This window comes from Marinifilum fragile JCM 15579 (assembly GCF_001310955.1).
In the GTDB taxonomy this organism is placed as follows: Bacteria; Bacteroidota; Bacteroidia; order Bacteroidales; family Marinifilaceae; genus Marinifilum; species Marinifilum fragile.
Genome location: NZ_BAZX01000015.1, coordinates 57,672 through 99,553, shown reverse-complemented (window position 1 = coordinate 99,553; position 41,882 = coordinate 57,672). Strand labels below are relative to the sequence as shown.

Genomic DNA, 41,882 nt, shown 5'->3' with positions numbered 1-41,882 from the left:
ACTTTACATACCCCTTCAACTCAATTTCCACTACCCTCAAGTCGATTTCCATACCCCTTAACTCAATTTCCACTACCCCTCAAGTCGATTCACATACCCCCTTAACTCAATTTCCACTATATCTTAAGTCGATTTCCACACCTTCTTAAGCCAATTGTGATGGTGGTTAAACTTCTTTGTGGGTGGTAAGTCCACTCTTTTTTCAGCTCTGTTCAGCAATTTCTGTAATGCTTCTCCCGATTTGTTTTGTAGTATTGATTGATTTCGGGAGTTCCTTGAAGAGAATTGGGTGCTTCTGAATCGTATCCTCCTGCTGGTAGCCCAAATGCACATGGTACACGAAAATTGATATCCTGCGTTAAGGAGTGATTTTGGGTTCTGAAACGATTTTTGGGAAAATTGTGAGTCTAATTCCGCGGTATAGGAATTGGCTCACCTACGCACCAGAAGGGATGCGCAAATTGGGATGATTGAATTTTTTAAGCCACCGTGGTCAGCGGTTTTCTGTAGTTTTTGTTTGGTTTTCATCAGAAGGAATTTTAGTTCTGTGTTCAAGCCTTATGCTCTGCTCCTCTTTCGATCTTCACCTTCTCTATTGAACAAGTACTAATTTATGTACTTTATTCTAATGAACCAATAGTTTAATTAAAATTAAATAGAATATCGGTGTGAAATATATCACACTTGACCACTTCACCTTGGCCCTCTTTTGAGGAAAGGAAACAGATTCCGTCGCAAATCAACCAAGCATTCCTAATCAAGATTGCAGTTGCGACGAATTGTTGTACCCAACCATACCTGGGGCCTTGCCCCAGGCTATTATGATTTGAGCCCTACAGGCTCTTCCTTTTCATTAGTCCGCCATAGCTTTAGCGAAGGAGGAGCTTTGTAAAATCCCTTTATTTTCCTTTGTGGTTTTTCTTTTTCTAATCACCTCTCTTCTTGCAATTAATTCTTCAATGTCAGCCTTACTAAATGGGTATGCTTGGGCAATGAAATAAAAGTCCATAGCAATGATTTCTCTAGCAGTGGTCTCTATTTCGCTGTCATTTTCACAAAAAGGCGGAGGCCTCACCGATAAACTGAAGGGCTGAACGATGCGTTGCTCAAAATTCGATAAGGTTTTGACTTCAAGTTTTCCAGTCCTATCTTAAACTACAGCAAAGGTCTAAAGGTAAAAAGTGCTTTAGGCTGAGTGGCCAACCACCTTATATAAAATCCCCATGTAGGGTGTTATGAGAGCTCTCCCTACTGGTGTTTGCAAGCAGGGATGGTACTCGATTAGCAACTTTATTTTTCAGCTAATACCCAATCGTTATTCACTTTTTTCACCATTAAATTAGGTAAGCTTTTCTCTTTAAAAAAAATAATCAATTTTCCTTCATTTTCATTTCCTTGAAATGATACGTTAAAATCTTCAATTTTGTAATCCCCGAATTCAGAATCAAATATTTTAGAGTACCTATTCAATAATTGATTTTTTTTCTCTTTTGTCATTTTATCCCAGTCATCTTGAAGATACCCATCTTTAAATTTTTCAAAACTTTGATTTTTGATCCCAGACAACCAATTTTTGAACATCGTTACAGGAGTATTTAAATTCTCCTCTCTATTTTGAGAATAACAAGTAAATGTTATGAAACAAAGGAATAGTATTGTAGTAAATTTTATAAACTTCATTTTATTGTTGTTAACGGCCCGAATAAAAGGCGTTAGGAATTCAAATTAAAAGCTCCCTACCCGAACCAATTCTTTCTAAAGATAGAGAATCTATCGAATCAACTCACACTCATAATAACTTTTATTTATTGGGTACGTGCCAGTATTCTGATTCTGAAATAGAATCAAGTTTTAACATACTACTAATCGAGTCTTTGTCAAGCTGATTCGGATATTGTTCAATCATCCAACTATATACGAATGATTCAGTCCAATATTGGTCAAGTAGTTAAAATACCTGATCATAAATTTTTGGTGGAATTGTGCTGTATTGCTGCAATTCCACGTCAAGCTGTAAAAGCTTTTTAATTGTGTCATTTTCAAAGCCTAAAGGATATTCTCTTACACTTGCATAATCCAAATAGATTCTTTGAATATCCTCTAAAAGTGTCATAACTTGTGTTGCATTACCTTCTTTAACTCTTCTCTGCCAGAATTTATAATAATATCCCGTGTCAATTCGAATAGTCTATACCACACTTCTAGCCTGTATACCATACATTCTTAGAATTTGTGAAAATTCTTTCTTTTTAAGAGCTTGTCCTGGTTTAACGGGAAGACTGATTGAATGAGATATTTGAAATAACCACACCTTAATCCTCTCCTTGAGGAGAGGAAGTAGTCTGCATATGAAATAAAGTCTGTGTTTGTTATTTGTCAAGCCATCCTCAGAACATTAGATTCCGTCGCAAATCAACCAAGCATTCCTAATCAAGATTGCAGTTGCGACGAATTGTTGTTCCCAACCATACCTCAGGCTATAATGATTTGAGCCCTACAGGCTCTTCCTTTTCCTTAGTCTGCCATAGCTTTAGCGAAGGAGGAGCTTTGTAAAATCCCTTGGTTTGCCTTTGTGGTGAAACACAAAAAAAAGCCCTCGGGATTACCGAAGGCTTTCTATATGTAGGTGTTTTTTTACGATTATAAGTATTCTTTAGGCTCAATTTCGTTTCTAAGAACCATGTAACCATTCATTGCAAGAGCTTTCATTTCATCCTCGCCAGGATAAACCACCACTGGTGCAATAAATGAAACCATATCTTTGATGTAGTTCACCAAATCAGGGTTGTGAGCAATACCACCTGTTAATAGAATTCCTTCTACTTCACCTTTCAATACAGCAGCCATTTCACCAATTGCTTTAGCTACCTGGTACGACATTGCATCCTGAATCAATTTAGCTTTTGCATCACCATCTTTGGCTTTCAACTCTACCTCGTAAGCATCGTTTGTTCCCAAATGAGCTACCAATCCACCTTCTCCTTTGATCATCTTCTTGATCTCATCAAGGGTGTATTTGCCGCTAAAACACATCTTGGCCAAAGCTCCTGTTGGCAATGAACCCGAACGTTCTGGTGAGAAAGGTCCTTCTCCGTCCAATGCGTTGTTTACGTCAACTACTTTACCTTTAAGGTGAGCACCAACCGAAATACCACCACCCAAGTGTGCTACAATTACGTTGATGTCTTCGTATTTTTTATCGATAGATTGTGCAAATGCACGTCCAATTGCTTTTTGATTCAAAGCATGGAAAATAGATACTCTTTGGAATTCAGGATGACCTGACACTCTAGCTACATCAATCATTTCATCTACCACTACTGGATCGGCGATGTAAGCTTTTGCATTTGGCAATGATTTTGCAATATTGTCTGCAATCAATCCACCCAAATTACTAGCGTGTTCTCCAAGAATACCCACTCTTAGGTCTTCCTTCAAACGGTCGTTCACTTCATAAATTCCAGATTCGATTGGCTTAACCAATCCTCCACGACCAACTACAGCTTCAATTAGGTCAATTTGAATTTCTGCATCAACCATTTCTTTCATGATGATATTCTTGCGAAATTCGAATTGCTCTGTTATTTGATTGAATTCTGCCAATTCTTCCGCGGTATGCTTGATATTTTTCAAGAAAACTGATTTATCACCTTGAAATACAGCAATTTTAGTAGATGTTGATCCGGGATTAATTGCTAAGATTCTACGAGTTTCCATTAGTTATAAAAGTATGTTTGTGTTTAAGTTGTGATTATTGAGTGCAAAAATATTAAACCAAATTAGAATTTAATAGGTTTTACACAGTATTTACATGCAAATTTACAATTAAAATTGATTTTAAGTTACAATTTAAAATCATTTCCCTGTAAATACTGAACATTTGAAGAAAGACAGGACAAAAAAAGCTGATTTAAAAAATCAGCTCCACTCTTGATATCTTGGTATATCATCTAATGCCATGCGTTCTGGTCGTGCCTCAAAATGATTGAACAAATCTCTATCTGGCCACTCCTTTACCGATCTTAAAACCCTACTCATCAGAACACTCAAATCCCTGGTAAAGTCAGATCCACGCCAAGTAGATGAGTTGGTAACGATCACAAAGCTATATCCTCCAACCTGATGTTTCATTAATGCTGAAGAGCCTGCCAAAGTACCCGTTCTCCACCAAGTGTTGGTTCTTGTTCCCTTCCAACCAATCGGACTGAGTCCTTTCTTGCTTGGCTTGGTCATGTAAGCAATGCTTTTGGCCGATAAAATATCCGGATGAGTATCATCTCCATCGATAGCCAATAAAAACTTCATTAGTTCTGCCGCCGAAGCAACCCAACCGCCTGCTCCACCCAATTCTTCAATATTGTTTCCACCATTCGATCGAAAAACTGTTTTTCCAGATCCATCGAATGCTGAAATTTTAATGGCATTGGATTGTTCGTAATATTTCACCTCATTCGGATAATGATCCTTCTCAAGATTTTTTCCCAAATGCATATCAAACACACCAGCAGGATTCAATACATGAGCTTTTACATAGTCTTCGTAGTTTTCTCCAGAGGCTTTTTCGATTACCTTTTCAAGCATTACATATCCCAAGTTGGAATAACCGCCTCTACTTCCTGGAGTAAAATGCAATCGTCTTGATAAAGCAAATTGAATGGTTGTTTCTGCCGAGATAGGCGGTTTCACCTTCATTTTTTTAGCAATTGACAAAGGCAAGAACATCGGATCGCCATACTTGCTTGAATAACCTGCCGAATGTCTTAACAAATGCTCTACAGTAATTTTCTTGGTTCTCTTGTCTTTAATATTGGAATAGATGGAGTCATTTAAAATTCCATGTTCTCCAAAAACACAATCATCCAAATTAAGCTTTCCCTCTTCTTGCAGTTTCATAATTGCCGTGGCAGTAATCAATTTTGAAACACTGGCAATTCTAAAAATGTGAGAAGGTTCCACTTCTATTTCCTTTTCTACATCAGCATATCCATAGCCTTTGGCAAACAAAAGTTTTTGGTCTTTAACCACAGCTACCGTTGCTCCAGCCACCTCCCATTTGTTTAGGAATCGCTTAATTAAGCGATCAGCTCTAGCTGTTTCTACACTTTCTGATAGATTATTTGATATTCTGTGAGATACCGCCTCGATGCTACTATCAAAGGCCAGCACATTAGTTCCTTGTTTTGAGAAACTAAAATTCCGGTCGCAAAAGACCAGAAACAATACTATAAGGAAAGAAAATATTCTTCTTATTACCATTCAATAAATATTCGTTAAACATGCACTTCCAACATCACAACTCATTCCAACAACAAGTTAACATGTTCTTTTCTACTCAATTCGCTACAAAAATGTTTATATTTTTTTGAAATTCAATTCTAAATTAGAACCATTTTAAAAATAGCAATAATTTATTCATTTATCACAAAAAGAATTGATTTTATCACTAAAATGTAAAATCTCACCACTTCCACACAAGGTCAATAATCTAATTTAGATCCAATATCAACAGTTATTTGTTTTTAGTGCAAGTTCTCTATTCAAACAATAAAGACTTAATAACGCCTGTAATTCTAGAATATTTTGCAGATAATGCTCATTTTTTAGTTTTCAGAACAGGAACAGTTTTCGCCAACTTTATAAATTCGTACATTTTCATCAAATCCTTTAACCTGTACTTCTCCCAAATCATCAAAACAGCCTTTACAATTAAGCGTTTCAACAAATTGCTCACTCACCAAAAACTGGGTTTTAAATCTTTTGTTGAGCTGCTCAATTCGGGAAGCCAAGATTACATTTTTACCGGCGATGGAAAACTGCTTTCTGATTTCATTGCCAATATTTCCCGTAATCACTTCACCAGAATGCAAGCCAATTCCAACTCTGGTATTGTTGCCATTCTGGTCTATCCTAAGGTGATTAATGGCTTCCATGATTTCCAAACCTGCATTTAAAGAATCTTTGGCGTGATTTTCATTTTTAACTGCAATACCAAATGAAGCCATAAATCCATCACCCAGAATCTGGTGAATAATGCCATTGTGCTTTTCTATAATTCGGATTAAAGGATCGAATATGGCATTCTGAAATTCAATGGTTTCTTCCGGGCTTTGATGATCTGCCATAACGGTAAAATTTCGAATATCCAGAAACATGATTGATCCAACCACCTTGTGTCCGACAACTTCATTTCTCTTAACCATCAATTCATTGGCAACTCCTTTTGATAATTGCTGCCCTAGCAATGATTCAATTTCTTTCTGCTCTTCTATGCTGTTGAGGTAACTATTGACCCGTTTTTTAATTTCCAATGCTACGATTCCTGCCACCAAACCTCCCATTACCAATCCAATGCTGCGCATGGTGTAAATCTCCTTCAATTGAATCAAATCTTGTTCGGGTTGAAGATATTCAATCCCCCAAAATGCAACTAAAAAATATCCCAGACCCGCCAAAACACCAGCGCCTAAAGAAATTTTAAAATCCAGATGCATTGCCGAAAGCATGAGCAACAAGAAATAGAACAACAATCCATCATATTCCAATATTAATAGAGAGTAATCGAATTTTATTGTATGATATAGCACAATGGCAGGCAGCCCAAATTCCACCAATATATTGAGAAGCAGAATTTTTTTAGGTATCTGAATATTATTCTTAATCGCATGCCCCAATCGAAAATAAACGCTTAGTTCGAATACACAAAACAACACCCACCAAAAAAACAAGTTTCCAAAGAATTGATCCTGATTTAAGAAGTTTCGCAACAGATTCGGAACCAAAAAATGAAGAACCGGAAGAATCAGAGACCCAATAATAAAAAGCCCTAAAATGATTCCCACTCTTTTTCGCTCTATCCTTAAAAATTCGGGATGCAACAACTCATTAAAATGATCATGACGATGAAACATGGTTCTATAATTTATTTACTATTTACATATACCTCTCTTCTCTTGACTTTGATTTCAGTCTTATTTTTTCAGCGATTTCAGGGTATTTTTTTAATACCATATCGAACTCTTTCTTTTGAAGTTCATACAAATCAGAATATCCTACCGATTTCACGCTTGCAGTTCTGGTTGTCTTTTTGAACAAGGCTATTTCTCCCATAAAATCACCTTTCTTTAAAAGTGTTAACTGTCTTGATTCATCCGCCGATAATACTTTCAAGCTTCCTTTTTGTACAAAGAACATCGAATTTGCAGAATCTCCCGTTCTAAACAAATAATCACCGGGAGTAAGTATCATGGGAGTTAGATACTGTGCAATATCTCTTATAAAATGCTCATCTACACAGTCAAATAATGGAATATCACAAATTACATTCTTTTTAAACTCAAATTGCAGTTCACTCTTTAAGCCATAAGGCAAAGCATCCATTAAATCCGATTCATCATATCCTAACTTTTGCTTCCACTCATAAGTAAAGTAATCCCTAATTCTATTTTCTAACTCTTTTGATATCTTATGGTAGTGAATTAATGCACGCAGTTTTTCAATATTATCAAGAAAACGTTGCTCGGCAGGATTCCTTTTCGTGAAGATTCCTGCTACCGATCCAACAAAAACAGCCAGAACACCAACCCCAAAAATTTGCAACAAAATGGTAAACAACATCTCCACATTCCCATGCGGCACAATATCTCCATAACCAACTGAAGTAAGCGTTGTTACCACCCAATACAAAGACTTCACATAATTGTCAACAAAGGATATATGCGATTCAAATCCGTGAATGGATATCCAAATACAGGACAACCAATGCGTAAAAAGAAAGAATCCTAATATTAGAAAGCCAAAAGAAATGCGTGATGCAAAACGAAGGTTTCTGATTTGAAAATAGCGAGCCGTTCTAATCACCCTTACCCATTTGAATAATCTGAATAATTGAAATACAGGATTCGAAAACATCACTGCATAAGGCAATATGGCCAATAAATCAGCGATGAAGAATTTACTTGATGAATAGGTATCCCAATAAACATCTTTTAAAAAGGTATGATTTTTAATTCCACGATACCGCAGAATGCTTACAACCAAGTCAAGAAAATAGAGCAAGGATATAATTAGATCGAGCGTTTTATACCATTCGAGCCCCCTCAAATTAAAGAGGAAGTCCAAGGGCATTAAACTCACTTGCAGCAGAACGGCCACAATGATTAAGATTCTCCAAGCAGAATTATAAATTGACTTAAAGTAGTTCACAGACATTTGGATTAGAGTTCTTCAAAATAAATTGAATCTTATCGATTGCTCCAATAAAAATAGACAAAAGCTCTATATTTATCGGTAAACTGCTTTTAGTTTCAATAGAAACTAGGCAACCTTTCTGTACCTGTTAACAGCAATACTAACCGATACAATTGCAAATATTCCCAATATTAAAACTTCTTTTATAATATCCATAAAACCTGACCCTTTCAATAATATCATTCGAATAATTTTAATAAAATATGCAATCGGGTTAAAATAATTGAGTTTCTGGCCCCAATCAGGCATACTCTCAACTGGAGTAAACAAACCACTCATCAATAAAAATATAACCATAAAGAACCACGCAATAAACATAGCCTGCTGTTGTGTATTGGTTTGAGTTGAAATCAAAAGTCCAAACCCCAAGATGCCAATCAGGTAAACAAAAGCCACCAAATAAATGAGCCATACCGATCCTAAAAATGGAATCTTAAATAAAAATGCTGCAATTAGCAATCCAATACCAAGCTCAATAAAACCAATTAGCAAAAATGGTATCAATTTGGCGAGTAAAAACTGATATTTCTTAATTGGTGTTACATTGATCTGTTCTATGGTGCCAATTTCCTTTTCCCTTACCACATTCATTGCCGATAGAAACAAGCCAATAACCGTAACCAAAAGCACTAGCAAACCTGGTAACATATATGGTATGTATTTCATTTCAGGATTAAACTGGTGTAAATAGCTTGACTCCACAATATGAACAGGTGTTCCGGTGTTTACTTCTTTGATACTTGCACTTACATTACGATTATAGTCCTGAATTACTGAGGAGATATAAGCATTATACAAACCCGCCGAACTTGCATTAATTGCATTTATCAATACCTGAATCGAAGCTCCATTTTTCAAATCAACGGATTTTCCAAAATCATCATTAAATACAAGAATAGCGTCAATTTTATCTTTGTAGATCTCCTTTTCGGCTTCTTCCACCGAAAATCCTATTTCCTTTACCGTAAAAAAAGGTGATCCGTTAAACTTGGATATCAACTCTCGGGAATGACTTGAAAGATCTTTGTCCACAATATAAAGATTCGTGTTCTTCATATCGTATGTTGCAGCAAAAGACAAAACACAAAGTTGTAAAATTGGCATTGCAAAGATGATTGGCAACATGCTCTTGTTGCGAAAAATCTGCAAAAACTCTTTCTGTAATAGATATTTTAATATTCGCATAACTTCTTATTTCGTCATTATTGTAATCTGATTTTAAATTTCTTAAGACTTAATCCAATAAATCCCATTGTCATTGCTAATAAAATCAGTGTTTCCTTCCATACATATTCAAACCCAACACCTTTAAGCATAATATTTTTAAGAATCACAATAAACCATTTGGGTGGTATAATATTGCTGATAACCTGTAATGGTAACGGCATATTTCTAATAGGGAATATAAAACCAGAAAGAATTATGGTTGGCAACATAAGGACAAACATAGAAAGCATCATTGCAACCTGCTGACTTTTGGCTACCGTAGAAATAAAAATCCCTATGGAAAGTGCCAAGAAAATAAACAAAATGCTTTCTGCCATCAAAAGAACAAAGCTTCCTAAAACCGGTACCCCAAATACAAAGTAACCCATACCAACAATTACCAATGCGTTAATAAATGACAAGGCCAGATAAGGGGTTACTTTTCCGAGTATAATTTGCAACGGATTTAAGGGCGAGACCAGCAATATTTCCATGGTACCCAATTCTTTCTCTCGAGCAATGGAAATAGAAGTCATCATGGCTGAAACCAACATTAATATGGTAGCCATAATTCCTGGTACAAACATAAAAACACTTTCCAAGTTCGAATTAAAATACATTCTTGATTTTGCCTGAATGGCAGTGCCCATCTGCTTTTCTTTATTAATTTCAATATTGTAGTTCTGCAGAATCCCTTGCAAATAACTAACCTCCAAATTAGCCATATTGGGATCGGAAGCATCAGTTAAAATTTGAATGCTCCCTTTCGAGTCTTTAATTAATTTCTTCCCAAAATCTGGTTCAAATACTAAAATTAATTTCACATCTCCCTTTCTGAAAACAGCGTCTGCCTCATCAATAGATTCCAAATTATCTATTAATTGAAAATAGCCCGAAGATGTAATTTTGTTGATCATTTCAGCTGTATATTCATCCTTGGAATGATCGAGAACGGCCATTTTCACATCCTTTAAGTCTGTATTAATTACATATCCGAAAAGCATGATTTGCACGATAGGCATTCCAAACAGAATAAGCATAGACCGCTTATCGCGGAAAATATGATAGAACTCTTTTTTTAAAAATCCGAAAAATCGATTCATCTGTTACTAATTTTCTTGCGGTTTTATCACCTCTAGTTTTTAATCTACTCTATGTTTATAGCCTTTCGAGCCAAAGCCAAAAACACTTGATCCATATCCTCAGCATTAAAATCTTCCTTCAATTTGGCTGGCGTGTCCAATGCTTCTATTTTTCCATCCACCATTATCGATACCCTATCGCAATATTCAGCTTCATCCATATAATGGGTAGTTACAAAAATTGTAATTCCCTGTCGCGAAGCCTCATAAATTAGATCCCAAAACTGCCTTCTTGTAACAGGATCAACTCCTCCTGTTGGTTCATCCAGAAATACAATTTCGGGATCGTGAAAAATAGCAACTGAAAATGCCAACTTTTGCTTCCATCCAAGAGGCAATGAACTGATGCGCTTATTTCGTGCATGCTGCAAATCCAATTTCTTCAACAAATCATCAGCTTTGCTATGAATTACTTCCTTTGATAAACCATAAATCCCTCCATAAAATCTGATATTTTCGAAAACGGTTAAGTCTTCGTAAAGCGAAAATTTTTGGCTCATGTAACCAATGTTTCTCTTCAATTGCTCGCGTTGTTTGTACACATCAAAACCAGCAACGCTAATTTCTCCTGAGCTAGGATAAGACAATCCGCATAATATTTTAATGGCTGTAGTTTTACCCGCACCATTTGCTCCTAAAAAACCAAAAATCTCACCTTTAGAAACCTCGAAAGACAAATTGTCATTTGCAGTAAAATCGCCAAATTTCTTACAAAGATTTTTAACCTTTATCACCTTAACATCGCTATTCATGTCCATCGTTTTTTGTGCTTAATGCCATAAAACAATCTTCAATTCCCGGCTTTATTTGCTCTATTTCCAAATGTAATCGGCCTTTATGTTTGAGATAGGAATTGACTTCTTCCAATGAAAATTCTTTTCGTACATCGGTGTAGTGCAAGCTTTGACCGAATAGAAATACCGAGTTTGTAAATTCAAACTCCCTTAAATCGAGTAAACTTTGGTAATTGTCCTCACTTTTTATGGTATATAAATTTCTCTCGAACTGTCCAACAATTTCCTGTGGTGTATTCACTTGCAAAATTTCACCATCTTTAATCAAGGCGACTCTTTCACACAAGTTTGCTTCATCCATATAAGGCGTTGCAACTACAATGGTAATTCCTTTTGATTTTAAACTCTTTAGCATCTGCCAGAATTCACTTCTCGAGACTGCATCAACTCCAGTGGTTGGCTCATCCAGCAAAAGCACCTTGGGTTGATGAATTAGTGCACAACACAGTGCCAGTTTCTGTTTCATTCCTCCCGAAAGGTTGCCTGCCAAGCGATCTTTGAATGGTTCTATTTGTACCCAAATATCATGAATCATATCCATATTATCTTCGATTCGCGTGTCAAATACCGTGGCAAAAAACTCAAGATTTTCGATTACACTTAAATCCTGATACAAAGAGAATTTCCCAGGCATATACCCCAGTAAGTTTCTTATTTGTTTGTATCCTCCCACAATGTCAATATCGCACATTTGTGCACTCCCTACATCTGGTAACAATAGAGTTGCAAGCAATCTAAAAAGAGTTGTTTTCCCCGCGCCATCCGGTCCAATCAGTCCAAATAGTTCTCCCGAATTTATATCCAAATTAATGCTCTTAAGCGCCTGAACATTTCCGTATTTTTTGGATAGGTTTTCTATTCTAATACCTGCATTCATAATCAATTAGAATCTAATTTCTCCGGGCATACCAATCTTCAGTCGGCCATCGTTTACAACTCTTACTTTTAAAGCATAAACCAATTTCACCCTCTCTTTTTTAGTTTGAATAATTTTTGGCGTGAATTCTGATTGAGATGATATCCAGGTTATTGCCCCTTCCAAGCTTTCATTTTCTTCGGCATTTTTATCAATTATCACCTTCACTTTTTGACCAATTCTTACGCTGGGAAGCTGATCTCCTGAAATGTAAACTCTCAAATCCAAGGACCTTAAATCTGCCAACTTGAACAGTGGAGTTCCAGTATTTACCATTTCGAATGGTTCCTTATATTTCTCAAGTACTGTAGCAGCCTTCGGCACCATTATTTTACTCTTCTCAATCAAATCATTAATCGACTCTACTTGTTTATCCAAACTTTCAATACTTCCCAACACCTTAGCATTCTCGGTTTGCACCGATTTTATTTGCTTTTCAACAACCTGAATGTTACCGTTGATATCATCTACTTCTTTAATCGAAACGGCCTTGTCGGCAAACATTTTATCAATTCGCTGCTTGTCTTTTTGCAATAAAACCAACTGTTCCTTATAAACATCAATTCTAGATATGATATTTTGAATTCCAGCTGCTATTGACTTACGCTGTGCTTTAAGTTGCTCTTTTTTCAGATACAGTTGTGTAGTATCAATGTATCCAACCAAACTCGTTTTCTGAAACACATCTCCTTCTTTAAGATCCAAAGCCATTATTTTCCCTGAATTCTCTGAAGAAATAGTATAATCTACAGCTTCAAAATTACCATATGCATCCGATAGCTGATCTCCATTGTTACAAGCACTCGCCAACACGGCAAGCATCAATCCGATATATAATTTCATTTGTCTCATTTCTATCTTATTTCTGTTTTTCCTAATATTCTTTTGTATTCAGCAATGGACTGGCTTAGTTGAATTTGATGATACTCCCTATTCAATTTCGCCTGCACTTCTTTATTTAATTCTTCCAAATAATCGCTTGATGTGATGATGCCATTTTCCAATTGTGACTCTGAACTTCTTACCACCTCTTCTTTTAATTCCACAATGGCATCATCCTTACTAATCAGAATCTCAAATTTTGAAATATTATTGAGTTCCTTTTTCAAATCAACAAGTTGATTTTTCTTAAAGCTAGATTCTTGGGTATCAATTATTTCTTTTTGAATATTGAATTTGCGTTGATTCCGTCTACTTGCTTTCCAATCAAAAATATTCCAGCTAAGTCTTGCGCCTAACATATAATAAGAATCAAACTCGTCGCTAAGCTGGTTGTAGCCAGGCTGACCGTACCCAAATTGTCCAAAGGCAGTAATTATTGGCATTCTGTTCTTCTTTTCAAGCTCTATTTTTTCATCCAGCAAAAGTCTTTGGTCCGAATACAATTTGTATTCTGGCCTTTCGTTCAGATCATCATACTTAATTAGTTGTTTCACATTATCCACCTCAGAACTATTATTTTGGATATCAAATTCTGAAGCACGATTCATTAATTCAGCCAAGCTTTCAAAGGCCGATTTTTCTGCGGCATCTAGCTCTTCCATTTGCTGATTTATTAGCAAAACCTCAGATTCCAGAACTTTTTGATTGGCTACAGCCATCATTCCACTTTTCACCGCTGAAGAAACCTGATGCAAACTAGCCAAAACTGTTTTCTTCTTCTCCTTTAAAATTGACTTGCTCTGTCGCAACAATAGAATACTAAAAAAGGCATCATTCACTCGTTCTCTTAATGCAAACATCTTAACCTCAACATTCTGAATATCAATTTCTGTAGAAATTTCATTGAGCTTCATTTGACTTTTTGTTCTTCCTCCATTATAAATTAATTGCTCAACATCCAGATTTAGGGAATATTGATCTTTCGGTGCTCCGAATGAATTTGTTCCCGATAATGGACTGCTTGTTACATCAGATTGGTAACTCATTTTACCGTTTGCATACAGTTGTGGCAGATAATTCGTTCTTATATTCTCAAGATTTAAATCGTTTTGCCTCTGCAAAAGTTCTTTCCCCTTTACCAAAGGATAGTTTTTTTGCACTTCCATCTGAATTTGCTCTAAACTCAGCACCGCTTCCTGTCCGAAGCTTGTATGCACCACACTAACAAAAATCAGCAATAGCATACAGGTATTTCTAATCAGCGTTCCACTCATAATCTTATTTTTTAATAGACTGTATCACAAAATCGGCAACCTTATCGGCCCTTTGTTCTAATATTTCCTGCACATTCTCATTAGCATACAAAAGTTTACCAGCAACCGGACGGCTTATGATTGGAAAGATGCATAAGCTCAAAATATTCCAAATTAATTCGCGGGGATCAATCGGCCGGATAATACCATCTTTTATACATTGCTCTACTTGCTGTTTTGTTTTTTCTTTTGCCTCTATTACTCCTTCAAAACGAATTAAACGAAAGAAGCGCTCAGGATTAACACTGGCCTCATTTAAAACAAAATTGGGAATAAATGGATATTCAATTAATACTGAATAATAATGGTGACACAGGTTCCTGATTTTTGTAAAAAGTTCCGAGTCATCTGCTAAAAATGAAGCTACCGGACCTAATAGTTTTATAGTTGCTTCTTCAAAAACCTGTTCAAACAATTTTTCCTTGTTTCGATAATAATAATGCAAGAGTGCTTTATTGATTCCTGCTTCGTCAGCAATTTCCTGCATTCTGGCCCCTGTCAGGCCTTTTGCTGCAAATATTTTCTTTGCTGCATCTAAAATCTGCTTTTGTGTTTCTTCCGACTTTTCTTTCATCTATATATCTTTTTAACCATTTGGTTAATATCATATTTAAAAATTAACTATTCGGTTTAACCAAACAGTTAATGCAAATATAGAGTATTTAAATTCAGTTCAAAACATTTTTCTCTTTTTTTAACCAAATGGTTAAAAAAGGGACTCTATCTATCAGAGTCCCTTCTCAATTATGGTTCCATATTATTCGTATCGAAGCGATTTAATAGGATTTGCATTGGCAACTTTTACCGAATGTCCACTTACAGTTACTATTGCCAATAGCAAGGAAACAACCAGTGCAATTAGGAAATAGTACCAAGGAAAATCTATTCTATACACAAAGTTTGACAACCACTTTTGCATTGCATAAAAACTCAATGGCCAAGCAATCACATTCGCAATAATTACACTTACACATAAGTTCTTACTCAACAATACAATTAAATTCATTTCTGTACTACCAAGTACTTTACGAATTCCTATCTCTTTTACCCGTTGTTGCATTTCGAAAGAAACCAAGCCCAACAAACCTAGTAAGGCAATGATGAACGCTAAAATGGTAAAGGATGTTAAAATATTAGCGACTCTTACTTCTCCTTTAAACAGCGTATTGAAATCTGCATCTAAAAAGAAATACTCAAATGGTTCACCTTTTGTCATTTTCATCCAAATTTTCTTTACCATTTTCATGCCTCCCATAACATTATCGGGCTTCAGTTTCACCAACATATATCTTTGATGATATTGAGGCGTATAAGTCAAAAACATTGGCAGAATCTTATCTCTCATCGATTCAAAATGAAAGTTTTTCACTACTCCAATTATTTCGATTGGTGTACGGCCAGTATCTGAGAAGTTAGGACGATATACATTTCTTCCTACAGGGCAATCGGTATAGCCCAAAGCATGTATTGCTGCCTCATTGGCAATAAAAACAGAAGTATCGGCCAACCTATCTTTATCGAACTTTCTTCCGTCCTTCATTTTTAAATCCAGCAAATCAACAAAGTTTTCATCTACATGCATCAAACGGAAATTGATCATATCCTCATTGCTAGCTCCTTCTCTATACATCCCCCAACCATTTGTCCCACGACCAGGAACCATTCCTGAAAAGGAAACATTTTCAACTCCAGAATATTTAAAAAGCATTTCTTTTATGGATTGCTTCTCTTCCGGATCAAAATTATATGCCCGATCTACCACCATGATTCTTTCCTTTTCAAATCCCAACTTTTTATTTTGCATGAAATCAACCTGTTCTTTCATCACAAATGCAGAAATTAATATTCCAATGGCAACTGTAAATTGGAACACCACCAACGAAGCTCTAATTCTTTTCCCAGTCTTTCCTTTTCTTACTTCTCCTCTCAACACACTCATCACTCTAAATCCCGATAAGGAAAGTGCGGTATATGTCCCAGCAAAAAGGACAACAAATATTATTACGCCTAACACAAACACCAAGTAATCTGATTGCCACAATAATGAAGAGGAAATATTTTTTTTGGCAATCATATTAAACGATGGCAACATCAATTCAATTAGAAAATAAGACAATATTCCTGCAAAGACAGTCATGATCAATGTTTCAGCATAAAACTGCAGCATCAACATCTCTCTACTACTTCCAAATACCTTTCGAACACCAACTTCATTGGCCCGTGTAAATGATCGAGCTGTAGTTAAGTTTAAAAAGTTTACACATGCCAATAGCAATATAAAAAATGCAATTGCCGAGAAGATATAAATGTATTTGATATCACTAATTGGCTCTATTTGACCATCTGTAGTAGAATGAAGGTAAATCTTTTCAAGAGGTTCCAGGTAATATTTAAATTCATTTCCTGATTTTTCCCATTCATAAACATCAATACCAAGTACACTCTTAAGTCTTGGTCCCATATATTTCAAAGTAAAATCTCTGAATTTTGCTTCAAGTTCTTTGTAATCTGTTCCTGGTTCCAGTAAAAAATAGGCTTGCATATGATCACTAAACCAATTATCTGCTTCTTCAGCGCTTAATTTCAGATTACAAACCAAATTGTAATGAAAGTGAGAATTTTCAGGCACATCCTCTACTACACCTGTTACCGTGTAAAGGGTCTTTTCACCCATTCTAATAAGCTTACCTAATGGATTGGAATTGCCAAAATATTTTTTCGATGTAGTTTCTGTAATAACAATATTCCCAGAACCATGCAATGCAGTCTTTGGGTCACCATAAATAAATGGTCGATCAAACACCTCAAAAAAGGTAGAATCTGTCCTCAATAATTTATTCTCTACAAACTGCTTGTCTTCATATGTGAAAAGAACATTATTCCTAAAGTCCGTTCTAACCGCATACTTTACTTCTGGAAAATCAGCCTTGGCTGCAGGTGAAAAAGGAGCACATATGGAGTTATAATCTGATTCTCTTTCGCCCATTTTAGCTCTGGTTGCAACTCGGTAAATATCTTCTGATTTAGAGTAGAACTTGTCGTAACTTAGTTCATCCTGAACAAACAAGTAAATCAAAAATACACAAGCTAGTCCAATAGCTAAACCAACAACATTAATAAAGGAATACCCCTTATACTTCTTCATGTTGCGAAATGCAACCTTAAAAAAATTCAAAATCATCACACGTAGATTAAGGTTATGCCTTAGTTTATCAATCAATATGCCACTCCAATCAAAATGTTCATTTACTGGCTAATATCTACCAACACTCAATCTGCCAAGTGTTCGCCTACGCACACTTAATTTTCGATTATGGACAAAAAAAGAAGGAATGCAAATGCATTCCTTCTTCTAATATGTTGTGATTCAAATTAGTCCAATTTGTGAATCAATAAACCAGAACGAAGCTTAGGCTCGAACCAAGTTGTTTTAGGAGGCATGATGTTACCAGTATCAGCAATATCAATCAATTGCTGCATAGATACTGCGTATAATGCGAAAGCAGCTTTCATGTCACCGCTATCAACACGCTTCTTCAACTCGCCTAACCCACGGATACCACCAACGAATTCAGCACGTGTAGTAGTACGAAGATCTTTGATATCAAGAAGATTATCAAGAACGTGGTTAGATAAGATCGTTACATCAAGAACACCAATAGGATCCTTATCATCGTAAGTACCTTCCTTAGCATTCAATTTGTACCACTTGCCTTCTAAGTACATAGAGAATTCGTGTAATTTAGCTGGCTTGTAGATCTCTTCACCCATGCACTCAACTTCGAAAGTAGCTTCTAGTTTAGACAAGAATTCTTCTGCAGTCATACCATTCAAATCCTTAACTACACGGTTGTAGTCAATAATTTTCAATTGGTTATCTGGGAAGTGAACTGCCATGAAGTAGTTGTACTCCTCATCACCTGTGTGATTTGGATTCTTAGCAGCAAACTCATCACCAATACGAGCAGCAGCAGCTGTTCTGTGGTGACCATCCGCTACGTAAGTTGCTGGAACTTTAGTTGCGAACAACTCTTCCAACTCTTTGTTAGTAGCAGGATCGTTTACAGGCCAGAAATGGTGACCGAAGCCATCTTCTGCAACGAAATCGTACGTAGCCTCTTCGTTTTTAACGATATTTTCTACAATAGCATCGATTTCTGGTACAGCTTTGTATGAGAAAAATACAGGCTCTAAGTTCGCCTTAGTGTAACGAGTAAGAATCATACGATCTTCCTCTTTATCCGGACGAGTTAACTCGTGTTTTTTAATTACACCAGTTTTATAATCTTCACATGCAGCATTCGCAACGATACCGTACTGAGTACGACCGTCCATTGTTTGAGCATAAATGTAGAATTTAGCTTCTTCATCTTGCTTCAACCAACCTTTTTCTTGCCACAAGTTAAAGTTAGAAACTGATTTTTCATATACTTCTTCAGAGTGAACATCAGTTCCTGCAGGACAATCGATCTCTGCTCTTGTAATGTGTAGTAAAGAACATTCTTTACCTTCAGCCATTTGAGCAGCCTCTTCTGAATTCATTACGTCATATGGAAGACATGCTAAATCTTTAGCAATATCTTGTGTAGGGCGCAAGCCTCTGAATGGTTTTACTATAGCCATCGTTAATATGTTTTTGTTGCGTTGTTAATTATCTTGATGAAATCGTTTGCTTACAATTTCATAAAAAAGGAAACAAGGTAAACTTTTCTAGTTCCTTGCTTCCTTCAATATATTATCTAGTTTACTTTATAAGTAGTATCTCCTTTTTCGATACAGTTCACAATCTGATTTGCACCAGCAATACCTGCATTGATATTTGCTTCAGCAGTTTGTGCACCCATCTTCTTAGGAGTAAAGAAGAAGCGGCCTTCAAATTTAGCAGCAATTTCATCTTTACAGTCAGGAGCGATATCAGAAATGTATGCAAAATCTTTACGATCTTCCATCAATTTCATTAATCCTTCTTCATCAATTACTTCTTTACGAGCAGTATTTACCAAGATTCCCCCTTCTGGCATCTTGTTCAACAAGTCGTAATTAATTGATTTTTTAGTCTTGTCGTTAGCAGGAATATGCAAAGAAATATAGTTACAAGTGCTATACAATTCTTCTACAGATTCAACCACCTTAACACCATCAGCTTCAATTGCTTCTTTAGCTACAAAAGGATCGAAAGCATATACTTCCATTCCAAAACCTTTAGCAATTTCGCCAACGTAACGACCAACGTTACCATAAGCATGGATACCAATTTTCTTACCTCTAAGCTCAACACCAGCTTTTCCGTTGTAACCATTTCTTGCTAAGAATACCATCATTCCCAACACCAACTCAGCAACAGCATTTGAATTCTGTCCCGGAGTATTCATAGCTACAACTCCATTTTCAGTACAAGCTTCCAGGTCAATATTATCGTATCCTGCACCAGCACGAACGATAACTTTAAGATTTTTAGCAGCTTCAATAACTTCACGTGTAGCTTTATCACTTCGGATAATCATTGCATCAACGTCAGCTACTGCAGCCAATAGATCAGCCTTATCAGTATAAGATTCCAACAAAGCCAACTCGTAACCTGCGCCTTCCACAACTTCTCTGATACCATTAACGGCGGCAGGAGCAAAAGGCTTTTCGGTTGCAATTAATACTTTAGTCATTTTATTTGAAATTTTAAATTAGAAAATAAAATGTCATTGCCAGCCAAATCGAAGTAACTCTTTAGAGCTACTTTAGTCGTTCCTCATGCATCTGAATGACGAAAAGCAGGATGAGTTTCCTCCCCTGCTCATCAATTTTTTCAAATTATTTTACGTGAATTGCTTCGAATTCTTTCATGCAATCAACCAAAGCTTGTACACTTGCTTTTGGCAATGCATTGTAAGTAGAAGCACGGAATCCACCTACCGAACGGTGTCCTTTAATACCAGACATACCTCTTTCAGTAGCGAATGTGAAGAATTCTTTCTCCAATTCTTTGTACTCATCAGCCATTACAAAACAAATGTTCATTAATGAACGATCTTCTTCGTTAACAACAGTACCTTTAAACATTGGGTTACGATCGATCTCGTTGTAAAGAACAGCAGCTTTTTCTTCGTTCATTTTTTGCATAGCAGTTACACCACCCATTTCCTTAATCCACTTCAAAGTTTGAAGAGCAGCAAATATAGGTACTACTGGAGGAGTGTTGAACATTGACTCTCCTTTGATGTGAGTTCTATAATCCAACATCGTAGGGATCTCACGATCTACTTTTCCTAAAATCTCATCTTTAACAATTACAAAAGTAACACCTGCTGGAGCAAGATTCTTTTGAGCACCACCATAAATCAATGCATATTTAGATACATCAACCGGACGAGAGAAGATATCTGAAGACATATCAGCTACCAAAGGAACATTTATATCCATATCCTCTTTAATCTCAGTACCGTAAATGGTATTGTTAGTAGTAATGTGGAAATAATCTGCATCAGCAGGAATTTCGTAATCTTTTGGAATGAAGTTGTAAACTGCATCTTTAGAAGAAGCAACTTCAACTACTTCACCAAACAACTTAGCTTCTTTTTGAGCTTTGTTAGCCCATGCACCTGTGTTAAGGTAAGCAGCTTTTTTGCCTAACAAGTTGTAAGGAACCATGCAAAATTGAGTAGATGCACCACCTCCTACAAATAAAACTGAATATCCCTCTGGGATGTTCAACAATTCTTTAAACAAAGCAATAGCCTCATCCATTACTGCTACGAATTCTTTGCCTCGGTGAGAAACTTCCATAACAGAAAGTCCTGTGCCAGCAAAATTTTTGATAGCTTCAGCAGTTTTTTCTACTGTAAAATCTGGAAGGATTGAAGGGCCTGCAGAAAAGTTGTGTACTTTCATTTTTTCAAACGTTTTAAATTTTTGTATTATTCCATATCCTGAGGCAAATTTGCAAATAAAAATTTATTTAGAAATGATTTTAGTTCTTAATTTCTATGTTTTTCAACAAAAAAATAATCATTTCCACCCCCTTCATATAGATTAATATTTACAGTCTGAAAAACAGCAATTTAACCCACAAGAAATATTTTGATTTCATTCTCTTTTTGTCAAGTTGATGGTAATATTTCGAATTCTGGATGCTTTCTGAAAGGACAACATGAGATTTATCATCCATAGAAAGTTCATAAACTGTCATTTTTACCTCTGCACATGCTCAAAAGAGACACACAAATGTAAGAATTTATGTTATAACTCCCTTTCTATTTTCACAAAAAAGGCAGATACTTTTAAAAGTATCTGCCTCATAGTATCTCGAAATTGAAAATTATCCTTTATAGAAAGGGATTTTAACAATTTTTGCTTTTAGTGCTTTTTTACGAACACGGATGAAGATTTCAGTATCTGCTTTGTAAAATCCTTCTTTTACATATCCCATACCAATTGCTTTGTTAACCATTGGAGCCATTGTACCAGAGGTAACTTCTCCAATTTCGTTTCCTTCAGCATCTTCAATCGTATATCCATGACGAGGAATACCTCTGTCAATCATTTCAAAACCTTTTAATCTACGCTTAGGTTTTTCTTCTTTTTGTTTTTCGAAGAATTCACGATCAATAAAATCGTTTCCATCAACAAATTTGGTAATCCAACCTAAACCTGCTTCAATTGGAGTGTGATTGTCATCAATATCATTTCCATATAAACAGAAACCAACTTCAAGTCTTAAAGTATCGCGAGCAGCTAAACCAATTGGCTGAATACCGAATTCTTTTCCAGCTTCCATTACAGCGTTCCAAAGTTTCTCGCCATCTTCGTTTGCTACGTAGATTTCACATCCTCCAGAACCTGTATAACCAGTTGTAGAGAAAATAGCATTTTCAATTCCTGCTACAGTAGCTTTCTTGAAAGTGTAATATTCCATGTCTTCAACAGGAACATCTACAATTTTCTGCATCGCTTTAAGAGCCAATGGTCCTTGAATCGCTAGCTGACAAATTTCATCTGAAGCATTGTACAATTCCTTGCCAACTTCTAAGCCCATTTCTTCTGCATTCTTACAACACCAGTTCCAATCTTTCTCGATATTTGCAGCATTAACTACCAATAGATAAGTTTCTTCATCAATTCTGTATACCAACAAATCATCTACGATACCACCTTCTCCATTTGGAAAACAGCTATACTGTACTTTTCCATCAGATAAAGCAGCAACATCATTTGTTGTAAGCTTTTGAACAAAACTGAAAGCTTTTGGTCCTTTTACCCAAAACTCTCCCATGTGAGATACATCAAAAACACCTAGTTTTTCGCGAACACAAATGTGCTCATCTTTAACTCCTGTGTATTCTATTGGCATGTTATAGCCTGCAAATGGTGCCATTCTTGCACCTAGTTCTTCATGAAAACTAGTGAAAGCTGTTCTTTTCATTGTATTTTGTATTTAAGACAATATCAAGCAATTGACAAAAATCAATTCCTTAAATATTTGCCTAAGAAAAAACTTAGTGAATTATGTTTGCGTTATTGTTAGTGCAAATGTAGAAAATTTTCTCAGATAAAGACCCAATCCTTAAATTACTTTACTCCTCCGGTTTTCTTTGCAATTCCCAATCGATAACCTCCTTTAAAAATCACAACAAAAGCATCCTGAACTCCACAAGCATCGCGATATTTAGCGGCTTCTTCGAAAGTTGTAAAACCACCAATTGTATATTTGTGCCAACCTTCAACATATAGGTGTTCTATAACACCTCCACCTTTATATCTCTCAAATAAATCTGTTGGGCCCATTTCTCTTTTACAGGCAGCAATTTGAACTCTATAAACAAAATCTTCTTGCACCAGTTCCTCTTTCATTTTTATCTCCTCAATAACCTCAGGCTGCTGCTTTGTAGGAATATCTGGAACAACTACTGTTTTAGCCGCTACAGGAACAAGCATTTTTTCGTTCTCCAACTCATTGGGAACTTTTTGAATTCTTGCTTGCTTTACAAGAATGACTGGCTCTTCAATTTTTTCTATGATTTCCTTTTCCCTATAGATATCAAAACCTCCTACTCCACCTGATCTTTCCGAAGCAAAATAGAATCGTCCAGTTTCATCTTCAAAATAAGTAATATCATTATCGGTACTGTTTATTGGAAATCCCATATTTTGAGGTCGCCCCCATTCTCCAGATTCTTTTCTCTCGCACTTAAAAATGTCATAACCTCCAATAGAACTATGACCTTTTGAACTGAAATACAAGCCTCTGCCATCCTTAGTGACAAAAACATCACCTTCATCGAATTCTGTATTAATATCCCCTCCAATATTCACTGGCTTTGACCATTTCCCATTCTCATCTTTTAAACAATAATAAATATCACAGTTACCAAATCCACCTTTCCTGTCACTTACAAAATAAATTTCATTGCCATTACGGCATAAACAAACCGAACTTTCTCTGGAGTTACTCTCGTTAATAAACTTTAAAGCTTTGCCTTTTCCCCATTTATCTTCTAATGATTTGGCAAAATACACATCACCATTTCCTTCTCCACCAAGGTAAATAATCGGAATATCATCATCAAAAGACATTAATGCAAAATTGGATTTATTCGGCACATTCACCGAAATACCATTTATATCCCCAGAAGCATCTTTACCAAAAATTTTCTCGTAAAACTTGTGGTCTTTCAATGATCTAGCGTCCTTCTCATTTCCTCTTCTTGAACTAAAATAGAATACCTTCTCAGCCCATACTGGGTTGAACTCATCATAAACGGAATTCACATCTTTCATCAACTCTATTTCCCCATCAGGCTTACTATTCAAAAGTCGTTTCCCATTTTTACACTCGCCAATTCGCTTTTCGCTTAATTCTATTAACTCTTGTTTGTCTTTATAATTATTCTGTCGAATCAATTCTATATTGATTTTAAACTGTACAATCGCCTTATCAAAATCATTCCGATATTGATGTGCCATTCCCAGTAAAAAGTGAATATCTTCGCTTATATCGGCATTTAATTTTTGTGCAGATTCTAAATATGGTAAAGCCTCATTTCTTGGACCTGAAATCAAATAACAAACACCTAAATTATAATTCAATTCAGCGTTTTTTGAATTCAATCGATATGCCTCTTTCAATAATGGAATAGCTTGACTAATTAAACCTTCACCTTTTTGACCAAATTCAACTGCATGCAGAATTTTCTTGTAAGTAGATTTTCTTTCCTCATCCCCTTCAAGATATTCCGATTTTTTAACATTTAAGAAATATTGAGCTTGAACAGAAGTATAAAAAGTAAGTGAAAAAACAGATAGGATAATAAATTTCCAATTCATATAGATTAGTAGTTTGTTAATGATTCGTGCTAGATAGATAACAGGTCTAAATTTAAATTTCCTTTACACTAATACTGATAATAAAATAAAATGTTTCCTTAAAAGAGAAATGTCTAGTAAAACATACATTAAACAACAGAATTTTATGCCTCTACTGAAACCTAAAACAGATAGGTAATTTGAAAATAAATTAGTATCATTGCAATATTATATGAAGTGAAAACCATACAGATTTACAGGGCTTTTAAAACACTCCTGCTAATTTGTGATTATTATTTTTATTCTGCAGAATGACTCAAGGAGAACAACTCACCGATTTATCCTATTTAAAGGAAATGTCTGGAAACGACATTAGCATTATCGAAGAAATGATCGAAATATTTATCGAGCAGATTCCAGAATTCACAGAAGAAGTTTCTAATTATTTTGAAATACAAAACTGGGAAGGACTAGGAGCTGTCGCTCACAAAGCAAAATCATCGGTTCGAACAATGGGAATGGATAGTATTGGAGATTGTTTGGAACAATTAGAGCATTTTTCAAAAGGAAATCTTAAATTTGAGTTACAGATAAAAAAAGAAAATGGTATTGAGTTAAGTCCAGAAGATGAAAAGAATTGGAATAACGTGATGCACGAAACGACTAATGATGTTGAAATGAGGCACATTCCCGATTTGGTTGAATGTTTTCTTTCAAAATGTCCACTAGCCGTTGACGAACTTAAATCAAACCTTAAAAAACTTTAAACCATTCTTTTAGCCATGAATATTGAAACCAAAAACATTGATTCCGTTACAATAATGAAACTTTGTGAAACCAATCGTTTGTATGCTTTAAATGCAAGCATTGCTAAAGATAAGATGAACGAGGTTTTAACTCAACCACAGTCCAGGCTTGTTGTTGATTTTGAAGACATTAATTTTATCGATAGTTCTGGTTTTGGAGCTCTTATTTCAGCACTAAAAACATCTAAGGAACATCAAAGCAAAATCAAGCTTTGCAATATCAATAAAGATGTAATGGAATTGATTGAATTAATGCAATTGGATTCTATTTTTGAAATTTTGCAGGATCCTACCGCTTGTGTAAATAGCTTCTCGGCAGAATAATAAGCCAATATGGCGAAGGCCTCACCGCATATACTCGTTGTAGATGACGATGTTGTTGTGCTTAAGTTTATAGAGTATACATTAAAAGGCTTAAGCTACAAAACAACATTGGCAAAGAATGGTATTGAGGCCATTGATAAAGCTAAAACAGAACATTTTGATCTAATAATTTCGGACCTTTACATGCCTCTTATGGATGGCAATGATTGGTACGTCATTTTAGGAACACTCCCGAATATAAACACACTCCTTTTATCTTTCTATCTGGCAACAACGAAGAAGAAACCTGGATAAAAAATTTAAATGATGGTGCTGATGATTTTATAACAAAACCTATCAAGCAAAAGATATTTATTTCAAAAATCAATTCACACCTAAAAAAGGCATTCCTCAGAAAGGAAATTATTGCAGGAAAAGAAAAGTCGGACATTAGCTACGAAAAAGGCACAATAATATATTGCGCCAACAGAACCAGACCATTTCCAATTCCTCACAAACTTGTAAAAACCAACATTAAGGTTGTATATACCGATTCCGATTTTTTCATGGCTCTACAAGGAGCCAATAATTGGGGTATTATTATTGACGATGCAGCCACATGGGCAATGTCTATTCTTGAAAAAATTATTGAAATCACATCGGCTCACGTACCTTTAAGTTTGCTTATTACTGATCCAGAAAATTCTGAAAAGATGGACCAGTTTTTAAAGTTAAATATCAGCACCTTTTTGTATAAAAATCTGGACCCTAAGTTAATAGTCCATCAAATCAACTCGAATATTCAAAGAGAACATGAGCTTAAGAACAAATACCTTAATGCGTTAAACACTGCAGCAAAAAGATCACCAATCAGGTTTGAAAATGAATTTTCAGATCAATTAAATGATTTTCAAATCCGCATATTACATGAACCATACGACAAATTGCCTGGAGGTGATTATTATGAAATCATTAATGTGGATGAATACCGTAAGATTTTTGTATTAGGCGATGTAATGGGGAAAAAATGGGATGCTTGGTTCTTCGTGCCCGCATATATAGCTTATATCAGAAGTACAATTAACTTTTTCCTGAATCGCCAGGAATTTGATTTTGTAGAATCACCAGGAAAATTTTTGGATATCATTAATCAGTACATATTTAAAGACATGCAGCTTACAGAGGTATTTACCACCTTAAGTGTAATTTCAATCTGTACCAAGCAAAACAAAATCAGTGTTGCATCAGCTGGTGCCTTAAGGCCATATTACTACAATAAATCAGAAGATACCATATCGCAATTAAACATTGTTGGAACTTTGTTAGGCGTTATTAAAACAACTAAATACCAGAGTCTGGTCCATGATTTTAACAAAGGAGATAAGGTTTTATTCTATACAGATGGCTATACCGAAGCAATTAACGACAAAAACAATGAAATGATTGGAGATGATGCTTTGTTCCATTCATTAAATAAGTTTAAACTGGATAGCGACCTACAACCTCAAAGCATAGAAGAGGAACTTACCAAAGCTTACAACGTTTCTAAATTTGACGATGACCGCACTCTTCTATTAGTCCAAAGAAATTAGTTTTCCTGTATTAAATTCAAGTTTTTTTTAGCACATTTGCCCTAATATAAAAGGGATAATACCGATAAGAACATTAAAATCTAAAATGGTATAAAAATGAACGAAGCAATTGGTTGGATTGGAAGCTTATTATTTGCCATATGTGCATTGCCACAAGTAATACACACTTTTAAAACCAGGAAAACGGATGATCTAAGTGAGATATTTTTATGGCTCTGGTTTTGGGGTGAGGTGTTTACTCTTACCTATATTTTAGTTGATGATATTGCTAGTAAAAACTACCATATTCCTCTTTATTTTAACTACTTATTCAACTTGGTGCTGTTATTTTACCTGATATATGCCAAATATACATATAACAGTAAACCTACAGGCTTGGCATCACTCTTCCAAAAAATTAGAAAATAATTACCCGAACTAGTGTAAAAATCTATTTTGGTGGCTATTACAGTACGTTTATACTTTTCCAGCTTTTCTTAAAAAAAGAGCTGTAATTAATTGAATTCTAAAACTCAATCATTACAACTCTTCCATATTTTTCACCTCTCAAAGATAGCGTTCTTAATGCCTTGAGACTGTATTTTTAATTTTTGTTCTTATTTCTAATGACTCATCAGAAAGCAGGAAGTTCTTTGTTGAATCAGGAAGGAATTCCAAAGCATCCTCCAATCTATCTTCTCTTATAGCCTGTCTCACCTTCGATGCTGAGATATAATTATCTTCTCCGCCACAAGTAATTCTTGGTATTTCCAATAGATCAACCCCATTGGACGGAAGATACTTAATCATTGCTTCGTTATAAGCTGCAGTTACAGGAGAATACATCTCGGTTCCTACATAACGCTTGTTGATATTCAAAATCGGAACAATATAGCGCAAGAAAGTGATTACATCCAACTCAGCTTGCTTTGCTGCAATATCACATTCCTTTTCTTGCTTTAGGAAGTAACAAGGGAAAATTGTACCTGAAACCACATAATTTCCACCTTTTACCATTACAAGATTATCGATATGTCCCAATTCTTCTTTTATTAACCTCCATCTAATATCGAAAGTAAACGAAGACCTATCTTCCTCAACAACGAAAAGATAAACCAACCTATTCTCTTTGCATGCTTTCTCGATTAAATACTTGTGTCCATTGGTAAATGGATTACAGTTCACAACAACTGCTGCAATATTACCAACACTCACATCCTTTTTTACGGAACGCAAATAATCCTGATAAGTTTTGATGTTTTCGTAACCAAATTCCAAAACAGAAAACAATGGTTCTGCAGTTGCAATCTCAGTAAAACCAAGCCCTTTAAAAACCTCAAGGTTTCTAGGTTTTGTGTATACAAAAATATGCTTGTGTTCTTGAATTACAATATCGATAAGATGAGTTACAATTTGTGCAAAAGCAGCTCCTTCTCTAAATTTTGGTGCTACAGCAACATACTTTAAAACTCTCCCCTTATACGATCCTGTTCCAATAACCTCGTCGTTTAAATTATACAAAATCATAGTATAATCAACGTCATTCTGATTGAAATCAAATCCCAAAGGTTCTAAAAACTCAGAAACCAGTTTTATATCGAAGGGGTTCCTCAGATCCAAAGACTCTTCTCTGTAATCAGTATTTTCAACTCCCATTTTTTCGTTAGTTTAGTTTTGTTAGGTGTGTGATAGTTTTTAAATCAACAGTCAATATTATTGGATTTTGTCAAATATCAATGCTTTTTCGATATGTTTCAGAGATATAGGATGAATCCAAAATCATGATATATGTTATTTGTTTTATCTTGATGTTTTGTTATAAATCAAAATTATGCATGTTGTTTATTTGCAGTAAAAATAAAATAAGAAACCGCTAATAAATCAGCCGAACCTCCCGGAGATATTTGATTCTTTTCACAGTAATGAATCAAATCATTGTATAGAAATTTAAATTTTTCATTCTCGAAATTCAAAAAGGCTTCGTTGGCTTTCTGCTTTAATCCATCCAAAACCTCAACTCCTTTTCGATACAGAATATTACTGTCTTCGTTGTTGGCAATCAGAGCCAACAAGGCATGAGTTAAAGATTTGTGTAGAATTTTATCATCGGTGCGCTGCTTATTTTGCAAATGGTATTCCAAAACCGGAATTGCATACTGAAATACACTTGGTAAACCAGCCTGTATTTCGCCACGAATGCCTTGTCCCTTATTTCCATATTTCTCGAAACAAACTTCACCATGCGTGAGGTTTCCATTGTACAATTTTCTGCCCAATTCTCGCTCTACCAAATTGCCGTTTAAATCTTTGATCAAATCAACAAAAGCTTGATAGGAAAAACTTCTTTTTGCTATTAGATATGCACTCACAAACAAAGAAAACCCCAACAAAAAGATTGCTCCTTTGTGCGTATTTATCCCATTGGTTTCGCGAAACATATCTTCCTCCATCAACAAACCAATTCGTCGCAATTCCGGAAGAGCTTCTTTCAAATCGTCATTTGTATAGGAAAACCCATACTCAGCAATCTCCTTAAAATATACCGATAAAACCGAAGCCGAATCTATAAAAGTAGAAAAGTCCATATCATCATGCGAACCATTCGAATTCCGATCGACCAAACCTGGTTTGGGTGACAATGCCACCTCTTGCAATAAAGATTTCAAAGCGCTAGATGCTAGACCCTTGCAAACCCTATCCTTTCTTATTTGGTTTAGATACTGATCGATATCTTCATCAAGCTTTTGACGAATGTCAGGGTAAGAATGATTCTGTTCCCGCATACACACCAAAGCGGGCTTTTCGTTACAGAAGTAACACAATTTTGCCTTTCCTGAAGAGACAGGACCTCCCTCAGGATTGGTTATGTCCACATCCAGTAGACGACCCAAAGAATGTGTTTCCTCAAACTTTTCAGTGATTTGCTTTATTTCATTGATTGAATAGGTATTCACAAGAAGAGGAACCAAGTAGAAATCACCAGCCGCATCAACAGCACAATGTTCTTTTTGTGAATCAATAAAGATTCTATGCGATAACAAATGGCGCTTTAATTCAAACAACACCTGCTGAAAACAAGAATGAATTTTATCATCAGACTTTGGAAACCCTGGAATATTCAGGTTCAAGCTTAAAGATGCTTGTCTAAACTCAGAAATTTCTTTTCGCAAAACAGATCTTTGATCTCTTGCCTTTAATATTTTCCCTAACACATCACTCATTCCTGCAAATCTCTTTAAAGACTTATAAAATTACACCCTAAAAGTAAAATTACAATTAGGGTGTATTTTTCTTTATATCAACTATCTGTTAAGATAGATTTTCAACATTGCGAATAACATCAATAATGGTTCCATCACGATATTCAACCAAGGCAACAATTTTATCACCCAATTGTTTTTCCGCTGGAATACCAGTCATAGCATCCACTTCTTTCTTCAAATCCTTAATATCAACAACCTTTACACCTGCTTTCTTTAATGCAGCTGCAAGATTTGGTCTAGAAGGATTTACACATACTCCGCGTTCTGTAACAATTACATCAACACTTTCACCTGGAGTAACAATTGTATGAACACGATCTTTCACAATTGGCAAACGACCACGGAAAGAAGGACAAACAATCACACTTAAGTTTGCACCTGAAGCAGTATCAGAGTGACCTCCAGAAGCACCACGAATCTCACCAGATGAACCAGTAATTACATTTACATTAAAATCAACATCCACTTCCAAAGCGCCTAGAACAACTACATCCAATTTGTTAGTCATTGCACCACAGTTGTTAGGGTTCGCATATTGATCACATGTAATTTCGATATGCTGTGGATTATTCAATACAGAAGTACTTACTGCTGCATCAAAAGACTGTACATCAAAAATTGCCTGAAACAATCCTTCGTTTAGCATGTCAACACCGTAAGACGTAACACCACCAATCATGAAGCTACCTTTGATGTCTTTGCGTTTCATATCCTCGCGAAGGAATTTAGCTACAGCTAAAGAAGCACCTCCCGCTCCAACCTGGAACGACATACCATCTTTGAACAAACCCGAATGCTCAATCACTGTTGCTGCAATACGAGCAATACGTAAATCCATAGGAGATTTAGTAATACGAGTAGTACCTGATGCAATCTTGGTAGCATCTCCAATGCTGTCAACCTTTACAACGTAGTCAACAAAATGTTGACGAATTGAACCAGGAACACATGGATAATCTACAAGATTATCTGTTACAATAATCACATTTTTAGAGTAACGAGCATCAATATCAGCATATCCCATAGAACCAAAAGCAGATGGTCCATGAGCTCCGGTAGCATTACCTTCCTCATCAGCGGCAGAAGCAGCCAAAACAGATAAATCTGGCTTAATACGTCCAGTCAAAATATCTCTAACACGACCACCATGAGAGTGAATAATCGCAGGATGTTTTAATTTACCCATCGAGATAATTTCACCCAAACGACCACGAATACCTGAAGAGAAAATCCTGGTAATCATACCATTCTCAACATATGGAACCAATCCATCGTGCGCAGATGTTAATGAAGAAGAAGCCAAAGTAATATCCTTGATTCCCATTTCATCTAAAATTTCGATGGTTTGCATCAAAACTCCATCTCCTCCTCGAAGGTGGTGATGAAATGTAACAGTCATTCCATCGAAAGGCTTACATTTTTTAATTGCTTCTTTTAAATTGCTACACAATTTTGAAGTGTGAGCTTTCTTTGCCTTTAATGTTCGAACAATATTAGTTGATGGAATCTCATCACCAATAATGCTTTCCCATACGCCCTGGAAAGGTTTCAACTCACCAAGACCTTCTATATATTCAGGAATTTCAATTCCTAATGCGTTCTTCATTTTGTTTCTTTATTAGTATCAATTTTGTAAACAGGAATAACTGTTAACTTGCAACCGACTCTTCGATTTCTTTTAAATCGATATTGGCATATTCCAGAACGGTAATTGCTCTCTGAACTACAGGAGCATCAACCATTTTGCCGTCAATTGCAAACACACCAATACCAGCATTTTTATTTCGAATAAATTCTGAATAAACACGGTAAGCCTTTCTTACCTCATTTTCGGTTGGGTTGAACACTTCGTGAACACCATCTACCTGACGAGGATTGATTAATGCTTTTCCAGCAAAACCAATCTTTTTAATGTACTCGGTTTCTTCACGAAGACCTTCCTCATCGTTAATGTCAGCAAATACGGTATCAAGAACATCTAAACCGTGTGCTTTACCTGCCATTACAATGCGCTTACGAGCATAATCAATACCTACTCCATCAGGAGTTTTTACGATACCCATATCTGCAGTTAAATCCTGACCACCAATTGTAATTGCATCAATTCGTGGATCTGCACCTGCAATTTCGTATACATTTGCAACACCTTTAGCTGTTTCGATCATTACATGAATCGTCATGGTTGGCTTCTTAATTCCATGTTCCTTCTCGATTCTACGAACCTCTTTCATGAAATCTTTCACATCCTGAACAGACTCCGTTTTTGGAAATCTGATATTATCAGGCTGCAAAGGCACAATTTCTTCCAAGTCTGCCAATCCAAATGGAGTATGCATATTATTTACACGTACACAAACTTCTGTATCGTAAAATTCAACGCTTTGTAACATGTTACGAACCAAGATTCTTGCTGCATCTTTTTGGTTCAATGCCACAGCATCTTCCAAATCTAACAATACAGCATCACAACCGTAAACTCCGGCTTGTTGAATCATTGCAGGATTATTTCCCGGAATGTACAACATTGATCTTCTTTTCTTTCTAGCCATTACATTGTACCCTCCTGAATACCTAAAGAACGTTTAACAGCAGCTTCAACTCTAGCCTTAATTGTTGGCGTAAGAGCTCCCTTATCTTTTGCAATCAAGTGTACATTCTGGATGTCCAAATCATCCAAAACCTGATTAATTGTATTTTTGATATCTTCTTCGAACTGCAACATCACAGTAGATGAGATATCAATTTGGCGACCGGTTTCCTCTGATACAGGTTCGATCAAGACCATGATATCGCTTGATTCGAAAGTTCCGGCTTGCGCTTTAAACTTAGGTGTCATTGTTAATGATATTAGTTTAATTATTCCGTAAGAATTTTAATAATTGATTTTGCAAATTTTAATGTCTTTCTATAGAAATCAAAGCACTTTTAAAGATTTTTGTAGTTAATTACGTACTGTTATAAAACACCCCTAGGAAACGATTGCATATCAGCCTGTTATTAACAGACTATTTTTGTAAGTATTTACATTTCTTACTATTCTCATAATTAAGCTGGTAAGTATTTTTGCAATTAAATATAAAAAATCAGTATTTATCCTTTACATATACATATTAGATATCATTTTAAACAGAAATATTACACCACATATGAAACAATAAAGGCCTCGCAAATGCGAAGCTTCAATTGTTAGCGATTAGTTAGTGGTTAGATTTTACTTGTTTAACAACAAGAAAATCAATTGTGTGATTAGTAAAGTTACAAATGGTAATTGTGCTTACTTTTTAAATACGCCACAATATAAGTGTATTTTTTCTATTTACGCAAACGTTTTCTGAAAAATTATTCATTGTCTTTTTTATTTTTATTTATTCTTTAACTCTAAAAATTCACTATCAGTTTTTAAGTGTCTATTAAAGAAATATTTCTGTTAACATTACAGCTCTAACATTTTCATAAAAAAAATTGCACTGCTTATTTCTCATCCAATTCTTAAAATTTAATAGATGATTAATTCTTTTACCTCATCATTAATCGACAATTAAGCTAAAAATTAAGGGACTCAACCTAATTTCGCATTGTTAAAGAATAAATTGACTTATTATAGATTAGTTTAGTAAAGTTAGAGTTAGCATGAACTGTTCCACACAAACAGTTTCGAATGAAGCGAAAATAGCCCTGTACCACAACATGGGCTATTTTTATTTCCAAAAAAAAGGAGCAATTAGGTATAATCCCAAAAACTCCTCTTCATTGACAATTATGTTTTTATTTAAACAGCGCCAACCAATGATACCGATGAAATGGTATCACCCATTCCTACCAGGGTAACAGGTTTTTCAATTAAAATTGTTGGAACAGCAATTACTTCAATTTCTTCATTGGAATAAATACCTGAAACCAACATTTCATTTTCACCAAAAATACCATTAACCGTATTGCTTAGCCCTTCAAGTTCGTTCAAACCAACATCCGATACTTTATGATCTTTGGCCCACATTAAAACATCTTTACTATTAATTGCACCAGTTCCAGCTTTAGCTGCCGCAACCGTTGCTGCTAACTGCATTCCATTTCTGTTTTGTAATGGAGTTACCTTAAATCCTTTTCGCTGAAGAGTTACATACAAACCAAACATATGCAACTGCATTCTCGGACACTTGGTATAATCATATACTTTTAACATCCCTTTAAATAGATTTGATGCATCGGTATTCTGATCACACTCTTGTGCCAATTCTTCTTCTCCAATAACTTCAAGAATATCAATTAATTCTCGCTCATTAAATCCGAGACTATCAACATCCTGAACAAGACTATCAATTAAATGTTTTCTTACCACTTTATCCTGAGTTGATGCAACCTCGAGATGAAGAAGATTATCCGGACATGATTTTCTCCATTCAGCAATCATCTTTTTCGATAGCTCAATTCGGTCAGCACCTTTAGTTCCATCAGCTAAAGTTTCATGCAACATTTGATAACCAGATAAAATGATATACTCTGGATTTACATCATCCTTCGCCATTCTTATATTAAAGTTATCATCAATATGCAGCTTAAAATTCAAAGGGTCGTAAGTAGCAATAAAGCGATTTGCTTTAGGGCAAGTGTAAGTTTCTCCTCCAATGGTTAAAGTATCTCCCTTGTCAAATTCGATAATCCAGTGAATTAATGCATTATCATCTTTGCGATCTACATTAGATGCTTGTTGCAGCTCTCCATTCTCATCAGTTGTTAATAAGTTTGGCAAATCCAAAAACAATTGAGATTGCTCTTTAGGAGAAGATGCACAATGTACATAAACATTTTGCACACCGCATACGGCCATTGCATTTGCAACGATTCCTCCTTGGCCTCCCATTTGCATTTTATCGTACCCAACATTCTTATTCAACCAATAAAACACTTCAACATCTTCAATTAACCATTCCTCAGCAATACCACCTTTAAAACAGTGAAGAATACCTCGTATTGCATCTTCATTTTTTCTAATTGCCCTCTCTTCTTCAGATATAATTAAATTTGTGTCAAGCTTATTGTTTTCAACCAACTTCTCTACATCTTTTCCACTTACCTTAATTACAGCATCAACATTTGCATTAAAGGCACTTATTAAACCTTTAATCTCTCCCATTTTCTCTAATTGCTCAGGTGCTGTACTATAATTCTTAAGCCAGACAGCTTTTAATTCACTTTTTGACATTTGAGATGTTTTATTTTAATTATTCAGTTTTAATCACAAGTTTAACAAGCAAATTAATGTAATTATTGATCAAAAATTTAATCTCGAAGTGATTTTCGTTCAATTTTTTACCGCAACGGTTTGCATTAATCACATAAAAAAAAGCCCTCGCAATTTACTTGCGAAGGCCATAACTGAATTTCGAAAATTAAAAGGACTATTTTTTCAATTTCGTATCCATTAACTGATTTGCCATAGCTGCACCAATTAATGATTCAAGTGGTGTTTTACCGTTTTTGCCATCATTGCCAGTAATCATTACATCTGGGAATTTAATTTTGGCAATCTCTTTAGCAACACCAATTGCAATTTCTTTTTCGATTTGAGCTCTCTCCTGAGGTGTTAAACCAGCCGAAACTAACTTTGCATTTTGATAAGATTCTGCATCTGCAGCTACTTTTTTAGCAGCTGATTTAAGCTTCTCTGTCTCAAGTGCAATCGCAGCAAGTCGTTTGTTTGTTTCCTCTTGCTTCAACTTGGTTTCAATGGAAATTAAGGCTTTTACCTGCTCTTTTTCCTGGGCAACACGTTCTGCGGCTTTATCTCTTTCCCCTTCAGCAACAATACGCGCCTGGGCATCTTTCGCAGTCTTAATTTTTTGTTGCTCTAATTGTCTTTTAGCCGATTCATCACGCTGCGCTTCCAATCGTTTTTTAAATACTGCTTCAAGTATAACATCATCAACAATAACCTGAGCTACAATAATGTTATTCTCATTAATATCATGAGGAATACGAATGAATTTTCCATTTTCGTCTTTTCTTTTTTTCACCTCATAACGTGTTTGAATTTCTTTAATTTCACGATCACTATCCTCAATCGAAGAAACTATAGTGTCGCGATACTCAAGTTTTTCAACACTATAAGCTCCATCCTTCAACTGATCCTCAATAGCTACCCTAAAGTCCGATGCAGATCCTGAAATATAATCTTGTGCTGCAAACATATAACCTGTATTTGATACAACCTCACGTACTGTTGGAATCAAAGTATTTTGCGCTAAGTTTTGAAGTGACCTAAACTCAATTGCCATTTCTATAAATGATTCTTTATCTGTAGGCAATTGGAAACGAGTAGACAACTTTGCCGAAGCTGTTACCTGATCGATGAAACGAATTGGAATTGGATTCATCACTCCTTCGATATCATCACTCTTCTCTCCCTTGCTCACAACCTTAACATCAATATATTTCTGCCAAGGAATAATTTTTGCAAAACCTCTCCATTTAATTCCTTCTGTCATTACAGCATCCTTTCCTCCATTAGGATAAACAACAAAATACTGATACCCTCTCCGCCCAGAAAAACATAAATGGTAAAATAATCATAACAACTCCCGACCCAATTACGCCAAGGGAAAACCTGGAAGTAAGTCTCGAAAATGCTTGTGACTTACTAACCAACAATGGTTTTAATAATAGCATTGCCAATCCTGCTAATACAATAATAACTCCTAATACAATCATAAAGTAATTTGGTTTAATTGATTTTCTAATTCAAGGACCAAAGTATAATTTAAAATTGAAAGCGTTATTATTTTTATGTTCGTTTTCGATTAAGGCGATTTCTACACCGTGAAACCTGTTTTTTTACATGATATTTCTTAAACAAAAAAGCTCACCTTGTAGATGAGCTTTCCATTAATTAAAGTTTTTTTATTCAATGAAATTGCTAAACATTCCTAAATACAAGGCTTCCATCTTGTACATCCACCAATATTTTTTGGTTGGCTGTAATGTTTTCGGACAGTATCTGTTTTGACAGTTCATTTAATACTTGCTTTTGCAACACTCGCTTAATTGGTCTAGCTCCAAATTGCGGATCAAATCCCAGGTTTCCAAGATATTCCACAGCCGATTCACTTAAATCAATGCTAATATCATTCTTGGAAAGCATCTGCTGAACTGACTTAAACTGCAAGCCAACAATTCGCTTTACTTCCTCTCTATCTAAAGGAGTAAATACTATCGTTTCATCAATTCTATTTAAAAACTCAGGTCGAATACTCTTTTTCAAAAGCTCTAAGACTTCATTCCTAGCTTGCCATAGCATTTCTCCTTTATTGCTCTCATTCATCTTTTCGATTTTTTCCTGAATCAGATGAGAACCAACATTTGAGGTCATGATCACAATGGTATTCTTAAAGTCAACTACCCTTCCTTTATTGTCTGTTAACCTACCATCATCTAATACCTGAAGCAGGATATTGAAAACATCAGGATGAGCTTTTTCAATTTCATCTAAAAGAACAACTGAGTATGGTTTTCTGCGAACAGCTTCTGTTAACTGGCCACCCTCATCATAGCCAACATACCCAGGAGGTGCTCCAATCAAACGTGAAACCGAATGTCTTTCCTGGTACTCCGACATGTCAATTCGAGTCATCTGGTTCTCATCATCGAATAGAAATTCAGCCAAAGCCTTAGCCAACTCTGTTTTACCAACACCAGTTGTACCCAAGAAAATAAATGAACCAATCGGTCTTTTTGCGTCCTGCAAACCTGCACGACTTCTCCTTACGGCATCGGCTACAGCCGAAATTCCTTCATCTTGTCCAACAACTCGTTTGTGTAATTCCTCTTCTAACGACATTAACTTCTGGCGTTCACTTTTCAGCATTCTATTCACAGGAATACCTGTCCATCGTGATACAACCTCAGCAATATCATCATTCATCACTTCTTCTTTGATTAAGGCATCAGATTTCTGGTTTTGTTTTAACTTTTCGTTCAGAGCTTCAATTTCTTCTTCAACCTCTTTAAGCTTTCCGTAGCGGATTTCTGCGACTCTTCCATAATCACCTTCACGCTCTGCTTTTTCAGCATCATACTTCAAAGATTCCAACAACTCCTTATTCTTCTGAATACCATCAATCACCTCACGCTCTGCTTCCCACTTGGCACGATACTTCAATCTTTCATCATTTAGCTCAGCAATTTCACGCGCCAATTCATCCTGCTTTTTCGAATCACCTTCTCGTTGAATAGCCAACTTTTCAATTTCCAACTGCTTGATCTTTCTTTCAATCTCATCGAGTTCCTCTGGTAATGAATTCATTTCCAAACGAAGTTTGGCAGCTGCTTCATCTATCAAGTCAATTGCTTTATCCGGAAGGAAACGATCCGAAATGTATCGTTGCGATAGCTCAACAGCCGCAATAATAGCCTCATCGCGAATTTGAACCTTATGGTGATTTTCGTAACGTTCCTTCAATCCGCGAAGGATTGAAATCGCGCTAAGTGTATCAGGCTCATCAACCATCACTTTCTGAAACCTACGCTCTAAAGCCTTGTCTTTCTCGAAATATTTTTGGTATTCGTTTAAAGTAGTTGCGCCAATGGCACGCAAATCGCCACGAGCCAATGCTGGTTTTAAGATGTTGGCAGCATCCATTGCTCCTTCGCTTTTTCCTGCTCCCACCAAAGTATGAATTTCATCTATAAAGAGTACAATTTCACCATCCGATTCTACCACCTCTTTCACTACTGATTTTAGTCGCTCCTCGAATTCACCTTTGTATTTGGCACCAGCTATCAAAGCCCCCATATCAAGCGAAAAGATCTTTTTACTTTTCAAATTATCCGGCACATCACCCTTTATAATTCTATGTGCCAAACCTTCAGCAATGGCAGTCTTACCAACTCCTGGTTCCCCAATCAGAATTGGATTATTCTTGGTTCTTCGCGAAAGAATTTGAAGAATTCTTCTAATCTCCTCATCTCTCCCAATTACCGGATCGAGTTTTCCATTTCTTGCCCTATCATTCAAATCAACGGCAAATCGACTCAAGGAATTAAAAGTATCTTCAGCCGTTTGTGAATCAACCTTAGCTCCTTTTCTCAAATCTTTAATGGCTGCAGTAAGTTCCTTCTCCGACACTCCATTATCCTTAAATAACTGTGCAATTTGATCTCTACCTTTTACAAGTGCCAATAAAATATGCTCGATGCTAACAAACTGGTCGCCCATTTTGCTTGATACACCAACAGATTCCTGTAAAACAGCACTTGCTTCTCTCGATAAATATGGCTCTCCACCACTAACCTTAGGCAATGATTCCAGAATCTTATCCAATACCATATTAAAGTTTTGGACATTCACTCCAAGTTTATTCATCAAGAAACCAGCAACATTCTCTCCCTCCGAAAAAATCCCTTTCAACAAGTGAGCTGTTTCGATAGCCTGCTGCTGATTTCCTTGAGCAATCTGAAATGCTTTCTCGATTGCCTGCTGCGATTTAATTGTGAAATTATTAAAGTTCATATTCTATGATATTTATTCTTTTTCTCTGTTTAAAATCCGTCAATTGGATTTCAAATAACTTGCCATTGCCAAAAAACTGAAATAATGTCCGCATATCATACAGTCGCTCAGTCAATTTGACATATTATTAAAACCTTCTCTGAAACATTTTCCGATTAACTCAATTTAACACTAGTTAAACCTGATATATCTGGATATTTATATATATTTGCCAACTGAAATTCAAAAAACATTAGAAAATATTATCATATGAAAGCAACAACTACTTGGACAAAAGGAATGTCATCGGTAATTACAGACAACAGAGGTCATGAAATCACAATTGATTTACCAGAAGCAAAAGGTGGAGAAGATCTTGGTGCAACAGCATTCGAAGTATGTTTAATGAGCTATTCTGGTTGTGTGAACACAATCTTTAACCTTGTAGCGAAGAAAATGCGCATTGAATTCGAAGCATTGGTTGTAGACACGATCGGATCTCAAAAAGATGGAGCTCCAACTTTTACAGATGTTGAAGTTGAGTTAAAAATTGATTCTGAAGCTAGTGACGAGAAAATTGAAAAATGCCTTCAGCAGACCTTAAAGATATGTCCTGTAGGAGTACTATTCCACCAAGCAGGTGTAAACACCACTTATAAGATTGAAAAAATGCAGAACGCATAAGCACAGTCTGTATCACAATATTAATATCCCTTGCCTTTGGTGAGGGATTTTTTTATTGCATAAATTAATACCGATTATTAATTATTGGTGCAAAACAACCTTATTCCCATTTCTAAAATCAAGCCATTAACAAATCTTTAACTCTTTCATGATCAAAGACATTAAAAAAGAGTGAAAATAAAAGACTATTTTGTGTTTTATTTTTAAAGTATTATATCATGAAAAGAATAATAGGATTATTAATATTACTGGTTAGTCTTAACGCTATGCCCAAAGAGAAACAAGTACCATTAAAGTTGGCGATAAAGCACCTATGTTTGAAGCCAAAGATCAAAATGGAAATCTCGTTAAAAGTTCTGATATCCTAAAAAAAGAACAATTAATCGTAGTATTTTATCGTGGAGAATGGTGTCCATACTGTAACAAACACCTTTCACACTTACAGGAAAATGTTGATAAATTCAAAAAAGCTGGTGCTCAGTTGGTAGCAGTTTCGCCTGAAATTCCTATTAATGTGGATAAAACCATTGAAAAAACAAATGCAGAATATCCAGTATTGTATGATGAAAACAGCAAAATCATGAAGAAATTTGGTGTTGAATTTATGTTACCCGAGGACTTGCAAAAAAAATACAAAAACTATGGTGTAGATCTTAGCGTTTCGAATGGCAATAATGACCAATTATTGCCTGTACCGGCAACCTATATCATAGGAAAAGATGGTAAAGTGAAGTATGTTCAATATGATCCTGATTACAAAAAAAGATCAAATGCTAAAGATATCTTGCAGCATTTGTAAAAAGAATGGGGCTGCATATCTATACAGCCCCAAATAAAAATCTAATTTCAAAGTTTTATTCCAATCCCAGGTTCTTCTTTACCTTCTCTGGTTCAAACGATTTTTTAGGAAATGGATGCGCTTCAGTATTAAAAACATAGTTATCCAAATTAAATTCTCCTGTTTCTTCGGTAAATGTT

Annotated in this window: 36 protein-coding genes (1 of these 36 only partly in view); 7 read left to right on the top strand and 29 right to left on the bottom strand. The window is 35.6% G+C overall.

Translation table 11 applies throughout. From position 1 onward, the window contains the following. Positions 1-853: 853 nt before the first annotated feature. The 20 genes from JCM15579_RS20260 to JCM15579_RS12330 all read right to left on the bottom strand — a co-directional run bounded on the left by JCM15579_RS20260 (position 854) and on the right by JCM15579_RS12330 (position 24,814). Positions 854-1,075, bottom strand: a complete 222-nt coding sequence (locus JCM15579_RS20260) for a DUF5713 family protein (RefSeq protein WP_157471457.1) — start codon at positions 1,073-1,075, stop codon at positions 854-856. A 215-nt stretch (positions 1,076-1,290) separates the two neighbouring features. Next, positions 1,291-1,680 carry a hypothetical protein gene (locus tag JCM15579_RS12415; protein WP_157471456.1) on the bottom strand — a complete coding sequence of 130 codons (390 nt, stop codon included), beginning with the start codon at positions 1,678-1,680 and terminating at the stop codon, positions 1,291-1,293. Positions 1,681-1,948: 268 nt separating this feature from the next. Then, positions 1,949-2,113: a hypothetical protein gene (locus tag JCM15579_RS20255; RefSeq protein ID WP_157471455.1), complete on the bottom strand. Its 165-nt coding sequence runs from the start codon at positions 2,111-2,113 to the stop codon at positions 1,949-1,951. 527 nt (positions 2,114-2,640) lie between these two features. Continuing rightward, the gene (gene buk, locus JCM15579_RS12410; RefSeq protein ID WP_054720585.1) at positions 2,641-3,717 is read right to left on the bottom strand and encodes a butyrate kinase; all 1,077 of its coding nucleotides are present in this window, start codon (positions 3,715-3,717) and stop codon (positions 2,641-2,643) included. 201 nt (positions 3,718-3,918) lie between these two features. Then, entirely contained in the window at positions 3,919-5,166 is a 1,248-nt protein-coding gene (locus tag JCM15579_RS12405; RefSeq protein WP_054720583.1) for a serine hydrolase domain-containing protein, read from the bottom strand. Positions 5,167-5,600: 434 nt separating this feature from the next. Beyond that, positions 5,601-6,908 (bottom strand): adenylate/guanylate cyclase domain-containing protein, encoded by a 1,308-nt coding sequence (locus JCM15579_RS12400; protein ID WP_054720581.1) that lies wholly within the window; start codon positions 6,906-6,908, stop codon positions 5,601-5,603. A 22-nt stretch (positions 6,909-6,930) separates the two neighbouring features. Further along, complete coding sequence (locus tag JCM15579_RS12395; RefSeq protein WP_172677429.1) at positions 6,931-8,202, bottom strand: cyclic nucleotide-gated ion channel; 1,272 nt, start codon at positions 8,200-8,202, stop codon at positions 6,931-6,933. 111 nt (positions 8,203-8,313) lie between these two features. Continuing rightward, positions 8,314-9,432, bottom strand: coding sequence for an ABC transporter permease (locus JCM15579_RS12390; RefSeq protein ID WP_054720576.1), 1,119 nt, complete (start codon positions 9,430-9,432; stop codon positions 8,314-8,316). 17 nt (positions 9,433-9,449) lie between these two features. Further along, positions 9,450-10,556, bottom strand: coding sequence for an ABC transporter permease (locus JCM15579_RS12385; protein WP_054720574.1), 1,107 nt, complete (start codon positions 10,554-10,556; stop codon positions 9,450-9,452). A 44-nt stretch (positions 10,557-10,600) separates the two neighbouring features. After that, entirely contained in the window at positions 10,601-11,347 is a 747-nt protein-coding gene (locus JCM15579_RS12380) for an ABC transporter ATP-binding protein (RefSeq protein ID WP_083464661.1), read from the bottom strand. Beyond that, positions 11,340-12,266: an ABC transporter ATP-binding protein gene (locus JCM15579_RS12375; RefSeq protein ID WP_054720573.1), complete on the bottom strand. Its 927-nt coding sequence runs from the start codon at positions 12,264-12,266 to the stop codon at positions 11,340-11,342. The genes JCM15579_RS12380 and JCM15579_RS12375 overlap by 8 nt, the downstream gene beginning before the upstream one ends. A 6-nt stretch (positions 12,267-12,272) precedes the next feature. Then, positions 12,273-13,148, bottom strand: a complete 876-nt coding sequence (locus JCM15579_RS12370; RefSeq protein WP_172677428.1) for an HlyD family secretion protein — start codon at positions 13,146-13,148, stop codon at positions 12,273-12,275. Positions 13,149-13,159: 11 nt separating this feature from the next. Then, on the bottom strand, positions 13,160-14,461 hold the full coding sequence (locus JCM15579_RS12365; protein WP_054720569.1) for a TolC family protein: 1,302 nt from the start codon (positions 14,459-14,461) through the stop codon (positions 13,160-13,162). Between the two features lie 4 nt (positions 14,462-14,465). Next, positions 14,466-15,074 (bottom strand): TetR/AcrR family transcriptional regulator, encoded by a 609-nt coding sequence (locus JCM15579_RS12360; RefSeq protein WP_054720567.1) that lies wholly within the window; start codon positions 15,072-15,074, stop codon positions 14,466-14,468. 183 nt (positions 15,075-15,257) lie between these two features. After that, positions 15,258-17,645, bottom strand: coding sequence for an ABC transporter permease (locus JCM15579_RS12355; protein ID WP_172677427.1), 2,388 nt, complete (start codon positions 17,643-17,645; stop codon positions 15,258-15,260). 227 nt (positions 17,646-17,872) lie between these two features. Then, positions 17,873-19,123 carry a DUF1015 domain-containing protein gene (locus JCM15579_RS12350; protein WP_054720563.1) on the bottom strand — a complete coding sequence of 417 codons (1,251 nt, stop codon included), beginning with the start codon at positions 19,121-19,123 and terminating at the stop codon, positions 17,873-17,875. A 116-nt stretch (positions 19,124-19,239) separates the two neighbouring features. After that, positions 19,240-20,160: a 3-phosphoglycerate dehydrogenase gene (locus JCM15579_RS12345; RefSeq protein WP_054720561.1), complete on the bottom strand. Its 921-nt coding sequence runs from the start codon at positions 20,158-20,160 to the stop codon at positions 19,240-19,242. Positions 20,161-20,305: 145 nt separating this feature from the next. Beyond that, on the bottom strand, positions 20,306-21,382 hold the full coding sequence (gene serC, locus JCM15579_RS12340) for a 3-phosphoserine/phosphohydroxythreonine transaminase (protein ID WP_054720559.1): 1,077 nt from the start codon (positions 21,380-21,382) through the stop codon (positions 20,306-20,308). 427 nt (positions 21,383-21,809) lie between these two features. After that, positions 21,810-22,913 carry a glycine cleavage system aminomethyltransferase GcvT gene (gene gcvT / locus JCM15579_RS12335; RefSeq protein ID WP_054720557.1) on the bottom strand — a complete coding sequence of 368 codons (1,104 nt, stop codon included), beginning with the start codon at positions 22,911-22,913 and terminating at the stop codon, positions 21,810-21,812. A gap of 146 nt (positions 22,914-23,059) precedes the next feature. After that, a complete protein-coding gene (locus JCM15579_RS12330; protein ID WP_054720555.1) occupies positions 23,060-24,814 on the bottom strand; it encodes a tetratricopeptide repeat protein in 1,755 nt (584 codons plus the stop codon). A 290-nt stretch (positions 24,815-25,104) separates the two neighbouring features. On the opposite strand from JCM15579_RS12330, the gene JCM15579_RS12325 reads away from it, so the two are divergent. From JCM15579_RS12325 to JCM15579_RS12310, 5 genes are all read left to right on the top strand, one after another. Beyond that, complete coding sequence (locus JCM15579_RS12325) at positions 25,105-25,560, top strand: Hpt domain-containing protein (protein WP_054720553.1); 456 nt, start codon at positions 25,105-25,107, stop codon at positions 25,558-25,560. A 15-nt stretch (positions 25,561-25,575) separates the two neighbouring features. Further along, positions 25,576-25,923, top strand: a complete 348-nt coding sequence (locus JCM15579_RS12320) for an STAS domain-containing protein (protein WP_054720551.1) — start codon at positions 25,576-25,578, stop codon at positions 25,921-25,923. A gap of 9 nt (positions 25,924-25,932) precedes the next feature. Next, a complete protein-coding gene (locus tag JCM15579_RS22325) occupies positions 25,933-26,217 on the top strand; it encodes a response regulator (RefSeq protein WP_083464660.1) in 285 nt (94 codons plus the stop codon). Next, on the top strand, positions 26,130-27,494 hold the full coding sequence (locus JCM15579_RS12315) for a fused response regulator/phosphatase (protein ID WP_054720549.1): 1,365 nt from the start codon (positions 26,130-26,132) through the stop codon (positions 27,492-27,494). The genes JCM15579_RS22325 and JCM15579_RS12315 overlap by 88 nt, the downstream gene beginning before the upstream one ends. 96 nt (positions 27,495-27,590) lie before the next feature. Next, positions 27,591-27,902 carry a PQ-loop repeat-containing protein gene (locus tag JCM15579_RS12310; RefSeq protein WP_054720547.1) on the top strand — a complete coding sequence of 104 codons (312 nt, stop codon included), beginning with the start codon at positions 27,591-27,593 and terminating at the stop codon, positions 27,900-27,902. A gap of 153 nt (positions 27,903-28,055) precedes the next feature. On the opposite strand, the gene JCM15579_RS12305 is transcribed toward JCM15579_RS12310, so the two are convergent. The 8 genes from JCM15579_RS12305 to clpB form a co-directional block, all read right to left on the bottom strand. After that, on the bottom strand, positions 28,056-29,129 hold the full coding sequence (locus JCM15579_RS12305) for a [citrate (pro-3S)-lyase] ligase (protein WP_054720544.1): 1,074 nt from the start codon (positions 29,127-29,129) through the stop codon (positions 28,056-28,058). A gap of 173 nt (positions 29,130-29,302) precedes the next feature. Beyond that, the gene (locus JCM15579_RS12300; protein ID WP_054720542.1) at positions 29,303-30,694 is read right to left on the bottom strand and encodes a triphosphoribosyl-dephospho-CoA synthase; all 1,392 of its coding nucleotides are present in this window, start codon (positions 30,692-30,694) and stop codon (positions 29,303-29,305) included. An 88-nt stretch (positions 30,695-30,782) separates the two neighbouring features. Then, entirely contained in the window at positions 30,783-32,342 is a 1,560-nt protein-coding gene (gene citF, locus JCM15579_RS12295; RefSeq protein ID WP_054720540.1) for a citrate lyase subunit alpha, read from the bottom strand. A gap of 43 nt (positions 32,343-32,385) precedes the next feature. Continuing rightward, positions 32,386-33,285 carry an HpcH/HpaI aldolase/citrate lyase family protein gene (locus JCM15579_RS12290; protein ID WP_054720538.1) on the bottom strand — a complete coding sequence of 300 codons (900 nt, stop codon included), beginning with the start codon at positions 33,283-33,285 and terminating at the stop codon, positions 32,386-32,388. Then, positions 33,285-33,572 carry a citrate lyase acyl carrier protein gene (gene citD / locus JCM15579_RS12285; protein ID WP_054720536.1) on the bottom strand — a complete coding sequence of 96 codons (288 nt, stop codon included), beginning with the start codon at positions 33,570-33,572 and terminating at the stop codon, positions 33,285-33,287. Before citD ends, JCM15579_RS12290 begins: the two co-directional genes overlap by 1 nt. Positions 33,573-34,505: 933 nt before the next feature. After that, the gene (locus JCM15579_RS12280) at positions 34,506-35,939 is read right to left on the bottom strand and encodes an ADP-dependent glucokinase/phosphofructokinase (protein WP_054720535.1); all 1,434 of its coding nucleotides are present in this window, start codon (positions 35,937-35,939) and stop codon (positions 34,506-34,508) included. Between the two features lie 196 nt (positions 35,940-36,135). Beyond that, on the bottom strand, positions 36,136-37,221 hold the full coding sequence (locus JCM15579_RS12275) for a hypothetical protein (RefSeq protein WP_054720533.1): 1,086 nt from the start codon (positions 37,219-37,221) through the stop codon (positions 36,136-36,138). Positions 37,222-37,649: 428 nt separating this feature from the next. Further along, positions 37,650-40,241 carry an ATP-dependent chaperone ClpB gene (gene clpB / locus JCM15579_RS12270; RefSeq protein WP_054720531.1) on the bottom strand — a complete coding sequence of 864 codons (2,592 nt, stop codon included), beginning with the start codon at positions 40,239-40,241 and terminating at the stop codon, positions 37,650-37,652. A 249-nt stretch (positions 40,242-40,490) separates the two neighbouring features. Here clpB and JCM15579_RS12265 point away from each other — a divergent pair, with 249 nt between their 5' ends. Then, positions 40,491-40,904: an OsmC family protein gene (locus JCM15579_RS12265; protein WP_054720530.1), complete on the top strand. Its 414-nt coding sequence runs from the start codon at positions 40,491-40,493 to the stop codon at positions 40,902-40,904. A 289-nt stretch (positions 40,905-41,193) separates the two neighbouring features. Further along, positions 41,194-41,703, top strand: coding sequence for a peroxiredoxin-like family protein (locus JCM15579_RS12260; protein ID WP_262493519.1), 510 nt, complete (start codon positions 41,194-41,196; stop codon positions 41,701-41,703). 55 nt (positions 41,704-41,758) lie between these two features. Here JCM15579_RS12260 and JCM15579_RS12255 read toward each other — a convergent pair whose 3' ends face one another. Further along, positions 41,759-41,882, bottom strand: partial view of a glycoside hydrolase family 47 protein gene (locus JCM15579_RS12255; RefSeq protein WP_054720526.1) — the 3' end only. The gene runs 1,307 nt beyond the window's last position; 124 of the gene's 1,431 nt are visible here — the last part of the coding sequence; its start codon lies off the right edge, out of view; it ends in the stop codon at positions 41,759-41,761.

Bases quoted from the DNA above. Each gene is read 5' to 3' on its own strand.
- serC (WP_054720559.1), bottom strand. From the start codon at position 21,382: ATGAAAGTACACAACTTTTCTGCAGGCCCTTCAATCCTTCCAGATTTT.
- JCM15579_RS12265 (WP_054720530.1), top strand. From the start codon at position 40,491: ATGAAAGCAACAACTACTTGGACAAAAGGAATGTCATCGGTAATTACA.
- JCM15579_RS12290 (WP_054720538.1), bottom strand. From the start codon at position 33,285: ATGGCTAGAAAGAAAAGAAGATCAATGTTGTACATTCCGGGAAATAAT.
- JCM15579_RS12310 (WP_054720547.1), top strand. From the start codon at position 27,591: ATGAACGAAGCAATTGGTTGGATTGGAAGCTTATTATTTGCCATATGT.
- JCM15579_RS12375 (WP_054720573.1), bottom strand. From the start codon at position 12,266: ATGAATGCAGGTATTAGAATAGAAAACCTATCCAAAAAATACGGAAAT.
- JCM15579_RS12305 (WP_054720544.1), bottom strand. From the start codon at position 29,129: ATGGGAGTTGAAAATACTGATTACAGAGAAGAGTCTTTGGATCTGAGG.
- JCM15579_RS12345 (WP_054720561.1), bottom strand. From the start codon at position 20,160: ATGACTAAAGTATTAATTGCAACCGAAAAGCCTTTTGCTCCTGCCGCC.
- JCM15579_RS12390 (WP_054720576.1), bottom strand. From the start codon at position 9,432: ATGCGAATATTAAAATATCTATTACAGAAAGAGTTTTTGCAGATTTTT.
- JCM15579_RS12280 (WP_054720535.1), bottom strand. From the start codon at position 35,939: ATGTCAAAAAGTGAATTAAAAGCTGTCTGGCTTAAGAATTATAGTACA.
- JCM15579_RS12360 (WP_054720567.1), bottom strand. From the start codon at position 15,074: ATGAAAGAAAAGTCGGAAGAAACACAAAAGCAGATTTTAGATGCAGCA.
- JCM15579_RS12330 (WP_054720555.1), bottom strand. From the start codon at position 24,814: ATGAATTGGAAATTTATTATCCTATCTGTTTTTTCACTTACTTTTTAT.
- JCM15579_RS12350 (WP_054720563.1), bottom strand. From the start codon at position 19,123: ATGGCTATAGTAAAACCATTCAGAGGCTTGCGCCCTACACAAGATATT.
- JCM15579_RS12385 (WP_054720574.1), bottom strand. From the start codon at position 10,556: ATGAATCGATTTTTCGGATTTTTAAAAAAAGAGTTCTATCATATTTTC.
- JCM15579_RS12400 (WP_054720581.1), bottom strand. From the start codon at position 6,908: ATGTTTCATCGTCATGATCATTTTAATGAGTTGTTGCATCCCGAATTT.
- JCM15579_RS12415 (WP_157471456.1), bottom strand. From the start codon at position 1,680: ATGAAGTTTATAAAATTTACTACAATACTATTCCTTTGTTTCATAACA.
- gcvT (WP_054720557.1), bottom strand. From the start codon at position 22,913: ATGAAAAGAACAGCTTTCACTAGTTTTCATGAAGAACTAGGTGCAAGA.
- JCM15579_RS12365 (WP_054720569.1), bottom strand. From the start codon at position 14,461: ATGAGTGGAACGCTGATTAGAAATACCTGTATGCTATTGCTGATTTTT.
- JCM15579_RS12380 (WP_083464661.1), bottom strand. From the start codon at position 11,347: ATGAATAGCGATGTTAAGGTGATAAAGGTTAAAAATCTTTGTAAGAAA.
- citF (WP_054720540.1), bottom strand. From the start codon at position 32,342: ATGAAGAACGCATTAGGAATTGAAATTCCTGAATATATAGAAGGTCTT.
- clpB (WP_054720531.1), bottom strand. From the start codon at position 40,241: ATGAACTTTAATAATTTCACAATTAAATCGCAGCAGGCAATCGAGAAA.
- JCM15579_RS12300 (WP_054720542.1), bottom strand. From the start codon at position 30,694: ATGAGTGATGTGTTAGGGAAAATATTAAAGGCAAGAGATCAAAGATCT.
- JCM15579_RS20255 (WP_157471455.1), bottom strand. From the start codon at position 2,113: ATGACACTTTTAGAGGATATTCAAAGAATCTATTTGGATTATGCAAGT.
- JCM15579_RS12320 (WP_054720551.1), top strand. From the start codon at position 25,576: ATGAATATTGAAACCAAAAACATTGATTCCGTTACAATAATGAAACTT.
- JCM15579_RS22325 (WP_083464660.1), top strand. From the start codon at position 25,933: ATGGCGAAGGCCTCACCGCATATACTCGTTGTAGATGACGATGTTGTT.
- JCM15579_RS12325 (WP_054720553.1), top strand. From the start codon at position 25,105: ATGACTCAAGGAGAACAACTCACCGATTTATCCTATTTAAAGGAAATG.
- citD (WP_054720536.1), bottom strand. From the start codon at position 33,572: ATGACACCTAAGTTTAAAGCGCAAGCCGGAACTTTCGAATCAAGCGAT.
- JCM15579_RS12355 (WP_172677427.1), bottom strand. From the start codon at position 17,645: ATGAAGAAGTATAAGGGGTATTCCTTTATTAATGTTGTTGGTTTAGCT.
- buk (WP_054720585.1), bottom strand. From the start codon at position 3,717: ATGGAAACTCGTAGAATCTTAGCAATTAATCCCGGATCAACATCTACT.
- JCM15579_RS12275 (WP_054720533.1), bottom strand. From the start codon at position 37,221: ATGACAGAAGGAATTAAATGGAGAGGTTTTGCAAAAATTATTCCTTGG.
- JCM15579_RS12370 (WP_172677428.1), bottom strand. From the start codon at position 13,148: ATGAAATTATATATCGGATTGATGCTTGCCGTGTTGGCGAGTGCTTGT.